Below are 57,671 nucleotides of genomic sequence, written 5' to 3'. Positions count from 1 at the left end.
CCCAGGACAACTACCGGATCTCCGGGCTCTCCGGCTCCGACACACGGAACGTGTACGGAATCGCCCAGAAACTCGCCCTCGACAAGAAGGACTTCCAGGGCATCCGGGAGGCGTTCGAGTTCGACCCGGTGGCGGAGAGGTACATCACCGTCGATCCGATGAACGAGGCGCGCTGGTACCCGACGCTGACCACGCTGAAGGACGGCAGGGTCCTCGCCCTGTCCGGACTCGACGAGATCGGGCAGATCGTGCCCGGCAAGGACGAGATCTACGACCCTCGGACGAAGAAGTGGGCGTACACCGGCATCGTCCGGAAGTTCCCCACCTACCCGGCGGTCTTCCTGCTGAACGACGGCAGGCTCTTCTACTCCGGCTCGAACGCCGGGTACGGTCCGGCGGACGTCGGCCGCGCGCCGGGCGTCTGGGACCTTGCGACGAACAGGTTCGAGGAGATCCCCGGGCTGAGCGACGCCCGTGAGATGGAGACATCGGCGACGGTACGGCTGCCACCCGCCCAGGACGAGAAGTTCATGGTCATCGGCGGGGGTGGAGTGGGTGAGTCGGAAAGGTCCAGCAAGAAGTCCCGCCTTGTGGACCTGAAGGCCGCCGAGCCGAGATTCAGGGACGGCGCGTCACTCACCGAGGGCACACGCTACCCGAGCGCGTCGCTGCTGCCCGACGACTCGGTGCTCGTCACCGGCGGGTCGAGCGACTACCGCGGGCGCAGCGGCTCGAACATCCTGCAGGCGCGGCTGTACGACGCGAAGACGGACACGTACCGGAGGGTGGCGGATCCGGAGGTCGGACGGAACTATCACTCGGGGTCGCTGCTGCTGCCCGACGGGCGCGTCATGATCTTCGGCTCGGACTCGCTGTACGCCGACAAGACGAACACCCGCCCGGGCGTCTTCGAGCAGCGCATCGAGATCTACACGCCGCCCTACCTGTACCGCGGCTCACGGCCGGAGCTGACGGCCGGGCCGAAGAGCATTCGACGCGGTGGTACGGCGGTGTTCACGACCAGGCAGGGACCGGCGATCACGTCGGCGAAGCTGATGCGGCCGAGCGCGGTGACGCATGTGACGGACACGGACCAGCGGTCCGTGTCGCTGGTGCTGAAGAGGACGGCGGGGGGTATCGCCGTGACGGTGCCGGGGAATCGGGCGCTGGTGCCGTCGGGGTGGTACATGCTGTTCGTGACCGATGCGAAGGGGAAACCGTCGAAGGGGACGTGGGTACGGGTCCCGTAGCACCGGGGCGCCCCGGTGACCCCGCTGTCCTCAATCTCCGGACGGGCTTGATGTGCCCGCTGCGGGTGCACAATCAGTCCCGCGCGGCGCCATCAAGCCCGCCCGGCGATTGAGGACGGACGCCTCGCGCTGGACGGCATGCGTCCCGCCTCGCCGGGCGGCACCTTGAAGCCCGCCCGGCGATTGAGGGCAAAGAACCGGCCGCCGGACTTCCCCGGTACTACCTCGTGTTGCGGGCCAGCCCCAGCGCGTACTCCGGCCACCACTCCCCCGCCTTCGGGCCCCCCTTGCACGCGCCGTCCGACTCCCCCGGCCGCTTGATCCAGAGGTACGCGTCGACCAGGTCCTCACCCGTGTCCGTGGTCGGGGGTTCACCCAGGGCCCGGCCCGGTGGGTTGCACCAGTTCTCCTTGGGATCGCCCTCGTCGTACGGACCGTTGCCGTTGCGGCTCGTGTCGATGACGAACGGCTTGGTGCCGACCTTCCCCGACAGCCGCTTCCCGAAGTCCGTACTGGCCGCCGTGGTCTGGAAGTTGGAGACGTTGACCGCGAAGCCGTCCGCGTCCGCGATGCCCGCCTGCCGGAGCGGCCGGAAGAGCGCGTCCGGGGTGTGCCAGCCCGCGTTGCCCGCGTCCATGTAGACGCGTGTGTGCGGCAGTCGCTTCAGCCGTAGCACGGCGCCCCCCAGCAGGTCGTACCGCTCCTCGTGGAACTCCTGCGGGGTGCAGCCGTCGATCAGGTGCAGCAGCGCGTCCGGCTCCAGGATCACCGTGGTGCGGCGGTCGCCGATGCCCTTCGCCACGCCCTCCAGCCAGGCACGGTACGCGTCGCCGTCCGCGGCGCCGCCCTTCGAGAACTGGCCGCAGTCACGGTGCGGGATGTTGTAGAGAACCAGCAGCGCCTCCCGGCCGGCCTTCCGGGCCGCCTCGGTGAAGCCCTTCGCCTCCGCCTCGGGGTTGTCCGGGCCGATCCACTCCCCGACCGGCTGCCGGGCGATCTTCTTGATCAGGCCGGCGTCCCTGTCGTTGCCGGCCTTGGTGTAGGCGACGACCTGCCGGGCCGCGTTCCCGTCCGGGTTGACCCAGTAGGGGGCGCTCCCGGCGGGGCTCTCGTCGCCACCGGAGGACGAGGACGAAGAACATCCCGCGAGCAGCAGTGTCACGGCCAGCGCCAACGCCCCCGCGCCGGACCGGCCGGTGTAATTGCCGTACATCCACTCCCCCTTGGGTGCCGGACAAGACCGGGCGAATCCATCCTGACACACCCAGACGTCGAACAACGGAGAGTGACCGGTTCTGGACGTATCGTCACATATCTTTTGCGTGCGGGCAGTTGGGCGTCCTGCAGTGACGCGGAGTGGCCCACACGCCCCCTTCGCCTCCAGTGTCGGCGCCGGGCTTCTCCCGCAGTCCGCGCACCGCGGTCGAGGACCGGCCCGGTCGGCGCCCGGGGGGAAAGCGGGCGGCCGGCCGGGCCAGGTGCACCTCATCCACCGGACGGTCCGCTACGCGGAATTGCCCGCGGACGGCTTCTCGCCGGTCAGGTACGCCGAGACGACCACATTGGCGTTGTACTCGTGCGACGCGCGGTCGAACGTGCCGCCGCAGGTGATCAGCCGCAGCTCCGCCCGGCCGTCCTTGTGGGGCCCGTAGGCCTTGTGGGCGTCGAAGCGTTCCCGGGTGAAGACCTGGACGTCGTCGATGGTGAATTCGGCGACCGAGCCGTCCGTCCGGACGACCCGGATCTTCGCGCCGGGGCGGGCGGCGCTCAGTCCGTAGAAGACGGCCGGTTTGGTCTCGGTGTCGACGTGGCCGACCAGGAGCGCGGCGCCCGCCGCGCCGGGTCGGGTGCCGCTGCCGTACCAGCCGACGGTCTGCGGTTTCGCGAACGGTGGCGGGTCGATCGCCCCCGCCTTGTCCAGGCCGCGGGCGACGACGGGGGCCCGGACTCCTATCGAGGGAATCTCGACGCGTTCCGGCACCGCACCCCTGATCGGGGCGTGCGCCGCGGGCAGCGGTGCACCGTGGGGACGCCCGACCGCCGCGATGTCACCGGTGGTCGGGGCAGAGCTCGCGCCGGAGCCGTCGGCGATGCCGCGGCCCCAGAGACACAGGCCCAGCAGCAGGATGGCCCAGGCCACTCCGGTGAGCAGCCGGCCGGTGCCTGCCGGGCGGTCCGAGGCGGTCATCTCGCTCGGTCCGCGGCCGGGCGGCGGCGGGTGCTGCGGAGGGCCACGGCGACGGCCGCGACGGCGGCCAGGGCCAGCCCGAGCACGGCGTGCGCGATGCCGGGGCCGTCCTGCTCGGCCGTCTGGTCGGTGAGGACGGCGGTGCCTCCGCCACCGGCCCGGACCGGGGCGATCGGGGCGAGCGGTCCGGAAGGGTCGCCCGCGGCGACGGTGACGGTGCCGGACACCCTGGTGGCGTTGTCGCCGTCACAGGTCACCCAGATGTCGTACGCGCCGGGCGTGGCGTCGGAGCGGATCCTGGCCCGGGTGGAGAACCCGCCGCGGTCGTCGGCTGTGAGGCGCGCATCGGAGGCGAAGGCGTCGGAGATCCCTTTGGCCTCCTTGCCCTTGCAGCCGTCGACCTGCAGGTCCACGTCGTCGCCGGGGGCGAGGGAGGACGGGGTCACCGAGAGGGTGGCGTGGGACGAGTCCTTCTCGGTGCCGGAACCGGAGCCGGTGCCGGAGCCGGAGCCGGAGCCGGTGCCGGTGCCGGTGCCGGAGCCGGTGCCGGTGCCGGAGCCGGAGTCGGCCAGTGCGGCGGGAGCGGGTATCAGGGTCGCCGCGATCACCGCGGCCCCACAGAACGTGAGGGGTATGGAACGCATCGTGAACCTCCTGATGGCAGGTTCACGCGTCCGGCGGCTTTTCGCATCCGCAGGAGTGAGGGACTGGGCCATGCGGGTTCAGGGCCTGCCCTTCGCATCCGGCATGATCCGAAGAGCAGGCCCTAAGACTAAGACCGGCTGGCACCGCCTCCCGGGGCGATCAGCCCCGTCTCGTACGCCAGGACAACGGCCTGGACGGGGTCGCGCAGTCTCAGCCCCGGCGTCACCGACACCGCCACCATCGCAACGTTGGCCAGGGACATCTCCGTACCACTGAACGTCATGGCCGGCCCCGGCGCCCCGACCGTTGCCGAGCTCGGCGCCCTCGGCGTGGCTCGCGTCAGTCTCGGCTCGGGCGTGGCGCAAGCCGCCTACGCTGCAGCCCGCCGCGCCGCACAGGACCTCTTCACCACCGGCGACTACGACTCCCTCTCTGAAGGCATCGCCTTCCCTGAACTCAACGCACTACTCTCCGGGCCCCACTGACCGGCCCACCAACCGGCCTCGCGCACCCGGAGGAGCGGCCAACTTCCCAGCGCAGGACCACTCGCCGAAGCAGGGACCATCCGCGGCTCGGTGTTCGACCACTCGCCCGTCTTCGGCTCCGCGGCTTTCTTGACCGAGCCGGCGTCCGGGAAGAGGTTTCCCTCGAGAGGCGGAGCGGGTGACTCCGTATATCCAAACCGCGTCGTAGGCGATCTTTGGACGGATCGCCGCTTACTGGTGCGTAGGGAACTCTATGAACGAAAGCGACGTTTCCCCCTGCGCGCGGTCCGGGCTACGAGACGTTCAGGCTCTGAACGCGAGGAGTGAATAGCATGGTCATCCCGTGAGTCCTCGTATGGCAGGAGCCGCACCCATGACAGATCACAAGCCCATCGAATCGTGGCTCACCGACATGGACGGGGTGCTGATGCACGAAGGCGTGCCGATCCCCGGCGCGGACGCCTTCATCAAGAAGCTCCGTGATTCGGGCAAGCCGTTCCTCGTTCTGACGAACAACTCGATCTACACAGCCCGAGACCTACACATGCGGCTCAACCGCATCGGACTCGAAGTGCCGGTCGAGAACATCTGGACCTCGGCCCTGGCCACCGCCAAGTTCTTGGACAACCAGCACCCTGGCGGCACTGCCTACGTCATCGGTGAGGCGGGGCTGACCACCGCCTTGCATGAAGCCGGGTACGTGCTCACTGACACCGAGCCCGATTTCGTGATCTTGGGTGAGACGCGGACCTATTCGTTTGAGGCGCTCACGAAGGCCATCCGGTTGATAAACAACGGTGCCCGCTTCATCGCCACCAACCCCGACAACACCGGGCCCTCACCCGAGGGTGCGTTGCCCGCCACCGGTTCCGTCGCTGCGTTGATCACGAAGGCGACCGGCAAGGAGCCGTACTTCGTCGGCAAGCCCAACCCGCTCATGATGCGCAGTGCGCTGAACACTTTGGGTGCCCACTCCGAGACCTCCGCGATGATCGGCGACCGGATGGACACGGACGTGTTGGCCGGGCTGGAGGCCGGGATGGAAACGTTCCTGGTTCTCACCGGGCTGACGAATAGGGACGAGATCGAGCGCTACCCGTACCGGCCGACCAAGGTTGTGGACTCGATCGCAGACCTCGTCGACCTCGTCTGAGTGGTGGTCTGGCACTCCGCCCCGCAGCGGGGTGTCAGACAGCCAGAGTGAGACGCCAGGAGGCCCTGAAAAGGGTGTTTCCGCAGGTCAGCGATCCAGCGAACCTTCGGTGCTCGCCGGGGGCGTGGTAAATCTCTGTGCGCGCGCTGGGGGTGCTTCTGTCCGCCCTGACGGGGCTGATGCCGGTCCGGGATGCTGGTGAGGTTCGTTCCGGCCGAAACCGATGCCTCTGTGATGCCGGTGAGCTCGCAGGTCAGCGTGGTGCTGGGGCCGTCCACGGGGACCGTGGAGTGTTGTTGTGAGCACGTGCGTCAGAATTCCTGATTCACCCTGGCCCTCCCGGAACGGCATACCGGCTGGGAGGGAGCGGGAGCGTGGACGTACTGCACGAACGGTGCGCCGGCCTGGACCAACGACACCTACCTCCAAGCCCGTTACAAGCGGCTGACCGCCCGCCGCAGCCCGCTCAGGGCCTTGGTCGCCGTCAAGCACTCGATCATCACCGCGATCTGACACATGTTCACCGACAACGTCGCCTACCAAGAACTCGGCGGCACCTACTTCACCCAACGCGACCCCGAACGGGCCACGCCGCGCGATCAACGCGCTGAACCAGCTCGGCTACACCGACACCCTCAACCCGCTGGAAAACGCGGCCTGACCCTCCCCGAACCAGGCACCCGGCAGCCACCAACGGCCACCGGGCACCCAAACACGTCCACACCCACCCTGACCTGCTGCTATTTACGCGTCAGAGCCAAACATTCTTTGTGCGTTCCAGGCCTGTGTGCGGGGACGCCGGCGGCACCGCGTTGTGCAGCGCCGACATCACCGATGTTAGAGGTACGGGCAGGTGGCGGAGGGCGGCGGCGGCCCCGTACCCGATCCGGGACAATCCGGACTCCCGCCGGAAGTGCGCTCACCTCCCCACCGTCGGCGGGGAGTTGAGCTTATGTCCAGACCCGTTATCTTTCTGATGCGGATCACCGGTCGTCCCCACGGGTGCGGCGACCGGCCGAGCAGGGGTTCAGCTGCCGGTGGCGGTCTTCCAGGCGCCGACGTAGTCGTCCAGGTGAGTGCCGATGTCCGACCAGTCCGGCTGGAAGACCTCCACGCCGTCCATCAGCCCGCTCAGCGCGGTCGCGTTGGCGTCGGTGGCCTCGACGTCCTTACGGGCGGAGAAGCCGCCGCCGACCTCGCTGACGTCCTTCTGCGCCGGCTCGGAGAGCATGAAGTCGAGCAGCTTCTTGCCGTTGGCGCTGTGCGGGGCCTTGTCGACCAGTCCGGCCGCGTACGGCAGGGCGAAGGTGGTGGGCTTGGAGCCGGCCTTGGCGGGGAACCAGATGCCGAGGTTCGGCATGTCCTTGGACTGGGCGTAGTTCATCTGGACGTCACCGTTGGCGACGAGGAGTTCACCCTTGTCCACCTTGGGGGCGAGCTTGCCGGTGGAGGCGGACGGGCCGACGTTGTTGGCCTGGAGCTTCTTCAGGTACTCCATCGCCGGCTCCTTGCCGCCGAAGTCGTGCATGGCCTTGATGAGGACGGCCGTGCCGTCACCTGCGACTCCGGGGGTGGAGTACTGGATCTTCTCCTTGTACGTCCCGTCGAGGAGCTCCTCCCAGGTGGCGGGCGCGGTCTTCAGCTCCTTCTTGTTGTAGACGAACCCGAAGTAGTTGTTGACGACCGAGGTCCACTTTCCGTCGGACGCCTTGTCCGCGGCGTCGACCTGGTCGGAGCCGGCCGGTTCGTACGCCGTCAGGAGGCCCTTGGAGTCGGCCTGCTGGATGAACGGCGGAAGGGTGACGAGCACATCGGCCTGGGTGTTGGACTTCTCGCGGACGGCGCGCTGCACCATCTCGCCGGAGCCGCCCTCCACGTACTTGACCTTGATGCCGGTCTTCTTCTCGAAGTCCTTGAAGACCTTGTCGTACCAGCCGTCGCCGTTCTCGCCCTTGAGCCCGTCGGCGCTGTAGACGGTGACGACCTTCTCGTCGGAGGCGGCGGAGGACCCGCCGCAGGCGGAGAGGGTGGCGGCGAGGGCGAGGCAGCCGGTGACGGCGGCTGCCGGCTTGAGGAGGTTCTTGCGCATGGGTGTCGTATCTCCTGGAAGGTGAGTAAGTGCGGGGGTTTCAGCGGTAGGAGGCCCTGGTGCGGATGCGGGCGACGCCGAGGAGCACGAGCAGCGTCGTCCCCATGAGGACCACCGCGACAGCGGCACCGGTGAAGAGCGAGCCGCGGTCGGTCGCCGCGAAGATCTGCACCGGAAGCGGTGTCCAGTCGGGCGGGTAGAGCATCATCGTGGCGCTCAACTCGCCCATGGACAGGGCGAAGCAGAGCCCTGCGGCCGCTGTGAGGGCGGGCAGCAGGAGCGGCAGTCTGATCCGCCACAGGACATAGGAAGGGCGGGCGCCGAGACTGGCCGCCGCCTGTTCGTACATCGGGTCAAGACGCACTATTGCGGCTGAAACCGACTGATAGGCAAACGCCGTGACAAGAATGGTGTGCGCCAGGATCACGATCCAGCGCGTTCCGTTGAGCAGCATCGGCGGCTTGCTGAACGCGACGAGCACGGCGAGACCGACGACGACGGACGGCACGGCGACCGGCAGCATGAACAGCCCGTCCAGGAAGCGGCGTCCGCGCCTTCGCAGTGAGGCGGCGGCGAGCGCGGCCCAGGTGCCCACGGTGAGGGCGAGCAGACTGGCGCTGACGGCGGTGATCAGGCTGGTGGTGAGGGCCTGGAGCGAGTCGCCGCTGGTGGCGGCCTTGTAGTGCTCGGTGGTCGGCCCCGACGGGAAGGCGCCGGACCAGTTGGTGGTGAACGACGCGGCGACGATCACCAGCAGCGGTACCGCGAACAGCGGGACGAAGAGCAGGAAGAACACGGCCCAGGTGGCCCACTTCCCGGTACGGCTATGCACCAACACGGCGGCTCACCATCCGATACAGGCTGTAGAGACCGACGGAGATCGCGATGTTGACGACGGCGACGACGCAGGCAGCCGGGTAGTCGGACTCCAGGATCGCTTTGCTGTAGACCAGCATCGGCAGGGTCGTGACGCCTTTCGCGCCGGTGAACAGCACGATGCCGAACTCGTTGAGGCACATCACGAGGACGAGGGAGCCGCCCGCGGCGAGCGCCGGGAGCGCCTCCGGGAGGATCACCTGCCGCACGATCCGGGCCGGCCTCGCGCCCAGGGAGGACGCCACCTCCAGTTGTGCGGTGTCGAGCTGGGAGAACGCGGCGAGCAGCGGCCGCATCACGAACGGGGTGAAGTACGTGATCTCGGCGAGGAGGACACCCCACGGGGTGGTGAGGAAGTGGAAGGGACCGTCCGCCGCCCCGGTGACATCCGTCCAGACGCCGTTGGCCATGCCGACGGTGCCGTAGATGAACAGGAGGGCGAGCGTGATCAGGAAGGACGGGAAGGAGAGGAAGACGTCGATGAACTTGGCGACGGCCCGGCCGCCGGGAAACGGCACGAAGGCGATCACCAGCGCGAGGACGAAGCCCAGCACCAGACATCCGACCGTCGAGCCGACGGCGAGCCAGACGGTGGTGGTCAGTGCCGAGCGGAACGACGCGGAGGCGAAGACGTCGGCGTACGGGGCGAGCGAGGTGCCGCCCTCGTCCGGGCTGACGGACTGCTGGACCACGAGCGCCAGCGGGTAGAGGAAGACAAGGGCGAGGACGGCCACGGGCGGGAGCGCCCAGACGAGATTACTGGGGCCCGTCCGGCGATTCCCGCGAGTGAGGACAAGACGGCTGCCGGGCACACCCGAGGACACGTCTTCGGCCACGGCGCTAGCCATGAACCCCTCCTCCGAAGCCGGCGCCCGCCGGCAGCAGCACCGCGTCCTCGGCGGCGAAGTGCACGGTGACCTCGTCGCCGAGCGCCGGGGTCTCGCGCAGCTCGCGCAGGTCGGCCTTGATCCGGTGGCCGTGGAGGTCGACGTACAGCCGGTGGGTGGAGCCGCGCCACTGGACCTCGGCGAGGGTGCCGGTCAGCGCGTTGGGGCCGTCACCGAGTCCGACCAGGTGGGGCCGGACGCAGAGGGTTGCGGTGACGCCGCCCGCCGCCTCGCCGGTCGGTACGGCGAGTGCGTGCCCGGCGAAGTCCACGGCGCCGGTGGTGCCTGCGACGGTGACCGGGAGCAGGTTGGCGTTGCCGACGAACGACGCGGTGAACTCCGTACGCGGGCGGCGGTACAGCTCCTGCGGGGTGCCGCAGTCCTGGAGCCGCGCCTTGTCCATGACCGCGATCCGGTCGGCGAGGGTCAGCGCCTCGACCTGGTCGTGCGTGACGTACAGGATGGAGACGTCCGGCAACTCCCGGTGCAGCCGCGCCAGTTCGGCGAGCATCCCGGAGCGCAGCTGGGCGTCGAGTGCGGAGAGCGGTTCGTCGAGCAGGAGCACGCCGGGGCGGATGGCGAGCGCGCGGGCGATGGCGACGCGCTGCTGCTGTCCGCCGGAGAGCTCGCGCGGGTAGCGCGTGGCGTACGCGGCCATGCCGACGAGTTCGAGGGCTTCGGAGACCCGCTCGGGGATCTCGGCCTTGGCGACCTTGCGGGCCTTGAGGCCGAAGGCGACGTTGTCCCGGACCCGCATGTGCGGGAACAGGGCGTACTGCTGGACGACCATGCCGATGCCGCGCTTGTGCGGCGGCAGTCCGGTGACGTCCTGGTCGCCGATCCGGACCCGCCCGGAGACGGGCTGGACGAAGCCGGCGACGGCGCGCAGGGCCGTGGTCTTGCCGGACCCGGACGGCCCGAGCAAGGCCATGACCTCGCCGGGTTCCACCGTCAGGTCGAGCCGGTCGAGGACGATGTTCCCGCCGTACGCGACGCTGACCTGGTCGAACCGGATGCCGCTGCCCGCACTGGCCCCGCCGGTCATGCTTCCGCCCGGGCGATGAGGTCCGGCAGTTCGGCGACCGAGCCGAGTACGTGGGTGGCGCCGTTGCGCCGCAGCTGATCCTTGTCGTGTGCGCCGGTCAGCACGCCGGCGACGATCCCGGCGCCGGAGCGTACGCCACTGAGCATGTCGTACGAGGTGTCCCCCGCGACAACGATCTGCTGGACGCCGTCCACGGCCCCGGTGCGCAGGAACGCGGCGAGGACCATGTCCGGGTAGGGGCGGCCGCGGCCGCCCGCGTCGGCCGGGCAGAGGGTCAGGGCAACCAGGTCCTGCCAGCCGAGCGCGGTGAGGATCGCGTCCTGGGTGGTGCGGGCGAAACCGGTGGACAGGACCACAGTCCGCCCTTCGCCCGTGAGCCGCTCGATGGCCGCGCGGGCACCCGGGACCGGCGCGATGCGGCCGCCGTCGACCAGCTCCGCGTACGCCTCCTCGAAGGCGAGGTTGGCCTGCTGTGCCTTGCTCTCGTCGCCGAAGAGGTGCAGGAAGACGGAGATCTTGGACTCGCCCATGGTGGCGCGCACATAGGCGAGCTTCTCGGCGTGGTCGGCGGAGCCGGGCGCCACGCCGAGGCGCTGGGCGGCGGCGCCGAAGGCCTGCTCGACGAGACCGCCGTCGGCGACGGTGGTCCCGGCCATGTCGAGGACGACGAGATTCAGCTTGTCGGTGTTGCTCAACTTCTTCACCAGTCCAGTTCGTTGGCGGTCGTTTCGGCGATGGCGGGCGAGCAGGTCATGCCGCGGCCGCCCGGCCCGGTGACCAGCCAGACGCCGTCCCGCACCTGCTGGCGGTGGACGATCCGGCTGGTGTCGGTGCACTGGGCGTAGACCCCGGCCCAGCGGTGGCGGATCCTCGGCAGCGGGCGGCCGAGGAAGGACTCGACGACCCGGGTGAGGTGCTCGTACGGCTCCTCGACGACGTCGAACGCGAACGGGTGCTCGTACTCGTGGGTGTCGCCGATGGTCAGTCCGCCGTCCCGGCGCTGCACCATCAGCAGCTGCATCCCGTGCTCGGCCGCGGTCGGCGCCTGGGCCTGGCCGGCGTTCAGGGCGTCGAGTGCCTCGCTCCGGTACGCCGGGTAGTAGCGGAAGCTGTCGGCGTCGGCGACGGACGTGGTGAGCTTTTCGCCGAGCGGGTCGGTCTGCATCATCTGGAGGCGGACACGACGCACGGGCAGCTCGGGTCCGGCCAGCTCGCGGACGAGGCCGCCGAGCCAGGCACCGGTGCACAGGATGATGGCGTCGCCGGTGTGCACGTCGCCGTGGTCGTCGCGGACGGCGGCGGTACCGACAACCTCGCGGACCTCGCGGCCACCGAGGAACGTGTACCGGCCGGACGCCACCAGCCTCTGCTTCAGGGCCAGTTGCGCGGTGCGCGGCTCGACGGCGGCGTCTCGCTCGCACCATAGGGCGGCGACGAAGTCACCGCGGAGCGCGGGGTTGATCGCGCGGGCCTCGCCGGCCGTCAGCAGCGTGTAGCCGCGGGCCGCGGCGTCGGGGCGGGCGACGGCCGCCTCGGCGACGGCGATCTCCAGCTCGGTGCGGAGCGGGGTCAGCGAACCGCAGGGCCGGAAGCCCAAACCGGGCACCTGCTCCCCGATGCCCTCCCACAGCTCGCGGGCGCGCAGCGCGGTCTCCAGCTCTTCGCCGCCGGCCCGGCCGCTGACCCAAATCTGTCCGAAATTGCGAAGTGATGCTCCGCGTGCCTCGCTCTCGCGCTCGATCTGTACGACCTCGTGGCCGCGGTTCACTGCGTGCCAGGCGTGCATGGTTCCCACCACGCCGGCTCCTACGACGATGACTCTCACGACGGCAACGCTCGTGGGGATGAATGACTCGCACGGATCGGCAGGGCGACGGGAGGGTGAACCGGGACCCAATGTTGGCCTAGACCCGTTACATTCTCGTTATCAATGCGAGGTGATTGCCGCGCCGTGCCGCTCAGCCCTGGCGGCCCAGGTGTGTGGTGAAGGAGAACCGGTCGCCGCGGAAGAGCGTGCGCACCCGCTCCAGCGGCTGCCCGCTCGCGTCCCGCGAGATGCGGTGGAGCAGCAGCATGGGCAGGGCGGGCGGCGTACCGATCAGCAGCGCCTCGCGCGGCGTGGCGAGCACGGTCTCGATCCGCTCGTCCGCGTCGCCGAAAGTGATCCCGAGCCGGTCGTGGAGGTAGGCGTAGAAGGAGGAGTCGGGGTCGAACTCCGTGTCCAGGTCCGGCACGCGGGCGACGGAGACGTAGGTGCTTTCCAGGCCGACCCGGTCGTCGTCGGCGAGCAGCACACGCTCCAGGTGCCAGACCGGTTCGCCCCGCTCGACGCCGGTCTCGGCGGCGAGTGCGGCGGGACAGGGGAACTGCTCCAGGCCTATGAGGTGACGGCCCGGCGTCCGCCCCTGGCGGCGTACGCCCTCCGTGTAGCTCGCGAGGGAGAGCGGCTGCTCCAGTTTGGGCCCCGCGACGACGGTGCCGCGGCCCTGACGGGCGAGGCGGCCCTCCAGCAGGAGTTCGCGCAGCGCCTGGCGCACGGTCTCGCGCGACACCTCGTAGCGGATCGCGAGATCACGCTCGGTGGGCAGCATGCCACCCTCACCCAACTCCTCTATGAGGACGGAGACATGGGCCTTCACGGCGTAGTACTTGGGGATACGGCCGTGCTCCGGGATGCCGGAACGGATCGGTGCGCCAGGTGCCTGGTCGTGCAGGTAGTCCACCTCGCGATGGTGGCAGACGGACATGAACGACGGTGAACGTTTCGGGGCCCGCAGGTCAACGACGGGTGCGGCGGAGCCGCCGCGCCCCTCTCAGGGCGGCCACACCACCGGCCAGACAGAGCCCGGCGGCGAGACCCTCGGCCCAGATGACGGCCCCCGGTCCGGTGCTGGCGAGCACGGGCGGGCCCTGCGGATCCCGGGCTGCGGGCGGCGCCGTTCCGGAGGCGCTGAGCCTGGGCGTGTCACCGGTTCCGCCGATGCGGTCGCCACCGTCGACGCCACCCGCGTCACCGGTTCCCCTGATGTCACCACGACGGTCGACCCGACCGGTGCCGCCGGTTCCCCCGATGCCACCACCGCCGCCGTCGACCCCACCCGCGTCACCGGTTCCACCGTCGCCCCCACCGGTGCCGCCGGATCCTCCGATGCCACCACCGCCGCCATCGACACCGACGCCGTCGACGCCACCCGCGTCACCGGTTCCCGAAGTGGCGCTGTCGCGGGGCGGTTCGGGCTGCACGCCCCCGTCTCGGCTGATGCCGCCGACGTCGCCCGTACCTCCCGTGTCTTCATCACCGGTGTCGCCACCGTCGCCCTCGTCCTCGACCACGCCGAAGACGTAGTCGTCGGACTCGCCGACCCAGTCCCCGTCGTCGCCCGCCGGCGTCTTCTTGGCGCCGTCGTCACCCGTGGCCTGTCTACGTTGGACGATCGCAGCCTTGGCGGTGATCCGATTGGGGTCGGTGTCGGAGGTGAACGCCATCCGGACCAGGACGCTGACGGTGTGCCCCGCAGGGATGGTGAAGCCGCCGAAGGTGTCGGCGCCGTCGCCGCCGAAGACGCCGATGTGCTCGTCGCGGTCGGTCGTCTCCCAGGCGACACGGTGCGGGAAATCGGGGCGGTCCGGCTCGGAGAACTCCAGCTGGATCTGGTCGGAGGTCAGCTTCCGGTCCTCGTCGGTGAGGACGAGTACCGGGTGGATGGAGCCGCAGGGCTTCGAGGTCGTATTGGTCATATCCAGGAACCAGGTGCCGTATCCCCCGCCGGACGCATACGTCCCCGGGCCGCCGCGGATCCGGGTCGTGATCGGGAAGTCGGCCGCCGTCGGATCACCGCAGGTGGGCTCCTGGTCGGTGGTGACGGCGACGGGCACCACGGCGGCGTCGGCGGACGCGCCGCCGAGCACGACGGCGGGGACGACGGACGCCGCGGCCAGTCCGAGGGCGATTCCGTGGCGCGGCCGGGGAGGGGGAGGCGTGGGAGGCATTGGGGGGACACCCTTTGCTGCTCGCGAAATGGCCGGATCGCCCCGTGCCCGGAGTTCACCGGTTGTAGGCGGCGACGCTGCCACGTACGCGCCACCCGGAGGGCACCAACATGCCCGGGGTGCGCCCGGTCGGGCGACCTGAACCGCTCGAACGGCCCTACGCCCCGGCGCCGCCGAGTCGCCCGAACAGCGGGGCGAGGACGAGCTGGGCGGCCCCCTCGGCGACCGGCCGGTTCCCGCCCGCGGTCATGACGAGCGGCACGGCCGCACCGATGCCGTCACGCCGGACGCGCTCACCGATCACGGCCCGGACCCCACCGACGTACGTGTCGGGGTCGGCGTCGACGGTGCGGCCGCCCAGCACCACCCGGTCGATGTCGAGCAGCCCGACAAGGTTGGCGGCGCCGGTCCCGAGTACCCGTGCGGCCTCCGCGGCATCGCCGCCCGAGACAGCGGCGAGGCAGAGCGCCTCGATACAGCCGCGCCCGCCGCAGCTGCACAGCGGCCCGTCCAGCAGCACGGTCTGATGCCCGAACTCACCGGCCCCGGTACGGGCCCCGCGATGCACGGCCCCACCGAGCACGAGCCCGGCACCGAGCCCGGTGCCGAGATGCAGGTACGCGAAGTCCCCCAGCCCGTCGGCCCGCAGGGCGAGCCCGAGAGCGGCGGCATTGGTGTCCTTGTCGACGACGACGGGCAACCCGGTGCGCGCGCCGAGAGCGTCCCGGAGCGGAAACCCGTCCCACTGCGGAAACCCGGTGACGCGATGCAGCACACCCCCCCGGTGATCGAGCGGCCCGGGCACGGCGACACCCAGCCCGAGCACGGTGGACGGCGGAGCCACCGGGGAGGCCGCGTGCGGTCCGGAGCCGGTCCCATCGGGGGCGGTGGGCGCGGAGCCGCCCGGCCCCGCTTCCGCGGCCCCGTCCGAGCCCGACCCGCCCGGCCCGCCCAGCACCAGCCCCACCTGCCGCGCCGCAGCGCCGACCACCTCGCCCGCCGGTGCGCCGAAGTCCAGCGGCGTCCTGCGGCTCGCCACGACCGTGCCCGCGAGGTCGACCAGGACCACCGTCAGTTCGTCCCGGTCCAGGTGCAGCCCCACCGCGTGCCCCGCGTCCGGAACCAGGCGCAGCACCGTGCGTGGTTTGCCGCCCGTGGAGGCGCGGTGGCCCGCCTCCGCTGCCAGGCCTTCCGCCCGCAGCCGGGCGGTGATCTTGCTGACGGCCTGCGGGGTGAGCCCCGTCCGCTCCGCCAGCTCCAGCCGGCTGATCCCGCGCTCGCCCGCGACACGCAGCAGGTCCAGCACGAGCGCCGCGTTGTGGCTGCGCAGTGTCGGTAGGTTCGCCCCGGTGTTACTCGTGTTCACCGCCCCATTGTCTCCCTCGCTTGCACTTTGGCAACAGCGTTGCTTAAGTGGGTGGCATGACTGGCATCACGACACCCCGGACGCCCGGCTCCCCCCTCCGTGTCGGACTCGTCGGCTACGGCCTGGCGGGCTCGGTCTTCCACGCCCCGCTGATCGCCGCGACCGAGGGACTGGCCCTCGACACGGTCGTCACGTCGAACGAGGAGCGTCGGGCCCAGGCCCGTGCCGAATTTCCGGACGTCCGGTTCGCCGCGTCGCCCGACGAGCTGTGGGCGCGCGCCGACGAGCTGGACCTGATCGTGATCGCCTCCCCCAACAAGACCCACGTCCCGCTCACGACCGCCGCGCTCGAAGCCGGTCTGCCGGTCGTCGTGGACAAGCCGATCGCCGGCACGGCCACCGAGGCGCGCACCCTCGCTGCGCTGGCGCAGGAGCGCGGGCTGCTGCTGTCCGTCTTCCAGAACCGCCGCTGGGACAACGATTTCCTGACGCTCTCCCAGCTGATCGCGGACGGCGAGCTCGGTGACGTACAGCGCTTCGAGTCCCGTTTCGAGCGGTGGCGCCCGCAGCTCAAGGGCGGCTGGCGCGAGTCGGGCGACCCGGAGGAGATCGGCGGGCTGCTGTACGACCTGGGCAGCCACGTCGTCGACCAGGCGCTCGTGCTGTTCGGCCCGGCGGTGCGGGTGTACGCGGAGTCCGACGTACGTCGGCCCGGCGCCGTCACCGACGACGACACGTTCCTCGCGATCACCCATGCGAACGGGGTCCGCTCGCATCTGTACGTCAGTGCCACCACCGCCCAGCTCGGGCCGCGCTTCCGCGTGCTCGGTTCGCGGGCCGGTTATGTGAAGTACGGTCTCGACCCGCAGGAGGCCGCTCTGCGTGAGGGCCACCGCCCGTCCGCCGCCGCTTCCGGCTGGGGCGAGGAGCCCGAGGCGCTGTGGGGCCGGACCGGTTCGGGCGAGTCGCCGCTGACCGGTGGCGGCATCCCGGTCCGCACCCTGCCGGGCGACTACCCGGCGTACTACGCGGCGGTCGCCGACGCGGTGCGCGGAAAGGGCGAGAATCCGGTGACGGCACTGCAGGCCGCCGCGACCCTGGACGTCCTCGAGGCCGCCCGCCGCTCGGCCCGCGAGGGCGTCACCGTAACGGTCTCCCCCGCGACAGGAAGTGGGCTCCCGACGCCCTGCGGCTCCGCTCGCTGATCCACTCCCTATCGTGGGGAAGGCCGTAACCCTGTCCACCGCTTCCGAGGAGCAGCCCGCATGAACCCCACCGCTCCGACCATCTCCGAGCTCATCGCGCAGGAGCGCCGGCTGACACTGCCGCATTTCAGTTACGACGACGCGTACGCGCTCGGCGGGCTGCTCGTCTCCATGGCCCGGGAGCGCCACGCGCCGGTCGCGATCGACATCCGGCGCGGTGCCCAGCAGCTGTTCCATGCCGCACTGCCCGGTTCGAGCGCGGACAACGACGCGTGGATCGACCGCAAGCGCAAGGTCGTCGAGCGGTACGGCGAGAGCTCGTACCTGGTCGGGACCCGGTTCCGGGCGAAGGGGACGACGTTCGAGGACTCCTCACGGCTGGACCCGGACACGTACGCCGCGCACGGCGGTTCGTTCCCGATCGCGGTCGAGGGCGCGGGCGTGATCGGCTCGGTCACCGTGTCCGGGTTGCCGCAGGCGGAGGACCACGCGCTGGTCGTCGAGGCGCTGGAACAGTTCGCCACCACGATGCCCGACTGACATGACATGTCGGAGGGGTGGCCCACCGCACCAGCGGCACCCACCCCTCCGACCTTTACGCGACGGCTACGCGTCCTTCAGCTCCTGCCGCTGCCGCCCCAGCCCCTCGATCTCCAGCTCGACGACATCCCCCGCCCGCAGATACGGCTTGGGATCGGGCTGCCCCAAGGCCACGCCCGCGGGCGTACCGGTGTTGATGACATCGCCCGGGTACAGCGTCATGAACTGGCTGAGGTAGCGGACCACCTCGCCCACCGGGAAGATCTGGTCGGCGGTCGTGCCGTTCTGCTTCAGCTCGCCGTTGACCCAGAGCTTCAGCGGCAGCGCCTGCGGGTCCAAGACCTCGTCGGCCGTCACGAGCCATGGCCCCAGCGGGTTGAACGTCTCGCAGTTCTTGCCCTTGTCCCAGGTGCCGCCGCGCTCGATCTGGAACTCGCGCTCGGAGACGTCGTGCGCGACCGCGTACCCGGCGACGTGGCCGAGCGCCTCCTCGGCGGAGTCCAGGTAACGCGCGGTACGGCCGATGACGACGGCGAGCTCGACCTCCCAGTCGGTCTTGACGCTGCCGCGCGGCACCAGCACCGTGTCCTCGGGTCCGACGACGGTGTCCGGCGCCTTGAAGAAGAGGATCGGTTCGGCCGGAATCGCCGCTCCGGTCTCGGTGGCGTGGTCGTGGTAGTTCAGCCCGATGCACACGATCTTGCCGATGCGGGCGAGCGGCGGCCCGACCCGCAGCCCCTCGGCGTCGAGTGCGGGCAGCTCGCCGGGCGCGGCCGCGGCGGCCCGTACCCGCGCCAGCGCGGACTCGTCGGCGAGCAGGGCGCTGTCGATGTCGGTGACGATTCCCGACAGGTCACGCAGGGTTCCGTCCCGGTCCAGCAGCGCCGGTCGTTCCGCACCTGCCGTACCCACACGAAGCAGCTTCAACGGTCTTTCTCCCCTTGGTCGAGATCGGGCCCGTCGGATGGGTGGCGGCCATCGCAGGCCTGGCCGATCCTCCAAGACATCGGATCACTCTGCAAGGCCCTGTTCACACACTGGACCGGTGCACTCGCCCCGCCGGCGTAACGGCCTCCCACTGCCGTGGGGGAGGCCGTTACGCCACGCTGGCCACGGCGACGCCCGCGGCCGGCATGTCGCGGTAGAGAACGGTGCGCTCGACCGCGGTCCAGGTGGTGCTCGTGACGATGTAGAGCGCGGCGGCAAGCGGCACGTACGCCACCGAGAAGAGCGTGAAGAAGGACATCAGCGGCATCAGCTTCGTCATCATGCCCATGCCCGGCGCCGGCTTTCCGTCGGGACCGGTGGCGGGGGTGGCCGGGGCGGCCGCGAGCTGGCGCTTCGTACGGCGGTAGTTGAACGTGGCGACGACGGTGACGATCGCGAAGAGGCCGAGATAGACGACGGCCTGGGCGCCGAACGGTCCGCCGGCCGCGAGCGCCTCGTGCCAGTGCCCGCCGAGCGGGGCGCCGAAGAGATCGTGGCTGAGCAGTTCGTTGGAATTGCCACCGATCGTCGGACTGGAGAAGACGTGATACAGGAGGAAGAAGGCGGGCATCTGCATGAGGCTGGGCAGGCAGCCGGACAGCGGCGAGACGTTCTCCTCCCGGTGCAGCTCCATGAGCGCCTTCTGCATGCGCTCGGGGTTCTTGGCGTGTTTCTTGCGCAACTCGGCGATCTGCGGCTGGAGCTTGGTGCGGGCCTTCTGCCCACGCGCCGCGGCCCGCGAGAGGGGGTGCACGGCGAGTCGCACGAGCGCGGTGAGGAGGACGATCGCGGCGGCAGTGGCCGCGCCCTGGAAGAGCGGGTGCAGCAGGTCGGCGAAGGAGCCGACCAGGGTGGCGAAAGCGGACATGATCGTGGACATGGATGAGCCCTCCGGGGGTCTCGTCGTGCCGGGAGAAGGACGCTCTGGCTCGGCATGACGACCCGCGTGGGGCATGCCCGAGCACACGTACGGGTGCTCGGGCTGAGAAAGGTACGAAGTCCCTACGCGGCCGTCAGGAGGGCACGGCCGGGGGCTCGGGGCCGCCTGCGCCCCTTGGCATCGGGATCGCGCTGCGGCAGGAACGCGGTGCGTTTCTCGCGGTCGCGCATGGCGGTACGGACCCGGGTGCGGGGCACCGGGGCGGCGCAGCGTGCGCTCATGACCGAACACGCGACGAGCGCGGAACCGACGGCGGCGGTGGCGGCGAGCGCGACCGCCGCGGAGAGGCTGCCGCCCTCGGCGAGGAGAACCTCGGTGACCAGGAAGAGCAGGATTCCGAGGGGCCGGGGGAGGCGGGCGATGCCACCGTGCAGGTGGTTGTCGATACCGCTGCTCATCGATCCCTCCCCCGCTCGGTCCGGTGGGCTCGCTCGTTCGGCCCTCCATTTTTTATACACGATGACTCCGTGAGCCGGTCGGGGTCAGACGGGGGCCTACCGCCCCCTCGCTCCCGTCAGCCTCCCCCACACGACGAGCCGGTACCGGGAGGTGAACTCGGGGGTGCACGTGGTCAGCGTCACGTAGGCACCGGGCTCGCGGTACCCGACGTGGGGCCGCACATTGCTGCGCGGAACGGCGGCGATCACTCCGCTGTCCCGCGGCGACGTCCGGGACAGCGTCTTGTCGACGACGTACGTGTACACCCGCTCCCGGGTCTCGACGGTGATCCGGTCACCCCGGCGCAGCCGGTTGATGTACCGGAACGGTTCGCCGTGCGTGTTGCGGTGCCCGGCGAGCGCGAAGTTCCCGGCACCGCCGGGCTGCACGCTGCGCGGGTAGTGCCCGACGTACCCCTTGTCGAGGACGCCGCTCTTGCTGATGCCCTGGGCGACCGGGGCGGTGAGCCCGAGGCGCGGGATGCGGATGACGGCGTACGCCTGATCCCGGCGAGGCACGCGCGCCGCAGCCGCCGTACGCCCGCTCCCGCCACCACCACCCCGCGACACCGGGGCCGAGCCGTCGTCCCCGTCCCCGCCCTCCGAGGGCTCCACCGGCTGTCCGCCGCCGTCCGTGCCCCGGCCCCACTCCTGCTCCAGGGCCCGCACCTGGTCCTCGGCTCCCGCCCGGGCCTGCCGGTTGGTCCACCACAGCTGATGGACGACGAGAAGCAGCAGCACGACACCCAGGGTCACGACCGCCTCGGCGCCGGTCCACAGCCCACGCGCGGCGACGCGCCGCCCACGCGGGTTCCGCTGCACCGCGACCGGTATCCGCTCCCTCACGGCCCGCACGATAAGGGCACGACCCGTAACTCACCAGGGCCGGAACAACCCTCCGCCCAGTAGCCGTACAGCAGTACGGTGTGGTTCATGCGCCCCGACACGCCTGCCGACCACATCGCCGAAGCCGAGCGCCTGCTGCGCACCGCGGCGCAGTACCCCGACGACCGGGAGCCGCTGCTCCTGCGCGCCGCGGCCCACCTGGAGCTCGCCGACCAGCGCCCCCGCGCCACCACCCTCTACGACGAACTGCTCGCCGCCGATCCCGCCGAACCGTCCCTGATCAAGGCCCTCAAGGCAGCGAATCTCTGGGAGTACGGTCACGAGGCGGAGGCCCGCGCGATCATCGACGGCCTCCGCGCGGCGGGACCGCGCGAAGCGGCCGCCTGGAGGATCGCGGCCGAGACCCTCGAATCGCACGACGAGCTGGAGTCGGCGCACGACTTCTTCTCGGCCGCGCTGACCCTGCTCCTGGCTCCGGGCGAGGAAGTCCCGTACGTCACCCAGTCCCTGCTGTTCGGCCGCCACCGGGTACGACGTCTGATGGGCCTCGGCCACGACGCCTGGGACGAGCTCGCCGACACCCTCCACAGCGCCACGGTCCCGCTGGACGAGCTCCACGACCCGAAGCGCCTGTGGGCGCTGGGCTCGTCCGACCCTGACGAGCTCCAGGCCGAGATCATCCGCCTCCGCGCGGAACTGGGCACCTATCGCACGGCTCTGTCCCGCCCGTTCCCGGTGGCGGTCCTGCACTGGACGGCGGCGGAACTCGACGAGCTCCTGACCGCGTACCCGGCCCTGCGCGCCGAGTACCCGTCCCACCCCGAGCACCTGGCCCGCCTGGAAGCCTCGCTCCGCGACCTGCACGCGGCAGGGACCCCGAACCTCGGCATCGTCACCGGCACGGTTCCGTCGTACGAGGCCTTCGCCGCCTCGGAGGCCGCGTCGCCGTCCGACCCGGACCTCCTCCCCCAGTACGCCACCACCCTCGCGGCCCGCGGCCGCGCGGTCCCGTGGCCGCCGGCCCGGAGCGCGGCGTGCTGGTGCGGGTCGGGTCGGGCGTACCGGGAGTGCCACGGGGCGGCGTAGCAACATAGGAAGGCCGCAGCGCTGTTGAAGGGCCCCGTCGAATCCGCCACCCCGGATCGGGGCCCTTCCCCTACACCTCGTAGCCGGTTCCTAGCCGACAAAGTGAGAAGCTCGCTTATGACCACGGTGCATCCTTTGTCCGCTGCCGTTTCTGCCCGGATGAGTCGGCAGTTGAGCCGGAACACCGCGTCCGAGGTGGCGCTGCGGAAGCTCCTCTACGCAGCGGGGCTCCACTGTCGCCTTCACGTACCCGTGCCAGGAATGCCTCGCCGCACGATCGATATCGCCTTCCTAAGGGCTGTCCCGTAACTGGTGGTGTCCCGCCTCAGTGAAGTTCAGTCGATCTCACTGCCCTTGGCCCGGGAAGAGCGAGGGCTGAGCGACAAAACCAGGTGGCCGACGGTCACTGCGGTACCCGATCATGCACTTATGCCGCTGAGAGACACCCTTGCCCGAGTCGACGCGGACCTGGCCGCCGGCCGGGTTCCCGTCGCGCGCCAGCGCCTGCGCGGGTTGGTGTCGTCCTTTCCGAACGACCTGATGCTTCGCCGCCGCCTGGCCGAGGTGTACCGCCTGTACGGAGAGCCTGCGGAAGCGGGCCGCTGGATGTACTTCGAACAGGACCGGGACGCAGCTGAGACCTCCGCCTTCGAGGCGAGATACCCCACAGCTCCGCAGCGCATGCGGGCACTTGCCTGGCATGGGCCTGAGTCGCTTGCCCCATCGGCCTTCGCCAGAGAGCAATTGGCAGCAGTACGAGCAGCCTGCTCCGATGCCATGGGACGCCCCGTCGACTGGGACACGGTCCCATCTGACTGGAAGGAAGACAGCAGGGGAAACGCTTTTGCCGACTTCCTGGCAGGGGCCGGATGCCTGGTGGCGGTCCTTGCGTTCCTCGCGATCTGGGTGAACGGACTCGTTGCCCTCTTTGACTGACTCAGTTCGCCGGGGACTGTGGGGGGCGCCGCTCAAGGTTCCCTACGCGCGCCACAACGGCCACGCGGACCAGCTCCGCCAGGCGATCGATGGAGCGGTTGGCGAATAGGACCCAGGGCGACCCGGTTCGATCCTTCGGCGCCCGTTGTTCGGCGCCACGGATCCGCCTCCGGGAAGACTCCCTCAAGGCCCCACCTTTGCAATATCATCACATTCAATCCACTGATCTCAGGGCCGTACCTCCCCCGCGCAGGTCTCAGCTCTGTGCGCGCGAGGAAGCCTTCATGACGCCCTATCAGCCTTCCGGCGACTGGCAGTACGAGATCCCGACGACCGGCAGCAAGCGGCTTCCGCCCGCCGCCCGTTATGTCGAGTCGCTGACGCACCAGGGTTACGGCTTCGAGGCGGCCATAGCCGACCTGGTCGACAACTCCATCGACGCGGGCGCCCGAAACGTCGTCATCAGCTTTCTCCGGGACGAGGACCGCCTCGTCAGCCTGCTCGTCATCGATGACGGATGCGGCATGAACGACGAGGCGCTGGACACCGCGATGACAGTCGGCGGCCGCGAGGGGTACGCCAAGAGCGCACTCGGCCACTTCGGGGCGGGTCTCAAGGCCGCATCGCTCTCGCACGCCGATTCGCTCACCGTCATCAGCCGGACCAAGCGCAGCCCGTCCACCGGCCGCCGCTGGCTGACAGCCCGCGCCCAGGCCGACTTCACGTGCGACGTCGTCGATCCCCGCTACTGCCAGGACCTCGTCGACCGCTACGACGGAATCGTCGAGTGGCACGGCACGATCGTCCGCTGGGACCACGTCCGGGCCTTCGACACGGTGACGACCGGTCAGGCCGACCGGTTCCTCAATGACGCGATCGAGAAGCTGGAGACCCACCTCGGCCTCTATCTGCACCGCTTCCTGGCCCGCGAGGGCTTCAACGTCGACATCGTCGTCGAGGACGTGCGGACCAAGGAGGAGCTCGACCACCGCGGCGTGGAGCCGCTCGACCCGTTCGGCTACCGGGTGCCGGGCCGGGCCGGCTACCCCCGTACGTACACCGCACCGATCGAGGGCGTCGGCGAACTCACGCTGACCGCGCACGTCTGGCCGCCGAAGTCGCCGCTGGTCAGCTTCCGCGGCATCGGTCCGCTCGCCGAACGCCAGGGCTTCTACATCTACCGCAACGACCGGCTCGTCCAGGCGGGCGGCTGGAACAGCACCCGCAGCGCCGAGGGCCACCTCGCCCTGGCCCGGATCGCCGTGGACCTGCCGACCGAACCGAACGACGTCTTCAGCCTCACGGTGAAGAAGGACGGCGTGACGGTCACGCCCGCCTTCGCCCGCGGTCTCGAACAGGCCACCGACGACAAGGGCCACACGTTCGCCGCGTACCTCCAGGAAGCAGAGACGACGTACCGGGAGGCGGCCCGCCGCTCCACCGAACCGACCCGCAAGGCCGTCATCCCGGCCGGCAAGGGCCTCGACCCGAAACTGAAGCGGGCCCTGCGGGACGAACTGCCGGAACTGGACGGCGAGGACCCGATCACCTTCCGCTGGGACACGCTGCCGTCGGAGGTCTTCTTCGAACTCGACCGGGAGGAGCGGGAGGTCAGGCTCAACAAGGAGTACCGGCTGGCCTTCAACGGAGGCCGCCGCGGCGGTCTGAACGACGCTCCGGTCGTCAAGAGCATGCTCTACCTCATGGTCAACGAGATCTTCCAGAAGGAACGGGTGCGGGCCGTCCACACCGACAACTTGGCGCTGTGGAACAGCGTCCTGGTGACCGCCGCCCGCTGCGAACTCTCCCGCTGACCCGCTGAAAAGAGCCCTTACGCCATGACTGACGCTGCGGATCACCTCTACAACCTGCACGGCGACGTCCTGGCCGCAATGCGCCGCGGCCCCAAGGCCTTCGCCAAACTCGCCTTCGTCCTGTCCGAGGCAGAGGAACCCGCCGACACGGACTTCGGCCACTTCCGGGACCGTATCGTCGCAGCGGGCCCCGGCGACGAACTCACGGCACTCTGGCACCGCACCCTGACCGCCTGGGACCTCGCGGAACACGCGGACTGGTCGACCGCCGCCGCCCGCACCGACGAGCGCCGCGCGGACACCTATGCCCGCCTCGGCTTCGGACCCGACCTGCGCAAGGCGCTGGACCAGGCGGTACCGGTGTTCAAGGAGCCCGGCGCGACGGTCATCAGCAAGGACTTCACGTCCTGGTACTCCCGCGACGCCGCCGCCGCCCGTTCCTTCTACTGGAACTCGTACGAGCAACTCCTGCGCCGCAAGGGCTGGTCGGACGCGGCCGTCTCCAGCCTCGACGAGGCAAGCCATGCCGTGGTCGAACGCCTCTCCGACCCCACCCGCACCGAGGCGTACGGCGCTCGCGGCCTGGTCGTCGGCTACGTCCAGTCGGGAAAGACCGCCAACTTCACCGGAGTCACGGCAAAAGCCATCGACGCCGGCTACCGCCTGGTCATCGTCCTCGGCGGCACCCTGAACCTCCTCCGGGGCCAGACCCAGCGCCGCCTGGACATGGAACTGATCGGCCAGGAGAACATCCTGCGCGGCGCCGACCCGTCGGACCTCGATGCCCTGGTCGGCATCGACTACCAGGACGACGAGGACTGGCCGGAGAAGTTCGTCAGCCACGGCCACCGGCCGTTCAACATCGAGCGGCTCACCACCCGGGACAACGACTACCGCAGCCTTCTGCAGGGCATCCGCGCCCTGGAGATCGAGAAGCGCGAACCGCACCTCCCGCTGTACGTCCCCGAGAACCTGCATCGCGCGGCCGCCCGCGTCATGGTCGTCAAGAAGAACAAGTCCGTCCTGACGAACCTGGTCAAGGACCTCAAGAAGATCGGTCCGATCCTCCGCGAGATCCCCACCCTGATCATCGACGACGAGTCCGACCAGGCATCCGTGAACACGTCCGACCCGAAGAAGTGGGAGTCGGGCCAGATCCAGCGCACGGCGATCAACGGACTAATCTCCCAGCTCCTGGGCCTGCTCCCCCGCGCTCAGTACGTCGGCTACACCGCCACCCCGTTCGCGAACGTCTTCATCGACCCGAGCGACGGCGAGGACATCTTCCCGCGCGACTTCCTGATCTCCCTGCCGCGGCCGGTCGGCTACATGGGCGTGCAGGACTTCCACGACCTGGAGGGGGAGGGCGCGGCCGAGGAGACCCACGTACGCGGGATATACGAGGGCACAAGCGACCGCCTCCAGGAGGCGATGGACGCGTTCGTCCTCACGGGCGCCCTGAAGCTGTACCGCGCCGACCGCGGTGTCTCGGAAGGCCCGTTCCGTCACCACACGATGCTGGTGCACGAGTCCGTGAAGATGGACGACCACGCGGATCTCGCCGCACGCATCAAGACGATGTGGAGCAACGCCGGATACATGTCCCGTGAGGGGCACGACCGCCTGGAAGCCCTGTTCGGAGCCGACTTCCGCACGTACGCGACCGACGGTCCACCCACCCCCGATTCGTACGCCGAACTCAAGCCGTACATCTCCCCCACGCTTCAACGCGTGTCGTCGGGCGGGTCCCCCGTCATCGTCGTCAACGGCGACACGGACCGCTACTTCTCCCAGATCGATCTGGACTTCGACCGCACACCGAACGTCTGGAAGATCCTCGTCGGCGGCACGAAACTGTCCCGCGGCTTCACCGTAGAGGGCCTCACGGTCACCTACTACCGCCGCACCACCCGCCAGGCCGACACCCTGATGCAGATGGGCCGCTGGTTCGGCTTCCGGCCCGGCTATCGCGACCTTGTCCGCCTCTACATCGGCCGCGAGGAGCCACTGACCAAGACGCAGACGGTCGACCTGTACGAGGCCTTCGAGGCGATCTGCCGCGACGAGGAAACCTTCCGCTCCCAGCTGTCGCGCTACGCGGAACTGGTCGACGGCAAGCCACAGGTCACCCCGGCCCAGATCCCGCCGCTGGTGTCCCAGCACCTGCCATGGATCAAGCCGAGCGGTCGGAACAAGATGTTCAACGCGGAGCTGGTGGAGATCCGGTCACCGGGGGAATGGGTCGAGCCGACGGCGTATCCGACGAATCCCGATGACCTCCGCCACAACGTGGAAGCCTGGCGCCCGGTCCTGGACTCGCTCGACCCCACACCCGTCACGGTGAGCTGCTCCTCCCCCGAGCACGGCCGCAGCGACAGTTACGAGGCTCTGCTCGGCACCCTCGATCACACCGCGCTGCTGCAGATCCTGTGCGATCTGCGATGGTCCGCTCCCTCACTGTTCTCACCGCACCTGGAGTCGCTCGTTGCGGTCGCCGATTCCGGCCCGGGCATCGACGACTGGCTCGTGGTCGTCCCGCAGCAGACCTCGGACCGCGGCGCTGCGGCAACGGTCCTCGGCTCCCGCCCGCTCACGCTCGCGCACCGCAGCCGTCGCCGCGGCGACCTCTTCGGCGCGATCAGCGAACCGAAGCACCGCGGAGTCGCCCTGCGAGTTGCGGGCGCCCTGAACGACTCCGGGGACCCCTCGGTCGAGAAGTTGGTACGGGAGCGGCGCGGGGTCCTGGTCCTGTATCCCGTGGTCGAGGACGAACCGCGCCTGTCCGACGACGGGGCTATCGATCCCCGGCACCTGGTCATGGCGTTCTCTCTGGTCGCCCCGAAGGCGTCGACCGGCGGTGAGAGGAGCCTCCTGCGCTTCCGGACCATCGATTCGGGTCGAAGGGATTCCGCAATCGTTGATCGTCAGAGCAGCGGGGCGTAGGAGACTGGGCAGTGATGAGCACGGCCAAACCTTCGTCCCCCGGGGTCTCCGCCCGGATGAGCCGCCAAGCGAGCCGCGACACCGCCCCCGAGGTGGCGGTCCGGAAGCTGCTGCATGCCGCGGGCTACCGCTATCGGATCAACGAGAAGGTGCCGGGCATGTCCCGCCGGACCATCGACATCGCCTTCACTCGGGCCAAGGTGGCAGTGATGATTGACGGATGCTTCTGGCACGGCTGCCCCGAGCACGCAACGCAACCGAGGGCGAACTCCGAGTGGTGGCGGAAGAAGCTGGATCGGAACATGGCTCGGGATCTGGAAACGACCGAGCATCTGACCGCGGCCGGGTGGACGGTGCTGCGGTTCTGGGAACACGCTCCCGCTGCCGGAGTCGCCGAGCAGGTGGCCGCAGCTGTCGACCGGGAGCGGCGCAGGCGCCGGGCACAACACAAGGGTGGGGATCTATGAGCAAGCTGCGGTTTGTCGACGTGTGCGCTGGGGCCGGCGGATTAGCCCTGGGGCTTGAGGGGGCCGGCTTCGAACCTGTGCTGCTGTTGGACAGCAAGCCGGTGGCATGCGAGACGCTTCGTCTGAACCGGCCGGCGTGGCGGGTTCTGGAGATGGACCTTCTGGATTTCGTTCCGGACGAGCACCCGGAGACGTACGACGTCGACCTGCTGTCGGCAGGGCTGCCGCGCGTGAAGTCCAGCGCGACCGCGGCGAGGGCCGAGACCGAGGAGGAACTACGCCTTCTGGAGGCTGCGGTCCTTCTGACCCACTCCGTCCAGCCGCGCGCTCTGCTCATCGAGAACGTGCCGGGACTGGTCGATGCCCCGGAGTTCGAGTCCGCTCGCGAGTTCATCCGCAAGGAACTGGAACACCTCGGATACCGGTTCGGCTGGTTCGTACTCAACGCCGCCGACTTCGGCGTACCGCAGGACCGTAAGCAGGGGCTGCTCGTCGCGTTGAAGGAGCGGTACTTCGACGCCTTCCGGCCGCCGACGCCGACGGTCGAGAGCCACGTCCCGGTCGGCCGAGCATTGCGCCGGTCCATGGCCGCTCGTGGTTGGTCCGGCGCGGATGCCTGGGCTGCTCGGGCCGTGAGCGTCGCTCCGACCCTGGTGGGCGGCTCGGACAACCGCGGAGGCGCCGATCTGGGGCCCACGGGAACAAAGAAGGCCTGGGAACGCATGGGGGTCAATGGCGGGGCTCTCGCCGACGAGGTACCCGGCCCGGACGACGACCCTTCGGCAATGATCAAACTCACGGACTCACAGACGGCCCTTCTGCAGGCATTCCCCCCGGAATGGCAGTTCGCCGGGAGGAAGACCGCTCGCTACCGGCAGATCGGACACGCCTCTCCCCCGCCGGTCGGGACAGCACTCGGACGGGCCATCTCGGCCGCCCTGACCGCACGACCTGGAACGGAATGACCGACCCAGAAGTACCGGACGGAGTGATCTTGAACGCCGGCTACACTTTGGCACCATGACCCGCCCACCTCACCCCTCACTTCGGCCTGCGCGATTCGGGATCGTCGATCTCTTCGCGGGGCCCGGCGGTCTTGATATCGCCGCCACGATCATGCAGCACGAGGGCGTGGAGAGCATCGGTGTCGAGTGGGACTCCGCCACGCGCAGGACGCGGGCGGCGGCCGGTCTCCTGACCACCGAAGTGAAGGATGTCGCCGCGCTCGGGCCGTGCGACCCCTCGGTCGTCGAGGCGACGGTGCTCACCGGTGGGCCGCCGTGCCAGTCCTTCTCCGTCGCAGGCAGTCGGAAGGGCCACAAGGCCCTGGACGACGTGCTGCGCCTGGCCACGCGCCTGGCCGACCATGAGGATGCGGCTTCGTTCGACGCCGCATGGAAAGAGGTCAAGGCCGAGACGGACCTCATGTCCGACGAGCGCACGGGATTCGTGCTCCAGCCCCTGCGCTGGATCATGGAGGCCAAGCTCAAGCGCGGCAGGCCGTACGAAGTGGTCGTCCTGGAGCAGGTGCCTACCGTGTTGCCGGTGTGGAAGCACTACGCCGAGATCCTCCGGCGGACCGGTTACGCCGCCGACGCCCACGTCCTGCACTCCGAGGACTTCGGTGTCCCGCAGACGCGACGGCGTGCCGTACTGATCGCGCAGTACGACCCGGGGAACGAGCGCCGGAAGGTCCGGTTCCCGGAAGCGACCCACCAGCGGTACAGGAAGGGCGCCGAACGACTGACGGCAAAGGATGACCACCGGGACGGTTCGCTGTTTCCGACCCCCCACGGCGATGGGGAGATCAAGCCGTGGGTGTCCATGGGGGATGCTCTCGCTGCGACGCGTCCCTATGAATTCGTCATGGTCTCCAACTACGGCTCCGGCGGCGACCCCAAGAAGCGGGGGCGTCGCAATTCCGTGGATCCCGCGCCGACGATCACCGGCAAGGTACGGCGCAACCGTCTCTTCCTGCTGAAGGAAGGCGAGTCGGGTGCGAAGGAGGTCGGTGAGGAGCTGGATCGCCTGACGTTCCCGGAAGCCGGGCTGCTCCAGTCCTTTCCCGTCGCCTATCCCTGGCGATCCACCGACGTGGCCCAACAGATCGGCAACGCCATCCCGCCTCGCCTCTCGCTCCACATCCTCAGCATGGCGCTCCTGCGCGAACCGCCGCAGGAGAAGTGGTACGCATTGCTGAAGGACTGGAAGCCCGAGGACCCGGCCACGGACGAGGCCGAGTACGCCTGAGGCCTTCGACGGGCCCAGGTGTCAGACCTCGTCGGCCTTCGTGTCGTCGGCGGCCACCTTTCCGCGTACGGGGACCTCGGCGAAGAGCTCCGCGAAGTGGTCGGCGAGTACGGCCACCGAGGTCTCCGGCGTCCTCTCCTCGTCCGGACCTTCCGGAAGCGCTCTGCGCGGCACAGCCGGCGCCGACTCGGCTGCCTCGATCCACGCCCGCAGCGGCCTGCCGTCCCGTTCCGCGTCGGGGGCGACGACGTCGTACATGAGCGTGGCCGCGGACGCGTTGATCGCTGCCGCCAAGGCGTTGATCTCCCTGCCGGTCCTCACCGTGGCGCGCTCGATCAGCCGCACCATCGCCTGTGCGGTCGGCCGGTGGTCGATCGCATCGAGCCGTAGAACGGTATTGAGCATGTCCTGGTGCGCGCAGACGGTCGCCACCGGCGCGTAGTCGGAACCGTCGCGGAACAGTTCGGCCGCCCACCACAGCCGGGCGAACGCCTGGGTGTACGCGGGGCCGCGAAACCGGGTGGAGGCGACCTTCGGCAGGTCCCCGTCCTTCTTCGGCTCGGACAGGTGTCGCCAGACGACGTAGTCGGGGGCGACGCCCAGAGCCAGGTAATTCCAGAACCTGCGGTCGGCGGCCTCGCGGCGGCTGAGCCTCAGCGTCGCGTGGAGTCGAGGAGCGAGCCAAGCATCAGCAGCTGTCACCTTCCCGTCGCGGAACCCGTGCATGGCGTCGTCGACCAGATCACGCACCGGCTCCAGCTCGGCGCGGCTCTCCTCCGCGTGCGGCAGAGGTTCGGTGATCTTGTTGAGCGCTATGGCAGGGACGTCTTCCTTGCCGGCGAGCAGTCCTTCAGTGAGGTACTGCGCCGCGTTAAGGTCCGCAAGCAACGCCAGGCGTTCCGGCAGATGGTTCGGCTTGTCGGTCATGCGTCGGTCCCCCGGTGGATGCGGTCCAGGCCACGAATGGTGGCGGTCAGGGCCTTGGGTACTTCCGCCCTGCGCGTCGCGGCGTAGTGAATGCGGGGTTGGAGATCAGTCCAACCGGACGTTCCGGTCCGCCGACGGTGAACCTCGCGCAGAGACTCCTCCAGGGGGCGGTCGGGCACAACGTCGGGCAGCATCTCTCGGAGTACCTCGCCACGCCAGTCCCGGGGGAACAGCGGCGTTCCGTCGTCCTCGATCTCCAGGTCACCGATGGCGGTGTGGAAGACGGCGGTCCACACGTCTGTACACATCTGGGCGATCAGCAGGTCTCGAACCAGGTTGTCGACCAACGTGCTGTTGCCGCCGACAAGATCGGCGACTCCTTCGAAATCGGTATTCATGTGGACGACGGGAAGGTCGCCGGACGTGTCGACGATCCAGGGCACTTCCCGGAAGCGACGCAGCCACTCCGGCCCTTCTCGGAAACCGACTTCGACGACTTCGAGTTCCCGCTCGCGCAGCGGCGCCTCGGCCTGCAGGTCGACAATCCAGTCCTTGTCCGAGGTGGCGATCTCGCGTCCCCGCACACCGTCGACAGTGGCGACCACATGGAGGGACATCGTGGCCCGGTCCAGATGGTCCGCACGCCACAGGTCGAGATGGCCCGTCCATTGGCGGCCACCCTCGTTGCCGGGCTTCAGGGGGGCCGTGATCCGCGTGTTGGTGGCACCTTCGCTCAGTACGACAACGACCGCCACGTCGGACCAGGGGCCGTCGGGCTCCGTCGCTCTGCCCGGGACGGTGGCGGAGAGTTTCAGGCGGACGCTCTCCCAGTCGTCCCGCTCGGCCACTCCCGGAGCGACCACCTGCTCGATGGACGAGAACGCAGTGGTGTCGAGGGGTTCCCGGATCTCACCCGGTCCCCGCAGTTCAACGGCGTCAACCCGTAGGGACACCATGCCGGGAAGTCGCTTGTACGGATAGGCCCTCACGCCTGGCCCCCCTTGTCGGTACGGAGTTCCACGACGAGGCCACTGAACACGGCCCGTACCGGATGCGTGGACACGTCTGTGGTTCCTCGGAAGGTCGCGTTGCGCGCGCCGGGCTCGAAGTGGATGGTGCCTTCGACCACTTCACAGTTGTGCACGGCGACGAGCTCGGACCAGCCCAAGACTGGTCGGGGCCCCGAGCGCACATCCAGTTTGGCCACTGGTGCGGGGCGCCACGAGTCGCCTCCGGCGGGAATCCTCACCTCGGCCGTGACGCACCACGCGCCGTCGCCGTCGATCTGGGCGTCGAGCTCCTCCAGCGTCGGAGGACCCGCCGTCGTCGTCGGCCGGGCGACCTTGCGGCCTCCCACAGCCAGGCGCTTGCGCAGCCGCTCGGAACCGCCGTTGCGCTTCTTGGTGGGCAACGCGACGAGGTCACGCACGACTTTGTTCGTCTGGGTAGTGAGTCCGGTGATCCGGCGGTACGCGGACGGCGAGTACAGCATCCGCAGTTCCTCCGTCTGTCCCCACTTGTCGTGCTCGGGCGGTTCGGAGGCCCGGAGGAACGCCTCGGCCTCATCCGCGAAGGGGGCGTCGTTGCCCGCCGCGTTGCCCGCAAGCAGCACGGCCTGGAAGGAGTTGGTCCCGACGGGCAGGCCGGGTACCCAACCGACCTTGACGGTCATGCGGTTGCCCCGCATCGTCGTCACTCTGTTCGGCTTGCCATCGGCATCCTCGGCCTCCGTAACCAGCACGACCGCCCGGTGCTCACCGCCGTTTCCGCGTCCCGCGGATGCCGGCACGGCGAGTGACACGGTCGCCATGGCGACCTGCCCGGATTCGGTCAGCCGCTCCACGGTCGTGCCGTCCAGGAATGCCTGCAGCGCACGTGTCCGGGAAGGTTGGGTGACACGGGGATCGACCCGGGTCTCGGGGATGAGCTCCACTCCGTTGCGGAGCGTCCGTACGGAAGCCTCCAGCAATGGCCGTTGCGTTCCTCCGCCGGTCATAGCCGCCCAGAAGTTCCGACCAAGGGCATCCAGGAGTCGGTTGTGCATCCGATGCACGCTGTCCTCGTCCTCGACGCCTTCACTCTCGGTCCCTTCGGCGAGGCTCGCCACGTCGTGGGCACCGACGATCAGGAACGACGTGCCGGCCTCGGCGCTCTCTCGCGACAGATGGAGACGCTCGACACTCTCCTCGTCGGCCCACCACGAGCGAGCGACGTTCACGTTGTCCGCATCGGGGTCGGGACGGCCGAACCATGCGGGTCCGGCCCAGGCCTTTCCGCCCACCTCACGCCAGGGCAGGTCGAGTCGGCCGATGAGTCGTCGTTCGGTGCGCCCTTCGTGCGGCTTCGACAGGGTGGAGTTCATGAGCACCAGGCCCAGTCGGCTCGTGGCCCAGAGCGTAGCCTTGCCGAGACCGTACGAACCACCGGCACCGCTCATCGACTTCTGGCTGTCCAACTGACGGCGAACGACGGCGGCGAACCGACCTGTCTCGTAGTCATCGCCGGTCAGCCCGGAGGCGTTGTAGTCGTCGATGCGGAGAAGGACCAGTCGATCGTGCTCGTACATGTCGCGCAATCCGGCAGCGACCATCCGCCCGACCTTCTGGTCCTGCTCGGCCGCCGCCTCGTAGTGCGGAAGGAGGTCGTCCCAGCGGATCTCGTCCCGGAAGCGGGCCAGGGCCTCGCCGCTCAACTCGTGCAGCGTGTAGCGCACCCGGACCGGCTGGGCAAGGTCGAGACGTTCGTCCAGGCTGTTCTGGGTCGCCTCGCGCGCCAGGACCCCGACGTCCGCCTGGAAAGCAAAGGCCGCCGCGTTCCCGAACTCGCGCCCGCCGTCGTCGTGTCCGGGACGGTGGTACCAGGAGATCGGCAGGCCGGCCAGGGTGTCCGCGGTACGGGTGTGAATCGTCCCCAGGTCCGTACCGAGCGCCTCAGCGATCTTGTTGATCGTCTCTTCACGGGGGGTCGCCCGCCCGGTGATCCAGGCCGATACCGCCGCTCGCGTCAGCCCGATGCGCTGAGCCAGATCAGCCTGGCTCAGGCCCGTGTGTTTGAGCTGTCGCGCGAGCCAGGGACCGAAATCCATGCCGCTGTCCAACGTCACCACTCCTCAGCTGCCGCACCGCCCACGGGCCCACCGTACACCGCCCATTTGACACTGGCGCCGGGGTGACAATTTTGATTGACATCACGCCCGGGACCCCAGAAAGGTTCCCATCGCTTCAAAAATCAAATGTCTCGATGGACCGCATGCTCAAAGAATGACGGGAACGACACCTTCGGCCCGATATGCACCATTGACCCGATTTACATCACCGCGATGCACGACAAGCGTGCGACGAACACCCTTGCTATGAGGGAGGATTGGTGTGTAACGTCCTGGGCGGCGAAACCCCATCGCCCGTGAATGGCACTTGAAAATAGGGTGCCTGCTTTTGCGTACCAGAACGCCAAAAATACGCTCTGCGCGCGATTTCGACGAATTCCGCTGAACCCCTGGCTCGAATCGCCGAAATGAATAGAGTGTGATTTACTCTTCGCATCGACTCACATTCCAGCGAATCTGCCAATTCTACCACCCTGCGGAATTCACACCCCCCACCTCGTGTGCATTCAGCCCTTTTGCACGTGCGCCATTTTCGGTATCGCCCGATTCGACATGCACAACACACGAGAGCAGGGGTACAGCCATGCCCGACGACGGGTTCGACATCGTCCGCGCGTACGACTCCATCGAGGACCCGGCGCTGAGGTCCGAGTTCCTCGACGCCTTCGACGTCACGCGCCCCCTCATCAACAGCCTTCGGCGCAGGCGCGATGCCGAGCGCGGGGCGGCGGCCGGGGCCACCCCGCCGCGTGATGCCAAGCGTGAGACGGCAGAGGCCACTCCGCAGCCGAACGCGTCCGCGCCTACTTCGCGCGACGGCGATGCGCCGCGCCGCCGCGTCCGGCGCACCCCCCGCCGCCCCCGGGTGATCGTGACCACCCGCCCGCCCAACAAGGACCGCGCGCTCCGTAGGTACCGCCGCACGCCCCCGACCGTCGTGTTCATCATCATCCTCAAGTCGGACTGACCAGGCGCACCGTCAAACTCCACGCCTATCGTTCACCTGATGGCCGGTCGCACCCCCGCAGCGGCCGGCCTCGGCTCTCCTCCCGCGTTCTCATCACGGTCATGGAATGGGATCACTTTGAACTACACGCAGGTGACGGGCGGTTCGTGCGACTCGCCCGTCATCCAGAAGATCGTCGAACAGTCGAAGCGCGTGCTGGAGACCTACCGCGTGGACCCCGGACTGATTCTGGAGCATGCCAATGGTGAGCGGCGAATCACCCAAGGCGGTTACGGAGACCGCCAGTTGTTCGAGCTCGTACAGAATGCTGCCGACGAGATAGCCGCTTCACCCGGCGGGAAGGTGCATGTTGTTCTCACGAACACGCACCTCTACTGCGCGAACGAAGGAACACCCGTCACGCCGGAGGGTGCCGAGACCATTCTCCGGATGAGCGTCTCGAAGAAGCGCGGGGGCCAGATCGGTCGATTCGGCGTCGGCGTGAAATCGATCCTGGCCATCACGGACACCCCCCAATTCTTCAGCAGCTCCGGCTCATTCGGATTCGACCGTGTTTGGTCGCACGAGGAGATCAGGAAGGCGCGGGGCAGCTCCACCGAGGAGACCTTCGAAGCGCCGGTTCTGCGCATGGCCCGCCCGCTGGACGCGGCGAAGGAGCGCACTGCGGATTCCATCCTCGATACGCTGCTCGGCTGGGCGACCACCGTGGTTCGGCTTCCGCTGCTGCCGGGCGCAGCCGAACGGCTCGGCCACGACATGCACGCGTCCATGAACAAGGACGATGTGCAGAGGGAGTTCCCCGCCCGGTTCCAGCTCTTCTCCCACCACGTGGGGACGGTGGTCCTGGAGGACACCCGTCCTATGCCGACGGTCCGCCGTGAGATCACGGTCGACCACGAAGGCTTTCGGCACACAATCCACGAGACGCGCACGGGTCGGCCCGAGTCGCACTCGGCATGGAGGGTCTTCACCCACGCCCACAGCCCCACCGCGGAGGCCAGGGCCAGCGCCGGCGAGATGCACGACCGGGGGACGATCGACATCTCGTGGGCCGTTCCCGAGTACACGGGTGACACCGTGCTCACCACCCCCAGGGGTCGGGGGGAGTTCTGGTCGTTCTTCCCGACGAAGTACCCCATGACCCTGAGGGGCGCTCTCAACGGCGCGTGGAAGACGAACGAGGACCGGCAGAACCTCCTGGACTCCAGCCCGTTCAACCAGGAGATCATCCGGATTGCGGCTCGTCTGGTGATCGACTCGCTGCCGCATCTCGCACCGGCCGAGGACCCCGGCGCATATCTCCCGCTGCTCCCCGGCCGGACCAAGGAGTCGGAGACTTTGAACTGGGCGGACAAGTATCTGACCGAACAGATCTGGCGGTTGGCGGCGCAACGCCCCTCCCTCCCCGACCAGGACGGCGTCCTCCGGATTCCCCGGGACATCCGGATTCACCCGGCACCGCACAACAAGGTGCCGCTCAAGCTCGACTGGCTCCGCATGTGGAACGCCTATCCGGGCCGACCCTCGGACTGGATCCATCCCTCGGTTGAGGCGGCCGAGTTCCGCGCCGGCAAAGTGGGGCACATCCTCGACGAGACCAAGCAGCGCCGCGCGACGGTGCGGGAATGGCTGGAGGCGCTCGTCGTCGACGGCACGGCCGAGGCCTCTGCCGTCGCGATCCGCATCCTCGCCTCGATGATCCGTGACGCGTCCCCGTTCGCCGCCGAGGCACGCTCGGCACGGATCGTGCTGACCGAGGAGAGCGGGATGGTTCCCGCTGTCCTCGGCAAGGTCTTTCGCCGGCCGGTCCAGGACGGGCTCCGCGACGGAACGACGTATATCGATCGGAAGCTGTCCGATGACGAATCCCTGATCAGCGACCTCGGCGAGATCGGCATTCGTGAGGCCACTCCCCGGGGCCGGTTCATCGGCGTCCTTGAGCAGGGTTTCGACAACTACGGTCCGCTGGACTGGGGCCGGTTCTGGGAGCTGTTCCACAGCGCGGGAGGCAGCCAGGTGAGTGGTGAGGTGAGTTCCCGTGTGCCGGATCCGTTGGCGACATTGTTCGTCCGCACCGCCGACGGTCGCTTCCATCGGATGCGGGACTGCCTGCTCCCGGGACCCGTCGTCCCCGGCGACGGTTCCCGTGACGGTTCGGTGGCCGTGGACCTGGATTTCCACTCCGACGACAGAATGGTCTTCCATGAGTTCGGTCTGCGCGAGCGACCGACCTCCGGTCACCGGCCAAATGACGAGGGTTGGTTCGACGAATACCGCACCGCCATCTATGACAGCTACTGCAGGACGTTGAGCAGCAGTGCCAGCCGACCCGCCATCACCCGCCTCAAGCTGGAGGGATCCCCCGTCGGAGGTCCGCTGCACCTCCTGGAACGGCTGTCGGAAGAGGGCAGGGCCGCCTTCGTCAAGGCACTGCCCGACGACAGCGTCATCGACACCTGGACCCTGCAGTTCGGCACCCAGGCAACGACGCGCAAGACGATTCACTCGCCTCTGCGTTGGATGCTCCGTCGGCTCGGAAGGGTCCCCACCTCTCAGGGCATCGTCCCGATCGCCAGCGCTGTGGGCCCACAACTCCGCTCCTACGCCGATGTACTGCCCGTGGCGGACATCAGCGGGGAGAAGGCGCGCAAACTCCATCTCCCGGTCCTGGTCGACGATGTTCCGCCGAAACAGTGGGACCGACTGCTCGAACAACTCGGAAGCAGTGACGACGACGTCTTCGTCGGACGCACCTATGTGATGCTGACCCGTCTCGAAGTGGACTTCCCCGAGGGCGAGCTCACCCGCTGCCGGGTCGGCTCAGAGTGGAGCGCGCGCGAGGACAACGAGATCGCCGTGGCTGCCACGGAGGCCGAATATCGAGCGCTTCGCGCCGAGCAAATTCCCGCCCTGTTCGCAGGTAGCACGGAAGACGCGGCGTTGCTGGTCAAGACGTGGGGGATGTTGCGCTACGCCGATGTCATCACCAAGGAGACCCGCCACGTCGGGGCCGGCGAGCCCGCCCTCCTGCACGACGAATTCCCCACGCTCCGTCAGCGCATGGGAAATGCGGTCAACAACCACCGCCTGCTGCGCTGCTCCGAGTTGGAGGAACTGACCCGTACGCCACAGGGCACCAGGGCCACGCCTCTCACCAGCGCCCTCCTGGGCGCCACCGTACTCGTCCTCGAACCCGCGGACAGGCTCGCCGCGCTGGTGGCCGTGGACCGCGAACTTCGGTGGGGGCTGAAGGAAGCAGGATGCAGGGCGGTCCTCGAAGCACAGGAACGACAGGAGGCTGACCAGGAGTTGCAGGCTTCCCTTCGCCGGGTCCGCGAGGCAGAGAGCGTCGAAGAGAAGCTGGAACTGCTCATCGGCGCGACCGCGCTCCGCGCGGGTCTGCCACCGGGTCTGCTGGAGAGCGAACGCGCCGAACTGGGAGGCACCGAGCCCTCCCCGCGCCGTATCGCCGGTCTGGCCTACAACGCACATGGTGACGGCGTCCTGCAGATGCACGCCAGAGACCTTCTGGCGGCATACCCCAGCCACGCTCCGTCGAACTTCACCGGTTCTTCGCCCGCGGTGAAGTTCGTCTCCGAATTCGGCTTCCCCGACTCCTTCGCCGGTACCCGGACTCCTTCGTTGCCCCCGCGGATCGAGGTCTCCGGCCCCACTGCGTTCCCCCGTCTGCACGACTACCAGGAACGACTCGCGGCGAAGGTCTTCGCGATGCTCGACAGGTTCACCCCGCAGCGCGGGATGCTCTCCCTGCCCACAGGTGCGGGAAAGACACGTGTCGCGGCAGAGGCCGTCATCCGATGGATCAAGCAGGTGGGCGACCTCGACGGCCCCATTCTCTGGATCGCACAGACCGAAGAGCTCTGTGAACAGGCCGTCCAGAGCTGGAGTTTCGTCTGGTCGAAGGTGGGGGCCGAGAGTCCGCTGACCATCAGCAGGCTCTGGACGACCAATGAGGCGGGGCCGGTCGGCGGCCGTCCCCACCTCGTGGTCGCGACCGACGCGAAGCTCCGTAACTGCCTAGGCACCGACGGATACACCTGGCTTCGCAGCGCCTGCCTCGTCGTCGTGGACGAGGCGCACATCGCCATCTCGCCGCAGTACACGGAGATCCTCACGCACCTCGGGCTGACCGCGCATGAGACCCGACGTCACCTGCTCGGCCTCACCGCCACACCCTTCCGCAACACCAATGACGAGGAGACCAGGCGCCTGGTCCGGAGGTTCGGCACCCAGCGGCTCGACGACGGGATCTTCCCTTCCGGCGACGCCTATGCGGAACTCCAGGAACTCGGCATGCTGGCGAAGGTCACGCACCGGGAACTCCTGGGAGGCACGATCGAGCTGACCAACGTCGAGAAGGAGCGGGCCGATCAGATGAGCCTGCTGTCGAAGGCCGCCGAGCAGCGTCTCGCCGACGACCAGGACCGGAACAAGCGCATCCTGGAGGAAATCGCCTCCATGCCGGCCGACTGGCCGGTGCTGGTCTTCGCCACGTCGGTCACTCATGCCAAGTTCCTCGCCGCGAAGCTCAAGGACCGGAACATCACCGCTGCTTCGGTGGACTCGGCCACGTCGACGGGTGAGCGCAGAAAGACCATCGACGACTTCAGGCGGGGCCGGATCCGGGTCCTCACCAACTACGGCGTCCTGACTCAGGGCTTCGATGCCCCGGCCACCCGGGCCGTCGTCATCACCCGCCCCACCTACAGTCCGAACGTCTACCAGCAGATGATCGGTCGCGGTCTGCGCGGACCCGGCAATGGAGGCGAGGAGACCTGCCTGATCCTCAATGTCCGGGACAACATCACCAACTACGACAAGGCGCTCGCCTTCACGCAGTTCGAGCACCTGTGGAGGGCGAAGTGAGCGACGCGTACCTGAACAGCCCGCCGCTGACCGAGGAGCAGCAGGCCGTCGTCGACCAGCCGTGGGACGCCCGGCTTCTGGTCACCGCAGGGGCAGGGTCGGGCAAGACGCACACCCTGGTGCGCCGCCTCGACGTCCTCATGGGCAATGGCGACGAGGCTCTCGAGGCGCGCGAGATCCTGGTCCTCAGCTTCTCCAGGGCCGCGGTGCGGGAGCTGCGCGAGCGGATAGCGCTGCACGCGCGCGAGGCTCGTCGGGTCAGAGTCCAGACCTTCGACTCATGGGCGTACTCGGTGCTGCGGAGCGAGCAGCCGGACCGGGACTGGGGCAGCCTCCGCTTCGACGAGCGGATCAAGGAGACCACGGAGGCCATCCTTCGCGGAGCCGTCGAGGCCATGGAGCAGGGAGCACCGGCCCATGTGGTGATCGACGAAGTCCAGGACCTGGTCGGCGACCGGCGGGACATGGTGGAGACGCTGCTCGACCGCTTCCAGGACAGCTGCGGTTTCACGGTGGTGGGCGACGGGGCGCAAGCCATCTTCGGGTTCCAGGTGTCGGACGAGGACGCCCGCGCTGCCGAGACGAACTACTTCTTCGACTGGTTGCGCGCGTCCTACATGGACGACCTGGTCGAGCTGCACCTCTCCACCAACTTCCGGGCCCGCACCGACGAGGCGCGCACTGCGCTGGCCCTCGGTGGTGCGCTTCAACGGCTGCCCTCCGAGTCGGCCGAGTCCGACGCGGCCGGCGAGGGTTACCACCGGAAGCTGATCGACCTCCTGCGCTCCTGCCCCGACTTCGGAGTTCTGGAGGCTCCGTTCACCATCGGCTCGCTCCGGGACTACCCGGGCGCGTGCGCGATCCTCTGCAGGGACAACCGACAGGCCCTGGTGCTGTCCGACACGCTGTTCTCCCTCGGAGTGCGGCACCGGATGCAGCGGGCCCTGCAGGACCGCCCCGTCCCGGCGTGGGTCGCCTCCGTGCTCCGCGGGACCGGTTCCACCACCCTGACCGAGGAGCGCTTCCAGGCGCTGCTCGACGGGAGCCCGATGTCTCCGGTGGGCGATCGGGCAAGGATCTGGCGGTCCCTGCGGGGGGCGGCACGCGCCCCGCGTGGGCTCCTGGACGTGTCGGCCGTGCGACGGTTGGTCGCCGAGGGGCGCTTCCCGGACGACCTGGCAGCCGTCGAGCCCGCCGATCTGGTGGTGTCGACCGTCCACCGGGCCAAGGGGCTGGAGTTCGACCGCGTGATCGTCGTCGAACCGACGTCGTTGGCGGAGCTGCGCAAGCAGCACACCCACATCGACCCTGCGGCGGAGGCGCGCTCGCTCTATGTCGCGATGACACGTCCCCGGGACGACCTGTTCCGGATCGCGGCACCGGAGACCGCTCTTGTCCGGCGGGACCGGGCCACCGACCGCTTGTACCTCGGCGGATGGAAGTCGTACATCCGCGACGGCATCGCCGCCTCGGGACGCGATGTCTGTCGGGAGCACCCGCCCGGCACGGACGGGTTCACGGACGAGGCCGTAGCCGTACAGGACTATCTGGCCTCGTCGGTGTCTCCCGGTGACCCGCTCGTCCTTCGGTCCCAGCACCAGATGACCGTCGCGTCGGATCAGAGTCCCCCGTACACCGTCTTCCACAGGGACCGTCCGGTGGCAGTCGTGTCGGAACAGTTCCGCCAGGACCTCCATACCTCCCTGAAGATCAGCAGGACATGGGACATCAATTGGCCCGTTGAGATCAGGGGCTTCAGGGTGGACTGCCTGGAGAGCGTCGCCGGCAGCGAGGCGTCCGGGGCCCGCGCCGGGCTGGGGGATCAGGGCATCTGGACAGTGCCGCGCATGTCAGGACTCGGTCGGTACAGGCGAGCCGGGAAGACCAAGCAGGAGGACATGGAACGATGACGGACGGATCGAACGCCCACGTGGCCCACTATGCGGTGCGCGACGGACTCGTCGCACAGCTCCGCAGGGATCTGCTCGGCCCCGGGGCTCCCGACGAGGTACTGACACAGGATCCGCCGATCACGACCTATCCCATCGGTGTGCTGTTCCCGCGCCCTTCGGGCGACGTGGCCGAGCAGGCTTTCGGAGAGGACACGGCCGAGAACGAGGGCCTGGACGACATGCCCCTCGTCAGGGGCGGCAGGGACGTCGAGGAGGCGGTCCCGGACTTCGGTGCCCCGTTGGTCGGCGACCGACGCCCCTCGTCCATGGGACTGACTTTCGCAGTCGACCCGAAAGTCTCCTCGGCGATCGTGGTGCGCACAGAGGCCGCGGTCTACGACCCGGTCGATCCGGAAGGACGCCCCGTGACCGCCAAGCGGGCCGAGGCCCGTACCGTCTCCGAACAGAAGGAGCACTGGCGCCGCCGGGTCCTGACCCTGCCCCCCGTCACGATCGATGTGACCGCTCCGTGCAGGCACCGCCCTGACCCGTTGGACGACGGCGTACGGGTCGAGGTTCTCGTACGCCCGCAGGCCGCCCTGAGCGGGACCGTCACCGTGACCGTGACCCTGATCAACACCCACCGGGTCGGGGAACGGGAGCTACAGGACGCCTTCTGCCTCTACCAGCCCCGCCTCACCGTGACGACCCCGTCCGGCGCACCCGCCTTCGTGGAGCGTCCCGCCGAGCGGCGTACGAACGATCCGGAGGTCGCGTCGAGCCGACTGCTCCACCGGCATGCGCCGACCTTTGCCATGGGCCACGGCTGCGCCGCCGACTGGGATTGGACGCCTCCGCCCGTCGGTGCGCACAACAAGCGTGCCGCCATCGCCACCGTGCGGACCGAGTTCGTCCCCACCCACGATGTGCTGCTGACCGACTCCAACCCGGACATCGACGACTCGGCCCTCACGATGCACGGCCTGGCGACCCGACCCGAGAGCGAAGTCCTGGCAGCGCTCAATGAGCTGATGGCCGGATACGCGGATTGGATCGACCGCAAAGAGGCGGAGACCGAGGCGTTCCTTGGCACGCCCTACGAACCGCCGGCACGGGAGCAGATCAAGCAATGCCGCACGGCGCTCGGTCGCATGCGCCGCGGCATCAGGGTTCTCGGAAACGACTCCGACGCGATGCGGGCGTTCCGTCTCGCCAATCGTGCGATGGCGCAGCAGCGCTCCCGCAGTGAGTGGGTGAAGAAGGGGCGGAACGGAACGCCGGACGAGTCCGCGGGGCGGTGGCGTCCGTTCCAGATCTCCTTCGTTCTGCTGTGTCTCGAAGGGATAGTGGACTCGAACCACAAGGACCGGGAGATCGCGGACCTGCTCTGGTTCCCCACCGGTGGTGGCAAGACGGAGGCCTATCTCGGTCTGATCGCCTTCACGACGTTTCTGCGTCGCATCCGCCTCAAGGAGCGCGGCGCAGGCGTCACCGTCCTCATGCGCTACACGCTGCGTCTGCTCACCCTTCAGCAGTTCGAGCGTGCCGCAGCCCTGATCTGCGCCATGGAACGCATCCGCCTCGGTGACGAGCGGACTCTGGGCACCGCGCCCATCTCCATTGGCATGTGGGTCGGCCAGTCCGCCACGCCCAACAAGCTCTCGGTGGCCGAGGAGAGCCTGAACGAGCTGCGCAAGGAGAAGGAACTCCAGGAGAAGAACCCCGTCCAGCTGCACTCCTGCCCGTGGTGCGGAACCCGCCTCGACGCGTACCAGTACGAGGTCGACGAGGCTGCGAAGCGGATGCATGTCCGGTGTCCCGACACCTGGTGCGACTTCCACGACGGGCTGCCGGTCCACCTGGTCGACGAGGCGGTCTACGACGCCCGGCCGACGTTGGTGATCGCCACTGTCGACAAGTTCGCCGCCATGCCGTGGCGGGAGCAGACAGCCGCCCTCTTCAACCGGGACCGCTCGGACGGCACACCGCCACCGGAGCTGATCGTCCAGGACGAGCTGCACCTCATCTCGGGACCGCTCGGCACGCTCACCGGTCTGTACGAGACAGCTGTCGACCTGCTGGCCGACAGCCCGAAGATCATTGCCTCCACCGCCACGATTCGCAGGGCGTCCGCGCAGGGCAAGAAGCTTTTCGATCGTGACGTCTCGCAGTTCCCGCCAGCGGGGATCGATGCCAGGGACTCCTGGTTCGCCGTGGAGACGCCGAAGGAACGGAAGGCCAGCCGCCAGTACGTCGGCCTTCTCACCCCGAGCACCAGCCAGTCCACGCTGCTCATTCGCACGTACGCCAACCTGCTCCATCAGGCGGCCCGTGCAGGCACCGACGATGACGTGCGCGATGCGTACTGGACCCTCGTCGGCTACTTCAACAGCCTCCGCCTGCTGGCGGCCGCCGAGCTCCAGGTCCACGACGACGTCGACGCGTACCTCGGTTACCTGGCCGAACGGGACGCCTGCGAGAAGCGAACCGTGGTGGAGCAGACGGAGCTGACCAGCCGGGCCAATTCCAGCGAGGTTCCGAAGCGACTGAAGCAGATCGAGAAGCGTCTGCCACATCCCGATGTCGTGGATGTTCTGCTGGCCACCAACATGATCTCCGTCGGTGTCGACGTGGACCGGCTCGGGCTGATGGCCGTCATGGGTCAGCCGCAGACCACGGCCGAGTACATCCAGGCGACCAGTCGAGTGGGTCGACGCCATCCCGGCCTGGTGGCCGTGATGCTCAACTCTTCCCGCTCCCGCGACCGTTCCCACTACGAGAGTTTCCAGCACTTCCACTCGGCGCTGTACCGCGAGGTCGAATCGACCAGTGTGACGCCGTTCTCGTCCCGCGCCCGCGAACGAGGTCTGCACGCCGTTGTCGTCGCTCTCGCCCGGATCCTGATCCCCGCGGCACGGCCCAACGACGGAGCCGGGCGGATCGAGGAGTTCCGCGACGAGCTGGAAGACATCGTCAGGACGGCACTCCTCGCTCGGGTCCAAGCGGTCGACCCCGACGAATACCGTGCGACCGCCGACGCGTTCAACGAATTCGTCGATTGGTGGGTGGCGGAGGCCGAGGCCCATGGTGGCCTCCTCTACGAGCCCAAGCGCGGCAGGCGTACGCCGTCGCTGTTGCGCGGGTTCGACGACGAGAACGAGGATGCGTGGCCCACCCTGTGGAGCCTGCGCGATGTCGATGCCGAGTCCGCGCTCTTCATGGAGGCAACCCGATGACCTCGCCCCCCGCCCGACGCCGTCGGGCCGGCGCCCCCGAACGCAGCTACCCTCGCCGCGGTTCGGTACGTCGCGCACAGATGATCACGACCTATGGCGTCGGCTCGATGGTCGCCGTGGACAACGAGTCATTCATAGTGACCGGGATCGACTCGTGGAACATCAGCGAGGCACCGACCATCCATGAGCACCGGCTGGCCCGCGTGCTCGGCGTGAAGTCGTTCCGCCTTCCCCCTGCGTCGGACGACACCAGCAAGGACGGCGTGCACGTCCGCCGTTTCCCTCTGTGGCATTCGTGTCCGAGCTGCAATGCCCTTCAGCATGTGCGTCAGTTCAACTCGCCGCCCGGGAAAAACGAGTGCGGGGACTGCGACGAGGAACTCGTCCCGTCGCGTTTCGTCATGGCATGCGCCAAGGGCCACATCGCCGACTTCCCCTACTGGAAGTGGGCGCACCGCAAGAACCGGCAAGAGGGCGACTCCGGCTTCTGCCACGGTGAAATGCGGCTGCGTACCAGCGGCAAGACCGCGTCCCTCCGCTCAATCCTGATCTCCTGCACGTGCGGGATTCCGGAAGTGTCCATGGAGGGAGCATTCCGCCGTTCCGCCCTGTCCGATCTGAAGGTCTTCTGCAGCGGGCTGCGCCCCTGGCTGAAGGATGCACCTACCGAGTCCTGCTCGGAGAGTCCTCGCACTCTCCAGCGCGGTTCGTCCGTCGCATGGCAGCCCATAGTGAAGACGGCCCTGTCGATCCCCCCGTGGAGCGACGGCGACATATCCCGGCTCGAACCCCACTGGGATGCTCTCCGTGAGCTGAACGCCGACGGCATAGAGATCTATCTCAAGGCCCTCACACTGCAGGAGAACTACGAATTCTCTGCCGAGAGGGTCATCGCACTCCTCGACGCGGAGAACCACGAAGATGCGGGACCCGATCAGGAGGAGGGGCACGACCACGCCTACGTGACATTGCGGAAGCAGGAGTACGAGCGGCTGATCGCCGGACGCCCGGAAAGCGAGACGGACCACGAGGACCAGTTCGTCTGCGAACCCCCTCGCTCGTCCGCTTCCGCCCTCGCTCCGTACGGGGTCGCGGGCCCAATGCTGGTCAAGCGACTTCGTGAGGTCCGGGCGCTCAAGGCGTTCTCCCGGGTCGAAACCCCGGAGACGCGTACCGACGTCCATGAGGCCGCGCTCTCCCTGGCCCCCATGGACTGGTTGCCCGCCATGGAAGTGCAGGGCGAAGGCGTCTTCCTCCGGCTCGACGAGCAGCGACTCGATTCCTGGGCAGAGAGCGTAGCGGTCGCCGCACGGGTCGAACGGATCCGGAACAACCACCTGCTCATGCTCCGGGAACGCGCCCAGGACCCGCAGTCCGTACCCGATTCGCCGGCAAGTGCCCGCATGGTGCTGCTGCACACTTTGGCGCACGCGCTGATCAACGAATGGAGTCTGGACGGCGGTTACCCGGCGGCCTCGTTGCGGGAACGACTCTACGCGGACGACTCCATGGCGGGTATGCTCATCTGCACGGCGACCAGCGACTCCGCCGGAAGCCTCGGCGGGCTGGTCGCCCAGGGGGAACCCGACCGCTTGGAACCCGCGCTGCACTCGGCCCTGGTCAGAGCCCAGTGGTGTTCGGCGGATCCCCTTTGCGTCGAGTCGCAGGGCAGTGGCGTGGGTGGCATCAACCTTGCCGCCTGCCACGCCTGCGTCCTGCTGCCCGAAACCAGCTGCGAGCACAACAATGGTCTCCTCGACCGTGCCCTGCTGATCGGGACTCCGGAGGATCCGACGATCGGGTTCTTCAGCGAAGCGCTGCTGCTCTGACCGTGGAGTCATCCTGCCTGGCTCAGCTCCGCCTCGAAGTGCGACTGGGCCAGGTCCAACGCCTCATCAGGGTCGTAGCCGTGGGCCCGCAGCCAGTGCAGGAGGTCGGCGATCAGGTCAATCGCCGCCTCCTGCTGGAACGCAACACGAATCCGCCCCGTCCCGGGGCCCGGAGCCGCACCTCCCGCGTAGAGGGTCAGGCACGCCTCGCCCTTGGCGACCCTTGGGTCGTCGACGTGGCCGGCGGACGAGGCAAGTCGGGTGGCCAGGTCGCACCAGACGAGCTTGGAATCCGCCCCAAGGATCACACCCCACCGTTCCGACACAGCATCCACCAGCGCCATCCCGCGCCCCCGCTCGGCGTCCGGGCCGACCGAAAGGAGCGTCGGCAGGGCCCGGGTGTCAGGGTCGCGTAGACCGATGCGCAGATACGTGTCCCGCATCTCGACCACGAGCGTGCACGGCGTTCCCACGCCGATATGCCGAATCGCATTCGCCACAAGCTCGCTCACGCAGATCTCGGCGGCCTCAACCACGTCCGGCAGCCCCCACAGCCGCAGGTGCAGCCGCATGACGCGTCTCAGTCCGGCGACCTCTTCGGGCTCGGCCAGGAAGGGCAGCTCCCAGGGCCTTCGCGTCATGCAGCCGTCGATCCCGTTCATCACGAGCGCACGCCTTTCACCGGAGCGAGCCCGCGAACTTCACCCAACGCGAAGAACAATGACTCACAGTCGTTCCGTCTTCGAGAATGCCAAGCGCCGATCCCTTCATGCAATGTGCACGGCGAGATTCGCCCCTTCGGGTGATTGGCGGCCACCAACCGATCCGATGGGATGGAAACTCCGTTACAAAAAGGGGAGTTGAAGTGTCCGGTTCACCTACAGCACGTCGCCGGCGACTGGCGATCGAGCTCAAGAAGCTCCGTGACGAGAGCGGCTTGACCTGCAATCAGGTCGGCAAGGAACTCGACTGGAGCGGCTCCAAGGTTAATCGCCTGGAAACTGGTCAGGGCCGGGTGCAGCCCTCGGACGTGGACGCTCTTTGCCGCTTCTACGGAACGTCCCACGAGCTGCGCGACCTGTTGAAGTCCCTCGCGAAGGAATCGAAGACCAAGGGCTGGTGGCACGCCCACGGTGACGCGGTGCCTTCGTGGTTCTCGGTGTACGTGGGTTTGGAACAAGCCGCCTGCAGCATGCGCACCTACCAGGGAGAGTTCGTCCCCGGCCTGCTGCAGACGCCGGAGTACGCCACTGAGATGAGCCGCGTCACGCCGGACCTCCCCCACGAGGAAATCCAGCGCCTCGTCGATGTACGCATGCGTCGCCAACAGCTGCTGACGGCTGCGGACGGACCGGACTTCTGGTCCGTGATCCACCAGAGTGCGCTCATGCATGTGATGGGCAGTCGAGAGGTCATGACGGCCCAACTCGAACGTATTCTGAAGATGTCGAAGCTGACCAACGTCACGGTGCAAGTACTGCCGTACGACGCCGGGGCGTACCCCACGACCGGGCCGTTCACCGTGCTTGGATTCCCCGAGCAGGAGGACCCTGATGTGGTGTACCGGGAGGGCCTCACCGACTCGATCTACCTGGAACTCCCCGCAGATGTAAGTGTGTACACGAGGGCGTTCGACCACCTCAGAGCCCTCGCTCTGAGCCCGCAGAGATCAGCCGCCCTGATCCGTTCCGTCATGGAGGAACACTCGCGATGAACCTGCCTACCACCGTCCCGCAGTGGCGGAAGAGCAGCTACAGCAACGGCGCAGGCGGCGAGTGCGTCGAGGTCGCCGACCTGGAAACAGTCATTGGCATACGCGACTCGAAGAAACCGACCGGCCCCCACATCGCCGTTCAGCGTCGCGCATGGGCTGGGTTCGTCGCTTCGGTTCGGCTGCGAGAGATCTGAGCTGTTCGGCGACAGCGGCGGGCCGAGTCACGGCCACCTGGAGAAGCGGCGGTCGGCTGCGGCGAGTTCCGGGCCGCCGTCACCGTCCGCAGGAATGATTCGGTGAAACTGAAACCCGACGGCGCAAGACTGCATGTCGGCCGCGGTCAGCGAACGTCGAGACTTCGGCGGGCCTGGGCGATCACGTGTTGGGCCTCGGCTCCGAACACGACTGGAGCCCGCACGCCTCGCCGCGGCGCAGGCCGGTCCCGGCGATCACCTCGAAGAGGGCGCCGAGGCGGTGCGTCCCGATGTGGTCGAGGAAGGCGCCGAGCTCGGCGGGCTCCCAGGGGATGGCCTCCCCGGGGCAGGAGCTTCGCTGACAGGGAGACGCCACTACGCCCTCCGACCCGGCCCTGACCTACGTCTCGCGCAGTGCGCTGCTGGCTGCGGTCAGCCGTGGAGCGGGCAGCGCGAAGTGGTTCTCGGGGTTGCGGAAGCTGTGCGAGCCATCGCAGATCCAGGTGCCATCGGCTTCGCGCCAGCTCGCCGGAGTCCATTGGCCTTGATTTTCGAGGAGCACGCGAGCGACCTCGGCGGGGTCCTCAACGATCGTGAGTTCAGCCAGTGCTGAGGCGAGGCGGGGCGCCGCGGCTTCGGGTACGTCGACATCCCCAAGCATGGGGAAGAGGAGCAGCAGCCGGGCGTTGGGGTCGGCGACGCCGGATGTGGAGATCTGGTCGGCGGACGCTTCCAGCTCAGACCAGGACAGGCCGGGCCCCATGAAGTGGCCGTCGTCGGTAGCGAGGGTGGCTGCCTCCGTCCAGTCGGGGTGGGAGAGCATGTAGTCGACGCCGTGATCGCCCTCCAAGTTGCGGTAGACGACGTGGAGCGCGTACCCGGAGTGCAGGTGCACGGTGAACGCCGGCCACTCATCGGGGGAGGAGAGCGTCTTGTACAGCTCTTGAGCGTCGTCCCAGTCGGGGCCGAAGGCGACGGCCTGTGCTTCCTCGCCCCAAAGACTTGAGCCGAGGTGGCACGGCCAGAAGAGCGGCATGTCGAGGAACCTCGAACCGTCCACCAGCGGGCCATCTTCGTAACCTGCAATCTCCAGCATTGGCAGATGGTCGCATAGCGGGGTATCGCGGCCTCGGAGTGGCCGAGCGGCGCCGCCAAAGGCCCGGGCGGCGCCGCATCATGGCTGTTCAGTGATAGTCCGTACTCACCTGTTCAGCACATGCTTTCAGTCGAGCTCGTCGACTTCGGCTGTGGCGGATATTTCGTGAAGTAGCTGGTGGCGGTTGGGCCAGCAGCTGGGTCATGCTTGATCGCTAGCGGCGGGGCGCGGGTCCGGCACGGCTTGTTGGGGGTCTGTGGTGGTGGTCAGCGAGCTGGTGCGCGCAGAACTGGGGCGGGTCGATTGGGCTTCGTTGGAGTGCGGGTGCGGTGATTCTGCGGAGCATGTGCCTCTGATGATCGAGGCGATCATCACCGCTGAGACGGCCCAGGACATGATCGGGTACACCCTCGACGGTCACGTCGAAATCAGCACGATCATCTTCGAGTGCACTCCGCCCGCAGTAGGCGTGATCATGGCTGCTCTGGCGGGCGAACTCTCCATACTCGCCCGAGGTGTACTCCTGCAGACACTGTCGTTCGTGGCTGCAGGGTCCGGCGACTATGAGCCAGATACGGAAGGCGCGAGCCTGGGTGACGAATGCAGGCACCATGCTGAGGAGGGGTTCTGGGGGCTCGCCCAGATCGGGCTCACGGGCAGTGCGGACGACGCCGAAACGGTGGCCGACATCTGTGAGTACTTCGGGCTCGGCGGTGACAAGGCCGCCTTTTACCAGGCCCAGCTGCGCGAGCGGATGCGGTCGAAGACCAAGCGCGGGCGACGCGTCTAGTTCCGTTCTTCGCGGGTGGCTGATTCGGCTGATTGAGGCGGGTGGCCAGTGTCCGGTCCGGTGGCGGTCGCGTTGGTGGGGTGTGACGAAGTCTTCCCGGTCCCCGCGGCCACGGACTGTGCGACCACGCATGAACTGCGTGGTCAGCGCCGTGGTGGAGAAGCGTCTGGGCGCTCTGCCTGTCGCTGCCGAGTTTCTGCGCCGGCTGGACCTGGCCGGGATCGTCGACCGGTTGTGCCCGGGCCGCAACATTGCTCATGTGACGCATGGCGCGGTCATCGAGACGCTGGTGGCCAACCGGTTGACCGCGCCCGCCCCGCTGTGGAGGGTGGGGCCCGCGAGTGGGCGGTCGAGGACGTTTTCGGGATCGAGCCGGAGCTGCTCAACGACGACCGGCTGGGTCGGGCGCTGGACGCCATCGCCCCGCACCTTCAGGAGATCACCGACAGCGTCGGCGTGATCGCCAGGACGCGGCTGGTGACCGGCTGCCTGCGCACGAGTGTCACCACCGACGTCGCCGGCCGGCCCGCCCTGCACTGGCACTTCGACCAGGCCGTGATCGATGCCGAGGCGGCCGTCGACGGCTGGTACGCGTTGCTGACCACCCTCACCCCCGAACAGGCCGACGCCGCCGAGGTCCTGCGGTCACAAGGGCCAGGGCGCGGTCGAGCGCCGCTACGGCGACTTCAGAGGAACCCGACTACATGGGCCCGCCGAGCCGCTTTCATCGCCGCGTCACTCAAGGGTCACCCCGACATCAACCTGTGGAACCCCTCGGTGGACATCATCGAACCTTCCGTGGAGCCCGTCTACCAGCGGGGTTACCACCTCTTTCGCGAGCTCTACCCGGCCACCGCCTCACTCGTGTACGCGGCCGCGGCTCCACTCCCCCAAGCCTGAACACCCCCGAGTCACACGACAGGGAACGCACATGAGAACCCTCCTCCCCCGGACCCTCGGCGCCGCGCTGGCCGTGACGTTGCTGCTCGGCGGCGCACCCGCCGTCGCCGCCGCGGCCACCGCTTCACCCGCCTCCGACGCACCGACCGACGCCGCAGCGTCGGGCACCACCATCGATCCCGACAAGACCCCGGAGACCCCCTGCGCCACCGCTCCGCGGGTCAAGGTGACCACCGGTGCGGTCTTCTCCGACCCGCTGCGCAACCGGGCCGGCGCCGTCGCCGAGCGCCTGTGCTCATACTTCAAGCAGGCCGACCGCGGTTCCACCATCTCCGTAGCGGCTTTCGTGATCTCCGGCAAGGCAGGCGAGGACTACGTGGACCAACTGGTGGCCGCGCACCGCCGCGGGGTCAACGTGCAGGTGGTGATGGACGGTTGGCAGATCTCCAAGGCCCCGGCCGCCCGGCTGATCGGCGAGCTCGGCACGAACACCCGCTCCGGATCCTGGGTGGCCGTCTGCTCGCACACCTCCCCCGAGGGCAACACGAGCTCCTGCCAGGGCACCAAGGGCATGCACAACAAGTTCGCCCTGTTCTCCTCGCTCTCCGGCCAGAAGGACGTGGTAGTGCAGTCCTCCGCGAACGTCACCGACGTGAACCACGTCAGCTACTGGAACAACGCCCTCACGGTGACGGGCGACCGCGGCCTCTACCAGGCCTACCGCTCGTACCACACCGACCTGGCCGCGATGAAGCAGGACCCGGACTACCACCGCACCGTCACTTCACGTGGCCCGTCCGGCGTCTCGGTGGCCCGCTTCTTCCCCGCCGCGACGGCGGATCCGGTCGAGGAGCGCCTCTCCACCCTGCGTTGCGTCCCCAGGCACACCCGGATCGCCGTGGGCATGAGCGAGTGGGACGATACCCGCGTGGGCATCGCGCAGGAGCTCGCCCGCCTGAATCGTCAGGGCTGCCGTGTGTCGGTCGTGGCCGGCCCGCTGGGCGAGCAGGTCTCCTCGACGCTGGATGACGCCGGCGTCCCGCGCAGGAACCTCGAGGACGAGAAGGCCACCGGCCGCCTGCACTCCAAGTACCTGGTAGTCTCCGGCGCCCGCGACTCCGCCTCCCCGAAGGGCGATCACGGGGATGCTTCATTCGTCTTTACCGGTAGCCACAACTACAATTCCACCAGCCTGCGCCGCAACGACGAGGCCATCCTCGAGCTGCACAATCGCAGCGTGGTGAAGCAGTATCTTGCCAACTCCGACCGGCTGTGGCAGGTCTCCCTCAGCCCGACCGCCTGAGACGGCCAGGAGTCCTGCCCCTGGAGTGGGCGACCAGCACCGAGGAGCAGCGGCTCGTGCCGGCCGCCGCCTGACCCCAGATACGCGAAAAGGCCCGGACGACGGTCCGGGCCTCACCGGTTGCGGGCGGATCAGCTGGGCACTTCGCCTGTCCGCAGCATGTGCAGGTACTGCACCAGCTGTTCCTCGTCCTCCCGGAGAGTTGCGCGAGCAGGAACGGCGCCGCGAGGCCGCCCGCATCGCGGCGGAGGCCGAGATGGCACGCGAAGCCCAGCGCGCCGAACTCACCCGCCGCTGGCGGCTGGACCGCCACGCCTCGCGCCCTCAGCAGGAGCAGCCGCGCCACTGGGTATCCCGCGAGCCGGAGCACGTCCACGACGCGCAGATGGAGGACCGCCGCCGATCTGAGCCGTTCGGCGGCAGCGGCGGGTCGAGTCGCCCATGCCGCGTTTCCGGAACGGGCGACTCCGCACCGACCCTCAACCCGGTTGGGGCCCTGTTCTGACTTCGGATCACTCACTGAGCTGATCCGGCTCCTCGAACCGGTCTACGACACTGGGGTTGTTGCCGAGACCGTGGTTGTGTACACCTCCAGCGCGGACTGCGGCTTTCGTCCGAGCAGTCTGCGCAGCATGTTGTGCCCGATGCCCGTGCCGTCCAGGAAACCGGCTGCGATCGCCGAGTACGTCCCCACCAGCATCGGCACCTGGAAGGGCAGGGCATTCCCGGCCGCGATGAGCGCTTCTCGGGTCTGAGTGAGGGAGCCGGGTTCGTACGAGCCGCCGACCGCGGCCGCCAGTTCGGCCCCGCCCAAGGGCTCCTCACCGACAAGCTCGTACGTACGGCCCGCGTGCTGCTGCGAGGCGGTTACCACGCGAGCCGCCACCTCCGCGAGATCATCGCGGGCAACGGCGGCCAGGCGTCCCTCACCCAGCGGTGCAGCGATCGTTCCGTCGGGGCCCGGGGCGGCGATGGCGGCGAGAAACTCGGCGTACAGGCCATTTCGCAGGATGGTCCACTCCAAGGCGCTTTGCTGGATCCTGCGCTCGGTCCAGCGATGAGCGAGTGCATACGCCAGGTGGTCACCGTCGCCGCTCAGGCTGGTGTAGACGATGTGCCGTACACCAGCCTTCTCGGCCGCTGAAATGGCCGCGTCATGACGGGTGATGACGACGTCGTCCTCGCCGTACCCGGCGGAGATCAACAGCAACGTGTCCACGCCCGTGAAGTCGAGCGATGCCGGGTCGTCGAAGTCGACGCGGCGCTGGGTCGGTGAGCGGGGTAGCCGGGTGCCGAGGAAGACGTCGTCGCGTGCCGCCAGCTTTTTGGTGACGAGCTGTCCGAGTGCGCCGGCGGCGCCGGTGATCAGAATCATGGGAAGTCCCTCCTGAGCTGTGTGGTTCCATCCTCAGCAGAGGAACTCGCCCGCATAAGGAGGCACTTTCATGTCAGCAGGGCACATCACAGTAACCACCCCGGCGATTGCCGAGCCTGTGATCACCTGCGAGACGCCGCAGGACGAGTGCGGCGTCCGGGACGTGCTGGACCGGCTGGACGACAAGTGGTCCGTCTACGTTGTGGTCGAACTCGCTTCCGGCATCCACCGTTTCAAGGAACTCCAGCGCGCCATTCCAGGCGATATCTCGCAGCGCATGCTCACGCTCACCGTCCGGCGTCTGGAACGCGATGGCCTGGTGAAGCGCACTGTGTATCCCACCATTCCGCCTCAGGCCGAGTACGGGTTGACGGAGATGGGCCACAGTCTCACCTACATCATCAAGACCCTCGCCGACTGGTCGATCGCACATCGCCCGGCCATCGCCGCTTCCCGCGAGGGCTGGGACGCGGCCCATCCGGACTCGGACGTTCGCTGATCCTCGATCCACGGCCCCGACGGCAGAACTGGACACGTCGACGCCCGACGGGTAGACAAGCATGCGAAGCCTCTGGTGGAGACGGTTCTCTTGGTCGAAAAGTCATCTGCCAGGGGCTTCACCGCATTGTCAGCCCAACCGCCCTGTTCTTGCGGCAGGTTGGAAGGAGCTCATGTGCTTCCCCGCCCTCCCGGTCAACACCCGTTCGCTCCCGGTAAAGGTCTATAGACCCGTGATTGCTTCAGACCCGCACGTCAACGCCTTCGCCGAGATCTTCGGCAATCCGCCGGCCGACTTCGCCGTACCTGTCGACTGGGCGGCAGTCGAGTCCTGGTTGGGGACGAGCCTGCCCGCCGACTACAAGGCCATCGCCGCCGCGTACGGCCCACTCGACATTGGCTCCTGGCTCTGGCTTCATATGCCCTGCGTCAACCGCGGTTGGTTCGACTACGGGGCCTGGGTCCAGCAGACTCGGCGTAACGCCCCCGGCGTCCTTCCCTTCGGCGCCACCCGTACCGCCGATACCCTCTACTGGGACACCACAGCATCCAACGACCCCGACCAGTGGCCGGTCGTCATGCACTGTCAGGACGACGAGAACGCGGGCCGCGACCCCTGGCGGCGCTTCGCGACCCCGCTCGTGCCGACGCTGGCCCGGCTCGTGGCCGACGGCATGCGCCCGGTGGCCGCCCGAAGTGGCATGCAAACCGACCTGGAGCGCACCCCGTGGACACCGCCGCCTCGGCGACCGGAGCCAACCGCTCAGCAGCGGGCGGCGCTCACCACAGGCAGCGGGCTGGAGACTTTGATCGCACTCGTCCCGCCGCCGGAGACACCCGCGCTCGGTAAGCACAACTGGGACTGGCTGTACGAACGGCTGGGTACACATCTGCCCGGCGAGTACATACGACTGATGGAGCGGTACGGGGCCGGCTCCTGGTGCGGCTGGCTGCGCTTCAACCTCCCCTTCGGCGAGGACCAGTACGCGCTCGCACCGTGGGCCGAGTGGTACGCGGAGGCCTACCAGGGGCAGCGAGCCGAGTTCCCTGAGTACCATCCCCTGGCTGTCTATCCCGAGCCCGGGGGATTCCTGCCCTTCGCCGACTCCATCGACGGCGACCAGCTGTGCTGGCTGACCGAAGGTGCCACACCGGACGACTGGCCGTTGATCGTTGTACCGCGCCATGCCGACCAAGGCCCACCGATCAACACCAACCTCACCAAAACCCTGCTGGAGTGGCTGCGCGGCCGGTTCGCGACCGAGGGCCTGCCCCCGCTCGGACGCCGCGACGAGGACCCCCTCGACTACATCGAATTCGAGCCCTACGACGCAGAACCAGCCGCTGATGACCAATGATTCAGCGCCGCATCGGTCGAGTTTGAGGTAGGTAGCCGACTCCATCAGCCCAACCCACTGTTAGCCGATATCGACCTTGAACGTTGAGGTGCTGCCGTCCCGGGCGGTCAGGGTGACCGGTCCGAAAGTGATGATCGCGCTTGACGTGCTGCCGGGGCCTCGATAAAAGCCTGTCGCCTTGGTAATCCTGACGGCCAGGGCTGCGAGAGTAGCTGCCTTCTGCTCGTCGGCCTTGACCTTTGGCTCTGCGAGAGCAGGGTGGCCGTTGGCCTCGGCCCAGTCGCGAACGGCGCATGCGTCGCGACTCATCTCGGGCAGGATGCTCTCGTTAGCCCATGCCCACAGCCACGATCCCGACGAAGAGCTGTAGCTACCGAGGAGCTGCGCCGGCGCGGTGGCAGTCCTGTCGGGAAACGTCCAGGTGATGATGCCGGTTCGCTGGTCGAGTCCCCACCGGTCCGCCGAACCTAGCCCCCAGGACATGTGCGCGCGCGCCAGCTGATCAATCATGTCTTCACCCTGCAAGAGCAGCGTGCTCAGCCCATCCTGACCAGGGCCCCGCGCGGCTCCTTCCGGCTTGTCAGCTCGCTTGAAGAATCCCATGCGGCGAAGTCTGCCAAGGGCGCCTCCGCCCCACGGCACCGGCCTCGGCTCGGACCCGGTCCATCCAACCGGAAGTTGTCAAGTCAAATGAGACGGTTTGACGCTATGCGGACTGTTGTAGAGGTTTTGTTTCCGGTGTCGGTTCGTTGATCCAGACCTGCTCGGGTATCACGGGCGGCACGGGCCGGCGGGCGAAGCGCTCGGGGTGGCGGGCGTAGGCGTCGGCGAGGGTGACAGCGCGCTGCTCGCGGACCAGGTCGGCCGTGCCGAAGTGCACGGAGGCGGGGGTGTGCAGGCCGATCCCGGAGTGGCGGTGCTCGTGGTTGTAGTACGAGATGAAGCCCTCGCACCAATCCCGCGCGTGGGCGAGGGAGGTGAACGAGTCGGGGTACTCGCCGCAGTACTTGATCGTTTTGAAGTTCGCCTCGCTGTAGGGATTGTCGTTGCTCACCTTCGGCCGCGAGTGCGACCGGTTCACCCCGAGGTCGAGGAGGAGCTGGGAGACCTTCTTGGATGTCATCGAAGTGCCGCGGTCGGCGTGGACGGTCTCGGGCACGATGCCGTTGCGCTC

Annotated in this window: 49 protein-coding genes and 1 pseudogene (1 of these 50 running past the window's edge); 25 read left to right on the top strand and 25 right to left on the bottom strand. The window is 68.4% G+C overall.

The window, feature by feature from the left end; translation table 11 throughout:
- Positions 1-1,250: the 3' portion of a galactose oxidase-like domain-containing protein gene (locus tag ACIBB8_RS27045; RefSeq protein WP_398956379.1), read on the top strand. 685 nt of this gene lie to the left of the window's left edge; 1,250 of the gene's 1,935 nt are visible here — the last part of the coding sequence; the start codon falls outside the window, past its left edge; the stop codon is at positions 1,248-1,250.
- A gap of 220 nt (positions 1,251-1,470) precedes the next feature.
- On the opposite strand, the gene ACIBB8_RS27040 is transcribed toward ACIBB8_RS27045, so the two are convergent.
- The 3 genes from ACIBB8_RS27040 to ACIBB8_RS27030 all read right to left on the bottom strand — a co-directional run bounded on the left by ACIBB8_RS27040 (position 1,471) and on the right by ACIBB8_RS27030 (position 4,082).
- The gene (locus ACIBB8_RS27040) at positions 1,471-2,463 is read right to left on the bottom strand and encodes a glycoside hydrolase family 6 protein (protein ID WP_398956376.1); all 993 of its coding nucleotides are present in this window, start codon (positions 2,461-2,463) and stop codon (positions 1,471-1,473) included.
- A 291-nt stretch (positions 2,464-2,754) separates the two neighbouring features.
- Positions 2,755-3,438: a class F sortase gene (locus tag ACIBB8_RS27035; protein ID WP_398956374.1), complete on the bottom strand. Its 684-nt coding sequence runs from the start codon at positions 3,436-3,438 to the stop codon at positions 2,755-2,757.
- The gene (locus ACIBB8_RS27030; RefSeq protein ID WP_398956372.1) at positions 3,435-4,082 is read right to left on the bottom strand and encodes a hypothetical protein; all 648 of its coding nucleotides are present in this window, start codon (positions 4,080-4,082) and stop codon (positions 3,435-3,437) included. The genes ACIBB8_RS27035 and ACIBB8_RS27030 overlap by 4 nt, the downstream gene beginning before the upstream one ends.
- 216 nt (positions 4,083-4,298) lie before the next feature.
- On the opposite strand from ACIBB8_RS27030, the pseudogene ACIBB8_RS27025 reads away from it, so the two are divergent.
- Positions 4,299-4,568: pseudogene (locus ACIBB8_RS27025) on the top strand (isocitrate lyase/phosphoenolpyruvate mutase family protein); the annotation flags it as partial.
- A 373-nt stretch (positions 4,569-4,941) separates the two neighbouring features.
- Complete coding sequence (locus tag ACIBB8_RS27020) at positions 4,942-5,721, top strand: HAD-IIA family hydrolase (protein ID WP_030923286.1); 780 nt, start codon at positions 4,942-4,944, stop codon at positions 5,719-5,721.
- 1,027 nt (positions 5,722-6,748) lie between these two features.
- Here the strand turns inward: ACIBB8_RS27020 and ACIBB8_RS27015 are convergent.
- The 9 genes from ACIBB8_RS27015 to ACIBB8_RS26975 all read right to left on the bottom strand — a co-directional run bounded on the left by ACIBB8_RS27015 (position 6,749) and on the right by ACIBB8_RS26975 (position 15,974).
- Positions 6,749-7,810: a 2-aminoethylphosphonate ABC transporter substrate-binding protein gene (locus ACIBB8_RS27015; RefSeq protein WP_398956369.1), complete on the bottom strand. Its 1,062-nt coding sequence runs from the start codon at positions 7,808-7,810 to the stop codon at positions 6,749-6,751.
- A 40-nt stretch (positions 7,811-7,850) separates the two neighbouring features.
- Positions 7,851-8,648 carry an ABC transporter permease gene (locus ACIBB8_RS27010; protein WP_398956367.1) on the bottom strand — a complete coding sequence of 266 codons (798 nt, stop codon included), beginning with the start codon at positions 8,646-8,648 and terminating at the stop codon, positions 7,851-7,853.
- On the bottom strand, positions 8,635-9,534 hold the full coding sequence (locus ACIBB8_RS27005; protein WP_398956365.1) for a 2-aminoethylphosphonate ABC transporter permease subunit: 900 nt from the start codon (positions 9,532-9,534) through the stop codon (positions 8,635-8,637). Before ACIBB8_RS27005 ends, ACIBB8_RS27010 begins: the two co-directional genes overlap by 14 nt.
- Complete coding sequence (locus ACIBB8_RS27000) at positions 9,527-10,618, bottom strand: ABC transporter ATP-binding protein (RefSeq protein ID WP_398956363.1); 1,092 nt, start codon at positions 10,616-10,618, stop codon at positions 9,527-9,529. The genes ACIBB8_RS27005 and ACIBB8_RS27000 overlap by 8 nt, the downstream gene beginning before the upstream one ends.
- Positions 10,615-11,322, bottom strand: a complete 708-nt coding sequence (locus ACIBB8_RS26995; RefSeq protein WP_398956361.1) for a phosphonatase-like hydrolase — start codon at positions 11,320-11,322, stop codon at positions 10,615-10,617. The genes ACIBB8_RS27000 and ACIBB8_RS26995 overlap by 4 nt, the downstream gene beginning before the upstream one ends.
- Entirely contained in the window at positions 11,319-12,443 is a 1,125-nt protein-coding gene (locus ACIBB8_RS26990) for a TIGR03364 family FAD-dependent oxidoreductase (protein WP_398956359.1), read from the bottom strand. The genes ACIBB8_RS26995 and ACIBB8_RS26990 overlap by 4 nt, the downstream gene beginning before the upstream one ends.
- 133 nt (positions 12,444-12,576) lie before the next feature.
- The gene (locus ACIBB8_RS26985) at positions 12,577-13,341 is read right to left on the bottom strand and encodes a GntR family transcriptional regulator (RefSeq protein ID WP_398956357.1); all 765 of its coding nucleotides are present in this window, start codon (positions 13,339-13,341) and stop codon (positions 12,577-12,579) included.
- Between the two features lie 55 nt (positions 13,342-13,396).
- Positions 13,397-14,608: a hypothetical protein gene (locus ACIBB8_RS26980; protein ID WP_398956355.1), complete on the bottom strand. Its 1,212-nt coding sequence runs from the start codon at positions 14,606-14,608 to the stop codon at positions 13,397-13,399.
- Between the two features lie 157 nt (positions 14,609-14,765).
- Complete coding sequence (locus tag ACIBB8_RS26975) at positions 14,766-15,974, bottom strand: ROK family protein (protein ID WP_398956353.1); 1,209 nt, start codon at positions 15,972-15,974, stop codon at positions 14,766-14,768.
- Positions 15,975-16,030: 56 nt separating this feature from the next.
- Here ACIBB8_RS26975 and ACIBB8_RS26970 point away from each other — a divergent pair, with 56 nt between their 5' ends.
- Positions 16,031-17,179 carry a Gfo/Idh/MocA family oxidoreductase gene (locus tag ACIBB8_RS26970; protein WP_398956351.1) on the top strand — a complete coding sequence of 383 codons (1,149 nt, stop codon included), beginning with the start codon at positions 16,031-16,033 and terminating at the stop codon, positions 17,177-17,179.
- A 60-nt stretch (positions 17,180-17,239) separates the two neighbouring features.
- Complete coding sequence (locus ACIBB8_RS26965) at positions 17,240-17,719, top strand: heme-degrading domain-containing protein (protein ID WP_398956349.1); 480 nt, start codon at positions 17,240-17,242, stop codon at positions 17,717-17,719.
- 66 nt (positions 17,720-17,785) lie between these two features.
- On the opposite strand, the gene ACIBB8_RS26960 is transcribed toward ACIBB8_RS26965, so the two are convergent.
- The 4 genes from ACIBB8_RS26960 to ACIBB8_RS26945 form a co-directional block, all read right to left on the bottom strand.
- Entirely contained in the window at positions 17,786-18,646 is an 861-nt protein-coding gene (locus tag ACIBB8_RS26960; protein WP_398956346.1) for a fumarylacetoacetate hydrolase family protein, read from the bottom strand.
- 169 nt (positions 18,647-18,815) lie between these two features.
- Complete coding sequence (locus tag ACIBB8_RS26955) at positions 18,816-19,586, bottom strand: YidC/Oxa1 family membrane protein insertase (protein ID WP_398956344.1); 771 nt, start codon at positions 19,584-19,586, stop codon at positions 18,816-18,818.
- Positions 19,587-19,708: 122 nt separating this feature from the next.
- Positions 19,709-20,044 (bottom strand): DUF6412 domain-containing protein, encoded by a 336-nt coding sequence (locus ACIBB8_RS26950; protein ID WP_398956342.1) that lies wholly within the window; start codon positions 20,042-20,044, stop codon positions 19,709-19,711.
- A 96-nt stretch (positions 20,045-20,140) separates the two neighbouring features.
- Positions 20,141-20,929 carry a class E sortase gene (locus ACIBB8_RS26945; RefSeq protein ID WP_398956339.1) on the bottom strand — a complete coding sequence of 263 codons (789 nt, stop codon included), beginning with the start codon at positions 20,927-20,929 and terminating at the stop codon, positions 20,141-20,143.
- 87 nt (positions 20,930-21,016) lie between these two features.
- On the opposite strand from ACIBB8_RS26945, the gene ACIBB8_RS26940 reads away from it, so the two are divergent.
- From ACIBB8_RS26940 to ACIBB8_RS26910, 7 genes are all read left to right on the top strand, one after another.
- Complete coding sequence (locus tag ACIBB8_RS26940; protein ID WP_398956337.1) at positions 21,017-22,015, top strand: SEC-C metal-binding domain-containing protein; 999 nt, start codon at positions 21,017-21,019, stop codon at positions 22,013-22,015.
- Positions 22,016-22,444: 429 nt separating this feature from the next.
- Entirely contained in the window at positions 22,445-22,951 is a 507-nt protein-coding gene (locus tag ACIBB8_RS26935; RefSeq protein ID WP_366694058.1) for a DUF6584 family protein, read from the top strand.
- Positions 22,952-23,235: 284 nt separating this feature from the next.
- Positions 23,236-24,765 (top strand): ATP-binding protein, encoded by a 1,530-nt coding sequence (locus tag ACIBB8_RS26930; RefSeq protein ID WP_398956334.1) that lies wholly within the window; start codon positions 23,236-23,238, stop codon positions 24,763-24,765.
- A gap of 24 nt (positions 24,766-24,789) precedes the next feature.
- Positions 24,790-27,708 carry a Z1 domain-containing protein gene (locus tag ACIBB8_RS26925; RefSeq protein WP_398956332.1) on the top strand — a complete coding sequence of 973 codons (2,919 nt, stop codon included), beginning with the start codon at positions 24,790-24,792 and terminating at the stop codon, positions 27,706-27,708.
- Between the two features lie 14 nt (positions 27,709-27,722).
- On the top strand, positions 27,723-28,175 hold the full coding sequence (locus tag ACIBB8_RS26920; RefSeq protein WP_398956330.1) for a very short patch repair endonuclease: 453 nt from the start codon (positions 27,723-27,725) through the stop codon (positions 28,173-28,175).
- Positions 28,172-29,140, top strand: coding sequence for a DNA cytosine methyltransferase (locus ACIBB8_RS26915; RefSeq protein WP_398956328.1), 969 nt, complete (start codon positions 28,172-28,174; stop codon positions 29,138-29,140). Before ACIBB8_RS26920 ends, ACIBB8_RS26915 begins: the two co-directional genes overlap by 4 nt.
- Before the next feature lie 55 nt (positions 29,141-29,195).
- Entirely contained in the window at positions 29,196-30,425 is a 1,230-nt protein-coding gene (locus ACIBB8_RS26910) for a DNA cytosine methyltransferase (RefSeq protein ID WP_398956325.1), read from the top strand.
- A gap of 21 nt (positions 30,426-30,446) precedes the next feature.
- Here the strand turns inward: ACIBB8_RS26910 and ACIBB8_RS26905 are convergent, their stop codons facing one another.
- Genes ACIBB8_RS26905 through ACIBB8_RS26895 form a run of 3 tightly spaced genes read right to left on the bottom strand, consistent with a single transcriptional unit; the run spans position 30,447 to position 34,437 of the window.
- Positions 30,447-31,352 carry a DUF6339 family protein gene (locus ACIBB8_RS26905; protein ID WP_398956321.1) on the bottom strand — a complete coding sequence of 302 codons (906 nt, stop codon included), beginning with the start codon at positions 31,350-31,352 and terminating at the stop codon, positions 30,447-30,449.
- Positions 31,349-32,341, bottom strand: a complete 993-nt coding sequence (locus tag ACIBB8_RS26900; protein WP_398956319.1) for a hypothetical protein — start codon at positions 32,339-32,341, stop codon at positions 31,349-31,351. The genes ACIBB8_RS26905 and ACIBB8_RS26900 overlap by 4 nt, the downstream gene beginning before the upstream one ends.
- Entirely contained in the window at positions 32,338-34,437 is a 2,100-nt protein-coding gene (locus ACIBB8_RS26895; RefSeq protein WP_398956396.1) for a helix-turn-helix domain-containing protein, read from the bottom strand. Before ACIBB8_RS26895 ends, ACIBB8_RS26900 begins: the two co-directional genes overlap by 4 nt.
- A gap of 604 nt (positions 34,438-35,041) precedes the next feature.
- On the opposite strand from ACIBB8_RS26895, the gene ACIBB8_RS26890 reads away from it, so the two are divergent.
- The 5 genes from ACIBB8_RS26890 to drmB all read left to right on the top strand — a co-directional run bounded on the left by ACIBB8_RS26890 (position 35,042) and on the right by drmB (position 47,269).
- A complete protein-coding gene (locus tag ACIBB8_RS26890; RefSeq protein ID WP_398956317.1) occupies positions 35,042-35,425 on the top strand; it encodes a hypothetical protein in 384 nt (127 codons plus the stop codon).
- A 117-nt stretch (positions 35,426-35,542) separates the two neighbouring features.
- Positions 35,543-40,312, top strand: coding sequence for a DEAD/DEAH box helicase (locus ACIBB8_RS26885; RefSeq protein ID WP_398956315.1), 4,770 nt, complete (start codon positions 35,543-35,545; stop codon positions 40,310-40,312).
- Positions 40,309-42,222 carry a UvrD-helicase domain-containing protein gene (locus ACIBB8_RS26880; RefSeq protein WP_398956313.1) on the top strand — a complete coding sequence of 638 codons (1,914 nt, stop codon included), beginning with the start codon at positions 40,309-40,311 and terminating at the stop codon, positions 42,220-42,222. Before ACIBB8_RS26885 ends, ACIBB8_RS26880 begins: the two co-directional genes overlap by 4 nt.
- Positions 42,219-45,440: a helicase-related protein gene (locus ACIBB8_RS26875; protein ID WP_398956311.1), complete on the top strand. Its 3,222-nt coding sequence runs from the start codon at positions 42,219-42,221 to the stop codon at positions 45,438-45,440. The genes ACIBB8_RS26880 and ACIBB8_RS26875 overlap by 4 nt, the downstream gene beginning before the upstream one ends.
- Complete coding sequence (gene drmB / locus ACIBB8_RS26870; RefSeq protein WP_398956309.1) at positions 45,437-47,269, top strand: DrmB family protein; 1,833 nt, start codon at positions 45,437-45,439, stop codon at positions 47,267-47,269. The genes ACIBB8_RS26875 and drmB overlap by 4 nt, the downstream gene beginning before the upstream one ends.
- Positions 47,270-47,277: 8 nt before the next feature.
- Here the strand turns inward: drmB and ACIBB8_RS26865 are convergent, their stop codons facing one another.
- On the bottom strand, positions 47,278-47,910 hold the full coding sequence (locus ACIBB8_RS26865; protein ID WP_398956307.1) for an ATP-binding protein: 633 nt from the start codon (positions 47,908-47,910) through the stop codon (positions 47,278-47,280).
- 224 nt (positions 47,911-48,134) lie between these two features.
- Here ACIBB8_RS26865 and ACIBB8_RS26860 point away from each other — a divergent pair, with 224 nt between their 5' ends.
- Together ACIBB8_RS26860 and ACIBB8_RS26855 are read left to right on the top strand one after the other, a co-directional pair.
- A complete protein-coding gene (locus tag ACIBB8_RS26860; protein ID WP_398956304.1) occupies positions 48,135-48,983 on the top strand; it encodes a helix-turn-helix domain-containing protein in 849 nt (282 codons plus the stop codon).
- Positions 48,980-49,177, top strand: a complete 198-nt coding sequence (locus ACIBB8_RS26855) for a DUF397 domain-containing protein (RefSeq protein WP_398956302.1) — start codon at positions 48,980-48,982, stop codon at positions 49,175-49,177. Before ACIBB8_RS26860 ends, ACIBB8_RS26855 begins: the two co-directional genes overlap by 4 nt.
- A 181-nt stretch (positions 49,178-49,358) precedes the next feature.
- Here the strand turns inward: ACIBB8_RS26855 and ACIBB8_RS26850 are convergent, their stop codons facing one another.
- Positions 49,359-49,553: a hypothetical protein gene (locus tag ACIBB8_RS26850; RefSeq protein WP_398956300.1), complete on the bottom strand. Its 195-nt coding sequence runs from the start codon at positions 49,551-49,553 to the stop codon at positions 49,359-49,361.
- A 24-nt stretch (positions 49,554-49,577) separates the two neighbouring features.
- Entirely contained in the window at positions 49,578-50,273 is a 696-nt protein-coding gene (locus ACIBB8_RS26845; RefSeq protein ID WP_398956298.1) for a hypothetical protein, read from the bottom strand.
- 355 nt (positions 50,274-50,628) lie between these two features.
- Between ACIBB8_RS26845 and ACIBB8_RS26840 the strand changes: the two genes are divergently transcribed.
- From ACIBB8_RS26840 to ACIBB8_RS26825, 4 genes are all read left to right on the top strand, one after another.
- Entirely contained in the window at positions 50,629-51,063 is a 435-nt protein-coding gene (locus ACIBB8_RS26840; protein ID WP_398956296.1) for a hypothetical protein, read from the top strand.
- Between the two features lie 321 nt (positions 51,064-51,384).
- The gene (locus ACIBB8_RS26835) at positions 51,385-51,963 is read left to right on the top strand and encodes a hypothetical protein (RefSeq protein WP_398956294.1); all 579 of its coding nucleotides are present in this window, start codon (positions 51,385-51,387) and stop codon (positions 51,961-51,963) included.
- 31 nt (positions 51,964-51,994) lie between these two features.
- Positions 51,995-53,266: a phosphatidylserine/phosphatidylglycerophosphate/cardiolipin synthase family protein gene (locus ACIBB8_RS26830; protein ID WP_398956292.1), complete on the top strand. Its 1,272-nt coding sequence runs from the start codon at positions 51,995-51,997 to the stop codon at positions 53,264-53,266.
- Between the two features lie 202 nt (positions 53,267-53,468).
- Positions 53,469-53,771, top strand: coding sequence for a hypothetical protein (locus tag ACIBB8_RS26825; protein WP_398956289.1), 303 nt, complete (start codon positions 53,469-53,471; stop codon positions 53,769-53,771).
- A gap of 42 nt (positions 53,772-53,813) precedes the next feature.
- Here the strand turns inward: ACIBB8_RS26825 and ACIBB8_RS26820 are convergent, their stop codons facing one another.
- Positions 53,814-54,641: an NAD(P)H-binding protein gene (locus tag ACIBB8_RS26820; RefSeq protein WP_398956286.1), complete on the bottom strand. Its 828-nt coding sequence runs from the start codon at positions 54,639-54,641 to the stop codon at positions 53,814-53,816.
- A gap of 70 nt (positions 54,642-54,711) precedes the next feature.
- Here ACIBB8_RS26820 and ACIBB8_RS26815 point away from each other — a divergent pair, with 70 nt between their 5' ends.
- Positions 54,712-55,140, top strand: a complete 429-nt coding sequence (locus ACIBB8_RS26815) for a winged helix-turn-helix transcriptional regulator (RefSeq protein WP_398956284.1) — start codon at positions 54,712-54,714, stop codon at positions 55,138-55,140.
- Positions 55,141-55,372: 232 nt separating this feature from the next.
- Positions 55,373-56,497, top strand: coding sequence for an SMI1/KNR4 family protein (locus tag ACIBB8_RS26810; RefSeq protein WP_398956282.1), 1,125 nt, complete (start codon positions 55,373-55,375; stop codon positions 56,495-56,497).
- A gap of 60 nt (positions 56,498-56,557) precedes the next feature.
- On the opposite strand, the gene ACIBB8_RS26805 is transcribed toward ACIBB8_RS26810, so the two are convergent.
- Together ACIBB8_RS26805 and ACIBB8_RS26800 are read right to left on the bottom strand one after the other, a co-directional pair.
- Positions 56,558-57,100, bottom strand: a complete 543-nt coding sequence (locus ACIBB8_RS26805) for a DUF6882 domain-containing protein (RefSeq protein ID WP_398956280.1) — start codon at positions 57,098-57,100, stop codon at positions 56,558-56,560.
- Positions 57,101-57,203: 103 nt separating this feature from the next.
- Positions 57,204-57,671 (bottom strand): transposase (locus tag ACIBB8_RS26800; RefSeq protein WP_398956278.1); only part of this gene is annotated, 468 nt, incomplete at its 5' end.

This window comes from Streptomyces sp. NPDC051286 (assembly GCF_044455345.1).
Lineage (GTDB): Bacteria > Actinomycetota > Actinomycetes > Streptomycetales > Streptomycetaceae > Streptomyces.
The sequence above is the reverse complement of the archived record's forward strand: the minus strand, read 5'-3'. Positions and strand labels throughout refer to the sequence as shown.

Bases quoted from the DNA above. Each gene is read 5' to 3' on its own strand.
- ACIBB8_RS26925 (WP_398956332.1), top strand. From the start codon at position 24,790: ATGACTGACGCTGCGGATCACCTCTACAACCTGCACGGCGACGTCCTG.
- ACIBB8_RS27005 (WP_398956365.1), bottom strand. From the start codon at position 9,534: ATGGCTAGCGCCGTGGCCGAAGACGTGTCCTCGGGTGTGCCCGGCAGC.
- ACIBB8_RS26950 (WP_398956342.1), bottom strand. From the start codon at position 20,044: ATGAGCAGCGGTATCGACAACCACCTGCACGGTGGCATCGCCCGCCTC.
- ACIBB8_RS26920 (WP_398956330.1), top strand. From the start codon at position 27,723: ATGAGCACGGCCAAACCTTCGTCCCCCGGGGTCTCCGCCCGGATGAGC.
- ACIBB8_RS26940 (WP_398956337.1), top strand. From the start codon at position 21,017: ATGCGCCCCGACACGCCTGCCGACCACATCGCCGAAGCCGAGCGCCTG.
- ACIBB8_RS27000 (WP_398956363.1), bottom strand. From the start codon at position 10,618: ATGACCGGCGGGGCCAGTGCGGGCAGCGGCATCCGGTTCGACCAGGTC.
- ACIBB8_RS26865 (WP_398956307.1), bottom strand. From the start codon at position 47,910: ATGACGCGAAGGCCCTGGGAGCTGCCCTTCCTGGCCGAGCCCGAAGAG.
- ACIBB8_RS26910 (WP_398956325.1), top strand. From the start codon at position 29,196: ATGACCCGCCCACCTCACCCCTCACTTCGGCCTGCGCGATTCGGGATC.
- ACIBB8_RS26845 (WP_398956298.1), bottom strand. From the start codon at position 50,273: ATGCTGGAGATTGCAGGTTACGAAGATGGCCCGCTGGTGGACGGTTCG.
- ACIBB8_RS26890 (WP_398956317.1), top strand. From the start codon at position 35,042: ATGCCCGACGACGGGTTCGACATCGTCCGCGCGTACGACTCCATCGAG.
- ACIBB8_RS27030 (WP_398956372.1), bottom strand. From the start codon at position 4,082: ATGCGTTCCATACCCCTCACGTTCTGTGGGGCCGCGGTGATCGCGGCG.
- ACIBB8_RS27015 (WP_398956369.1), bottom strand. From the start codon at position 7,810: ATGCGCAAGAACCTCCTCAAGCCGGCAGCCGCCGTCACCGGCTGCCTC.
- ACIBB8_RS26840 (WP_398956296.1), top strand. From the start codon at position 50,629: ATGATCGAGGCGATCATCACCGCTGAGACGGCCCAGGACATGATCGGG.
- ACIBB8_RS26935 (WP_366694058.1), top strand. From the start codon at position 22,445: ATGCCGCTGAGAGACACCCTTGCCCGAGTCGACGCGGACCTGGCCGCC.
- ACIBB8_RS26930 (WP_398956334.1), top strand. From the start codon at position 23,236: ATGACGCCCTATCAGCCTTCCGGCGACTGGCAGTACGAGATCCCGACG.
- ACIBB8_RS26970 (WP_398956351.1), top strand. From the start codon at position 16,031: ATGACTGGCATCACGACACCCCGGACGCCCGGCTCCCCCCTCCGTGTC.
- ACIBB8_RS26915 (WP_398956328.1), top strand. From the start codon at position 28,172: ATGAGCAAGCTGCGGTTTGTCGACGTGTGCGCTGGGGCCGGCGGATTA.
- ACIBB8_RS26805 (WP_398956280.1), bottom strand. From the start codon at position 57,100: ATGGGATTCTTCAAGCGAGCTGACAAGCCGGAAGGAGCCGCGCGGGGC.
- ACIBB8_RS27035 (WP_398956374.1), bottom strand. From the start codon at position 3,438: ATGACCGCCTCGGACCGCCCGGCAGGCACCGGCCGGCTGCTCACCGGA.
- ACIBB8_RS27020 (WP_030923286.1), top strand. From the start codon at position 4,942: ATGACAGATCACAAGCCCATCGAATCGTGGCTCACCGACATGGACGGG.
- ACIBB8_RS26815 (WP_398956284.1), top strand. From the start codon at position 54,712: ATGTCAGCAGGGCACATCACAGTAACCACCCCGGCGATTGCCGAGCCT.
- ACIBB8_RS26905 (WP_398956321.1), bottom strand. From the start codon at position 31,352: ATGACCGACAAGCCGAACCATCTGCCGGAACGCCTGGCGTTGCTTGCG.
- ACIBB8_RS26980 (WP_398956355.1), bottom strand. From the start codon at position 14,608: ATGCCTCCCACGCCTCCCCCTCCCCGGCCGCGCCACGGAATCGCCCTC.
- ACIBB8_RS26820 (WP_398956286.1), bottom strand. From the start codon at position 54,641: ATGATTCTGATCACCGGCGCCGCCGGCGCACTCGGACAGCTCGTCACC.
- ACIBB8_RS26955 (WP_398956344.1), bottom strand. From the start codon at position 19,586: ATGTCCACGATCATGTCCGCTTTCGCCACCCTGGTCGGCTCCTTCGCC.
- ACIBB8_RS26895 (WP_398956396.1), bottom strand. From the start codon at position 34,437: ATGGATTTCGGTCCCTGGCTCGCGCGACAGCTCAAACACACGGGCCTG.
- ACIBB8_RS26875 (WP_398956311.1), top strand. From the start codon at position 42,219: ATGACGGACGGATCGAACGCCCACGTGGCCCACTATGCGGTGCGCGAC.
- ACIBB8_RS27040 (WP_398956376.1), bottom strand. From the start codon at position 2,463: ATGTACGGCAATTACACCGGCCGGTCCGGCGCGGGGGCGTTGGCGCTG.
- ACIBB8_RS26830 (WP_398956292.1), top strand. From the start codon at position 51,995: ATGAGAACCCTCCTCCCCCGGACCCTCGGCGCCGCGCTGGCCGTGACG.
- ACIBB8_RS26855 (WP_398956302.1), top strand. From the start codon at position 48,980: ATGAACCTGCCTACCACCGTCCCGCAGTGGCGGAAGAGCAGCTACAGC.
- ACIBB8_RS26965 (WP_398956349.1), top strand. From the start codon at position 17,240: ATGAACCCCACCGCTCCGACCATCTCCGAGCTCATCGCGCAGGAGCGC.
- drmB (WP_398956309.1), top strand. From the start codon at position 45,437: ATGACCTCGCCCCCCGCCCGACGCCGTCGGGCCGGCGCCCCCGAACGC.